Genomic DNA, 57,671 nt, shown 5'->3' on the forward strand with positions numbered 1-57,671 from the left:
AAACTTTTCCTCCGACGCAGATTAAGCAGTACAACGGCACATTCGCCAATGCACTGGGGCGCTGCTACAATCCGCCCCCCTTTTTGTTAACAATACGTCATTAAGCCAGGAGGCAACGGTGTTTGATCGTTTTAAACTCGGCCTGAATCATATTTTGCCCAAAAAAGGGCTCACCGAACTCGCCGGTTGGGGCGCCAGCCGTCGTGGTGGCTGGCTCACGAAAGCGGTCATCGACATCTTCGTCTGGTACTACAACGTGGATATGGCGGAAGCCAGCAAGCCACATACCAGCAGCTACCGCACCTTCAATGATTTCTTCGTGCGTCCGTTAAAAGAGGGCGCGCGTCCCATCGATCCTGACGCCACGTTACTGGCGCTGCCAGCCGATGGCGCGATCAGCCAGCTGGGCCGCATTGCCGGCGATCAGATCTTCCAGGCCAAAGGCCACACTTACAGCCTGCAAGCGCTGCTGGCCGGTAACGACGATCTGGCGGATCAGTTCCACGACGGCGAGTTTGTTACCACTTACCTTGCCCCGCGTGATTATCACCGCGTCCATATGCCGTGTAACGGCGTCCTGCGCGAAATGACCTATGTGCCCGGCGATCTCTACTCAGTAAACCCGCTGACCGCGCGTAACATCCCCAATTTGTTTGCGCGTAACGAACGCGTGATCTGCGTATTTGACACCGATCATGGCCCGATGGTGCAGATCCTTGTCGGCGCGACCATTGTTGGCAGCATCGAAACCGTGTGGGCGGGCACCGTAACGCCACCGCGCGAAGGGGTGATCAAACGCTGGCGCTATCCGTCTGCCGATCATGATGGCGCGGTAGTGCTGCTGAAAGGCCAGGAAATGGGTCGCTTTAAGTTGGGTTCTACAGTCATCAACCTATTTGCACCTAAACGTGTGAAGTTGGCTGAAAGCCTTGAAGCCGAAAGTAAAACCCGCCTCGGTCAGCCGCTGGCCATCGCCCTGCCTCAGCCTGGCGACAGCGTCTCACTTAGCAAATAATACGGAATCTTTCCCGTGCGTGTTTTCCTCTTCCTCCTGCTGAGCCTTGTGCTCAGCAGTTCTGTCTTTGCCGCTAGCGTTCCGCAATCCAGTCAGCTCAAGCAAGAACTGGATGTGGCTAAATCCGCGAAAAGCTCCCCCGCGCAAACCGAACAGGTTCAGGCGCTGGAAGCAGCGATAAATTTCCTAAACGAGCGCGATGAGTCGCTGGAGCGCGCAAAGCAGTATCAACAGGTGATCGATGATTTCCCGCGGCTCGCGCGCGAACTTCGTCAGCAGATCGCCACGCTTACCGACAACAGTAAATCGGTACGCAGCAATATGAGCAGCGCCGAGCTGGATCAAGAGTTGTTGCAGGTGAGCAGCCAGCTGCTGGAGGAAGGCCGCCAGGCACAGCAAGAGCAGGATCGCGCCCGCGAGATCAGCGATTCACTGTCGCAGCTGCCGCAGCAGCAAACGGATGCACGTCGCGCGATGACCGAAAGCGATCGCCGCGCGCAGAGTTCCTCGACGGCGACCACGCCGTTGGCGCAGGCGCAGATTTACGCGCGTCAGGCAGAAAATGCCGCCAATAAAGCGCGCGTGGACGAGTTAGAGCTGGCACAGCTCTCGGCGAATAATCGTCAGGAACTGGCGCGCATGCGCGCTGAAGTGCATCAGCGTAAAGCCACCCAGCTGGATAACTATCTGCAGGCGCTGCGCAATCAGCTGAATAATCAGCGCCAGCGTGAAGCGGAGCTGGCGCTGGAGCGTACCGAGCAACTGGCAGAAAACAGCGGCGACCTGCCGAGTTCGATCAGCGATCAGTTTCGCGTTAACCGCGAACTCTCCGCCGACCTCAATCAGCAAGCGCAGCGCATGGATTTAGTCGCTTCGCAGCAGCGTTTGGCCACCAATCAGACCCTGCAGGTGCGTCAGGCATTGAGCACGCTGCGCGAGCAGTCGCAATGGCTGGGGGCGTCAAATCTGTTAGGTGAAGCTTTGCGCGCTCAGGTGGCGCGTCTGCCAGAGATGCCGAAGTCTCAGCAGATTGACAGCGAAATGGGCCAGCTGCGCGTGCAACGCCTGCATTATGAAGATCTGTTAGAGCGCCAGCAGGATCTGCGCAAAGCCAGGCAAGATGACGGCACGCCATTCAGCAGCGATCAGGTGCGCATCCTTGAAGCGCAACTCAAAACCCAACGCGAGCTGTTGAATTCCCTGATTTCCGGTTGCGATACGCTGATTCTGGAAATCACCAAGCTTAAAGTTTCCAATACGCAGCTGCAGGATGCCCTCGCCGAAGTAAAAGATGCGACCCATCGCTATCTCTTCTGGACCGCCGACGTCAACACCATCAGCCTGAATTTCCCGGTTGAGATGGCGCAGGATCTTAAGCGTCTGCTGTCGCTGGATACCGCCGGCCAGCTCGGCAAAGCGCTGGCGATGATGTTCACCAATCGCGAAACCGTGTTGCCCATTATTGGCGCGGTTTTGCTGGTTGGCTTCAGCATCAGCTCACGCCGCCACTACAACGCTTTTATGGAGCGCTCTGCCAGCCGCGTCGGTAAAGTGACACAGGACCGCTTTAGCCTGACGCTGCGCACGGTATTTTGGTCGATCCTGGTGGCGGTGCCGCTGCCGGTGCTGTGGGCCGCGCTTGGCTACGGTTTGCAACATGCCTGGCCTTATCCGTTTGCCGTGGCGATTGGCGATGGCATTACCGCTACGCTGCCGCTGCTGTGGGCCTTTATGATCAGCGCCGCGTTTGCCCGTCCCGATGGCTTGTTTGTGGTGCACTTCCGCTGGCCGCAAGCGCGTGTAGCGCGTGCGATGCGCTATTACTCGCTGTCCGTTGGGCTGATTGTGCCGCTAATCATGTTGCTGATCGCCTTTGCGAATCTCGACGATCCGCAATTCTCAGGCACGCTGGGACGCGTGTGCTTCATCCTGATTTGTGGCGCACTGAGTATCGTTACCGTCAGCCTGAAACGCGCCGGAATTCCGCTGTATCTGGATAAAGAGGGCAACGGCGATAACTTCGTAAACCGCATTTTGTGGAACCTGATGATTGCCCTGCCGCTGGTGGCTGCCCTCGCCTCTTGCATCGGTTATCTCGCCACCGCGCAAGCGCTGCTGGCGCGCCTGGAAACGTCAGTGGGGATTTGGTTCTTCCTGTTGGTGGTGTATCACATCATCCGCCGCTGGATGCTGATTCAGCGCCGCCGCATCGCCTTTGACCGTGCGCGTCAGCGACGTGCCGATATGCTGGCCAACCGCGCGCGCAGTGAAGAAGAGAAAGAGCAATCAACACCCGTGAATGCCGACACCATTGAGATTGAAGAACCCAGTATTGATCTCGATGAGATCAGCGCGCAGTCGCTGCGGCTGGTGCGTTCAATCCTGACGCTGATTGCGCTGGTTTCAGTGATTGTGCTGTGGTCAGAAATTCACTCCGCGTTTAGCTTCCTCGATAACATTCCGCTGTGGAATGCCAGCACCACCATTCAGGGCGTTGATAGCGTGCAGGCGATTACGCTGGGTGCGGTGCTGATTGCGATTCTGGTGCTGATTATCACCACCCAGCTGGTGCGTAATATGCCTGCTCTGCTGGAGCTGGCGCTGTTACAGCATCTCAGCCTGGCGCCGGGCACCGGCTACGCCATTACCACCTTGACCAAATATGCGTTGATGCTGATTGGCGGCTTGATTGGCTTCTCAATGATGGGCATTGAGTGGTCGAAGCTGCAATGGCTGGTTGCCGCGTTAGGTCTGGGTTTGGGCTTCGGTATGCAGGAGATTTTCGCCAACTTTATCTCCGGCCTGATCATCCTGTTCGAGAAACCGATCCGTATCGGCGATACCGTGACCATTCGCGATCTGACAGGTAGCATCACCCGCATCAACACGCGCGCCACCACTATTACCGATTGGGACCGCAAAGAGATCATCGTGCCGAACAAAGCTTTCATTACGGAGCAGTTCGTGAACTGGTCGCTGTCGGATTCGGTCACACGCGTGGTGCTGACAATTCCGGCGCCGGCCAGAGTCAACAGCGATGAAGTGACTAACATTCTTAAGCAGGCGGCCGACCGCTGCACCTACGTGCTCGATATGCCAGCGCCGGATGTGTTCCTGGTCGATTTGCAGCAAGGTATTCAGCTGTTTGAACTGCGGGTGCATGCGGCAGAGATGGGACATCGTATGCCGCTGCGCCATGAGCTGCATCAGCTGATTCTGCGCGGCTTTGAGGAGCACGGCATTGAGATGCCGTTCCCACCGTTCCAGGTACGCATGGAGACGCTAGGAAAGCAAAACCCTGCGAGCAACGGTGCGCCCGCCAATAAGACCTTCAAATCTGGCGGATTATAAAAACAAAACGCCCGGCATCAGCCGGGCGTTTTTGATTACCGCTCAGTGTTTATCACTTCACAAACTCTTCGCCCTGCGCGATATCTTTCTTCAGCGTTTCCAACATACCGTTCAGCGCCTGCTGTTCGAAGGCACTGAGCGTCCCCAGCGGACGGCGTTCGACGATGCCGTTTTTACCCAGCAGCAGCGGCTGCGAGAAGAAGCGGGCATATTCGCCATCGCCTTCCACATATGCGCACTCCACCACATTGGCTTCACCTTGCAGGGCGCGAATCAATGACAGGCCAAAACGCGCCGCCGCTTGTCCCATCGACAGCGTCGCCGATCCGCCGCCGGCTTTGGCTTCGACTACTTCGGTGCCCGCGTTCTGAATACGTTTGGTGAGATCCGCCACTTCCTGCTCGCTGAAGCTCACGCCTTTCACCTGCGACAGCAGCGGGAGGATAGTAACGCCTGAATGCCCGCCTACTACCGGCACTTCAATCTCGTTAGGCTGCTTGCCTTTCAGCGCCGCGACAAAGGTATTGGCGCGGATGATATCAAGGGTAGAAACGCCAAACAGGCGATTCTTATCATATACGCCGGCTTTCTTCAGCACTTCAGCCGCAATGGCCACCGTGGTGTTCACCGGATTGGTGATGACGCCAATCAGGGCTTTCGGCGCGGTGCTCGCCACCTGTTCGATCAGGTTACGCACGATGCCGGCGTTGACGTTAAACAGATCGGCGCGATCCATGCCCGGTTTACGCGCCACGCCAGCAGAAATCAGTACTACATCGGCACCCTGCAGCGCAGGTGTGGCATCTTCACCGCTGAAGCCTTCCACGGTGACTGCCGTAGGAATGTGGCTGAGGTCAACCGCCACGCCGGGCGTGACCGGGGCGATATCATAAAGTGTGAGAGCTGAGCCTGCGGGTAATTGCGTTTTAAGCAGTAGTGCGAGCGCCTGGCCAATACCACCAGCGGCACCGAGAACGGCAACTTTCATCCTGAACTCCTTATTAAGGTGGGGCAGAGATATGCCGAAAATCCATCAGGTTACGAGTTTAATCAACTTCTCAGGCGATAGCGACTAAACCTGTCGCGCACTTAACACTACGCCGCAATCGGCTCCCGAGACATCTCCACTTCAGAAGTCGCCTGAATGATTCATTCGCAGCCAGAACACAATGGACGGCAATGATCATCGATATAGTTGTTACCACATCAATAATATAACAACTTCGCAACCTTCGCTTTGCGCGCCCACCCGCGATTTTGGTGCAACATAATATTCTGTTATTATGCCCGCCCCGCAGGTCATTACCGCGATTCTCTTATCAGACTTATTGCATAAAAATTCATCTAAATGCATAATAATTTATCTGCCGTGGGCCTGTTGCCCTCTGCAACCCTCTTTTTATTGGTAGCTTATGCGAAACCCATCGAAACAAGACGACTTGATTAAGGCGTTTAAAGCCTTATTGAAGGAAGAGAAATTCAGCTCCCAGGGCGAAATCGTGCAGGCGCTGCAGGAAGACGGCTTCGAGAATATCAATCAGTCCAAAGTTTCTCGTATGCTGACCAAGTTCGGCGCAGTACGTACCCGCAACGCCAAGATGGAGATGGTTTATTGCCTGCCTGCTGAACTCGGCGTACCCACCACCACCAGCCCGCTGAAGAATCTGGTGCTGGATATCGATTACAACGATGCGTTAGTGGTGATTCATACCAGTCCGGGTGCAGCACAGCTGATTGCTCGCCTGCTGGATTCTCTCGGCAAAGCAGAAGGGATTCTCGGCACCATCGCCGGTGATGACACCATCTTTATTACGCCCGCGCGCACCTTCTCGGTGAAACAGCTACACGATGCTGTACTGGTTTTATTCGAACAAGAGCTATAAAAATCTGCTGATTACCGGCGGATCTGCTGTCGGTAATCCCAATCCTCCCGCATGCTTCGTAACCAATCTGTTACAAATCCCTTTGTAAATAATAAGTTATCCATATGCCCAGCGGTTCTTTTCACTTCTGTAGATTGGTACGACCTTTGCCCCTGCTTAACTCAACGCGCTATTTTACACTGCTTTACTTATAGTGATTAGTGTCATTAGCTCCCCATAGCGTACTCGCTAGCGAGATCAACCATGATCTTTCGCACTAAAAGATAATTTGATGTAGATCATTGTTTTTGCTTTGAAATACACCCAGCTGATTAATGTTTGGGCGTTTTTTATAACTCTTGGTTCTAAAAAAGTGCCATAAGGATAAAGAATTACAACCAAACATTATTAGCTAGATATTAATTTCGTGAGTGATTAGATCTATACTTAGTTTCGTGATGCAAATCACACGAAAGAAAAAGATAAAAATAGACGACGAGGAAAAATATCATGACCGTTAAAACTACTATCGCAACACTAAGCATTCTCTCTGCCCTGTCATTTGGTGCTTTTGCAGCAGATTCTATTAATGCCGAGCAGGCAGCGAATCTGCAACCCGCAGGCACTATCAGCGTCAGCGGCGTGGGCGGTTCACCTATGGATATTCGTCAGCAGCTAAACGATAAAGCCGATCAGCAAGGTGCTAAAGCGTACCGCGTGATCGAGGCGAATACCGGTGACAACTATCACGTTACCGCTGAACTGTACAAATAAGTTACTGATTCAGGACGCAATGTGAACGGTGACCCGTTTGAGACGCACTTGCCTCTCAGGTTACCGAACCCAATTTCAGGAGAGTGAATCATGAAAACCAAATTTACTGTCGCAGTGCTGGGCCTGGCTTCTGTACTTTCTTTCGGCGCAGGCGCCGCAAGTCTGGTTTCTAACCAACAGGCCGAACAGCTGCAATCCTTGAACCAAACCATCAGCGTGAGCGGTGTTGACGGCGACCAAACCAACGTTCGTCAGGCACTGTCACAGAAAGCTGACGCTCAGGGTGCCAGCCATTACCGCATCATTGAGAGCAACCGTGGCGATACTTTCCACGTCACTGCTGAACTGTACAAATAATCACTAATCGAACGTCCGGCGCCTTAAGAGTGCCAGGCAATAGATCGACGACCCGCCCACCCATTTCTGCCGCAGGTTGTTGATTAAATGAGGAGAAAATTATGAAAATCAAAACAACCATCGCAACTGCTAGCCTGCTTTCCCTGTTCGCCTTTGGTGCTTCTGCAGCACAACTGGTGACTGAAGAACAGGCGCAGAATCTGCAACCTACCGGCAGCACTGTATCAATTAGCGGAACCGGCGGTTCACCAATGGATTATCGCGCTGAGCTTTCTCAAAAAGCCGATGCGCAAGGCGCCAGCGCTTATAAAGTGATTGAAGCCAAAACCGGCGACAGTTATCACCTGACCGCTGAGCTATATAAGTAATTCCTCGTCAATTAAGACGAACCCTTTGGCCCCGCTCGCCGGGGCCCTTTTTTACTTAACGTTGAAGCGGAGCTGGCCTTCCAGCTCCTCTTCTGCTTCATCAAATAACAGGATCAATGCGCCATACCGGCGTTTCTGCCCTTTCCCGAGATTTACAAATTCAATGTCCAGCGGCAACGGCAGTTGCTCACCCACCAGCGCGTCCCAAAGATCGTCCAGATCGTTGATAGCGAGATCGGTTAGCGCAAAACGATCGCTAAACTGTCGATAAAAATGGGCTTGATCGACAATCTCGTCGAAATCGAAACGCTCGGTTCTCATCATGACGCCCTCTTAGTTGTCGCGGCTAGCTTAGTCCGCCGAGGTGCAGCGCTTTCACTTCCAGATACTCTTCCATCCCCAACACCGAACCTTCGCGTCCCAATCCTGACTCTTTTATGCCACCAAACGGTGCCAGTTCAGTCGATACTGCACATTCATTAATGCCGATCATGCCCGCTTCCAGCGCCGCCGATACGCGGAACACACGCTGAAGATTCTGGGTGTAGAAATATGCTGCCAGGCCAAACTCGGTATTATTGGCGCGTTCAATCACATCGGCTTCATCGTCGAAGCGGAAGCACGCCGCAACCGGACCAAACGTCTCTTCCTGTGCCAGCTTCATCTCCTCATGCGCTTCTGTAATCACCGTTGGTTGCCAGAAGTTGCCGCCAAGGGGGTGACGTTCGCCGCCGATCAGCAGTTTGCCACCCTTGCTCACTGCATCTTTGACGTGCTCTTCCACTTTTTCCAGCGCGGACGGCTCAATCAGCGGGCCAACAATCACGCCCTCTTCCACGCCGTTACCGACTTTAAGTTGGCCCACTGCATCTGCCAGCTGATTGACGAAGCGATCATACACCGCGTTGTGCACATAGAAGCGGTTAACGCTTACGCACACCTGTCCAGCATTACGGAATTTGTTGGCAATAGCGCCCTGCACCGCCGCATCAATATCTGCGTCATCAAACACGATATAGGGCGCGTTGCCGCCTAACTCCATCGACACCTTTTTCATGGTTTCCGCGGCATTACGCATCAGCGTTTTGCCCACGGCGGTTGAACCGGTAAAGGAGATTTTGCGCACCACCTTACTGGCCATAATCGCATCGCTGATGGCATGCGTATCGCCCGCCACCGCATTGAGTACGCCAGCGGGTACACCGGCTTTCTGCGCCAGCGCCAGCAGCGCGAAAGCGCTAAGCGGGGTGTTATTGGCGGGTTTAATGATGCCGGTACAGCCGGCGGCCAGCGCCGGACCGAGTTTGCGCGTCAGCATCGCCATCGGGAAATTCCACGGCGTGATCGCGGCAACCACACCAATCGGTTCACGCGTTGCCAAAATGCGCGAGCCAGATTTAGCCGGCGGAATGATTTCACCATTGGCGCGTTTCGCCTGCTCGGCAAACCACTGAATAAAGCTGGCGGCGTATTCCACTTCGCCTTCAGCTTCTTTAAGCGGTTTACCCTGCTCGGCCGTCATCAGTTGGCCCAGCCAGCTTTTGTTTTCGATGATTAGCTGATACCAGCGATTGAGGATTTCGGCACGCGCCTTAGCGGTTTTATCGCGCCAGGCAGGAAAGGCTCGCTGCGCGGCGGCAATCGCCTGTTCGGTTTCTTGCTGACCGGCTTTTGCCACCTTCGCTAAGACTTCGCCGGTCGCCGGATTGGTCACATCAAAAGTAGCGCTAGCGTTATGCCATTGACCATCCACGAAATAGCCGGTCTTGAATAATTCGTGATGTTGCAGGGAAGTGGACATCGGGGTTCTCCTGTCAGTTTGCGTCCTGTCAGGAAAGTATAGATGCCAATATCAGAGGTTTTTGTGTCAGCGTGGGATCTAAAAGGCCGCTGCACAATGCAGCGGCCAGTTTCAGATTTGTATTAAGGTGTTCTGGTACTTATCCAGCATCTGCGTCAGCCTTTTCACCGGTTCGGTGACATTATCCGGGGCAGAATAGTGCTGCAGCTTCTCCTGATAAATCTCCAGCTCCTTTAACAACCGCTCGAAGTAATAGCGGCGCTTTTCGTCGCTGGTCGCCGAGATGATGCTATCAGCGGTTGAGCGCAGCTGGCGGTGATAGGCGGACAGCTCCGCGTTTACCGGTACTTCGGCATTACGCAGGCGTTGATGTCCGATAATCAGCGTCAGGGCAATGCGATATTTGTCGATATCGCCAGGGAATAAGTTGAGCAGCAAGAACAGTTGCTGATACAGCGCCGGCAAATGGTTTTCACGACGACGGGCCTGGTTAGTGGTAAGTGCGGCAACCGCAGCATACATAAAGCGATTCAGCAGCTTACGTCCGGTACGCTCTTTCGATTTATCACGAATCAGCAGGATCACCATCATCGCCACAAAGCAGCCGATCACCTGGCCTAATACGTTGTCGAGGAAGACGTTGAACTCGAACTTCATCGGGTTATCCAGCACCAGCACGTTGAGGGTACCAATCAGCGCGCCCAGCGTGCCCAACTGGCGGCGCTGTACGAAGATGCCGCCGATAAAACCCAGCGCGCCGATGGCGATACACAGCAGCAATGCGCTTTGCTGGGTCGCGGGCAGAATAAAGATGAAGTAGAGCGCACCGAGCGGCACCGCAACCGTCATGCCGTAAAGGAAATCTTTCGCCACCATCAGCGGATTCGGCATACGCATCGCCAGCGCGGTAATCACCGCCAGCATCACCATGCAGCCGCTGCCCGATGTCCAGCCGGTGTACAGCCAGAACAGCGAACCCAGCGCGGTTGCGGCAAAGGTGCGCACACCATTGATCATCGCGTGATGGGTTTCTGCGGAACGCGCCTGAATCACCACTTCGCGCTGCAGAATGCTCTCTTCCAGCGTGGTGATGCGGCTATTGCTTTTGATTCCGTTAATCAACAGCAGATATTCGGTTGCCGCACCAACCCAACTCGCCAGCGTCACCGGCACGGTTTTGCTGCTGACGGCAATCAAGCGACGCATAACTTTCATGCGCTTATGCACATCGTTAACGTTGTTGACCTCTTTTTCGATCAGCAGACGATAGTGCGGTGGAATGTATTCCGGGCGCGAGTTTTGAATCAGGAAGGTTTCGGCGGCCTGTGTGATCAGCGTCAGCGACAAGGTGTTGAGCATTTGCAGCCGGCGGCTGGAGTTTTTCCAGCGTGACGATTCCATCATCAGTTGGCCGCGCATGCCGTTGAGTGCCGTGGTGCGACGCACTAACGCGCTCCAGGCTTTATCTACTTCGTCTTTGTCTTCGTGCGCGACGCACAGCTGCAGCAGTTTGTAGTGCGCCACCAGCAGTGCATCCACTTCCTGCTCAATCACTTTTTTGATCGAACGCGGCGAGAACAGCATGTCGGCGAGAATCGCACATAGAATACCGATGACGATTTCACTGCAGCGCTCAACCGCGTATTGCGGCGCCAGCGTTAAGCCGCCGCTGGCATCTGCCGTGACCACGATAATCAACGCCGTGTAACCGGCGAGGCCAAGTGCGTAGGAGTTCTCCACTTTGATCAGCGAAGAGAGCCAGACACACAGACCTGCCCACATACAGCACAACAACAACATGACCACCGGCGCACGCACCGTGGCGATCATAATGGTGAGCGCGGCGATACAGCCAATAAAAGTACCAATGATGCGCAGGATGCCACGATAGCGCAGTGCGCCAGAATAGGGATCCCCCCCCGCAGCAAAAGCGGTGCCACCGGCCACAATACCGGCGGTCATTACCGCCCAACGCGGCGTTTCCAGATTGAAGTGAAAGCCAATCATCAACGCCGCAACCAGCGCGAAGGTTAGCTTCACCGGGAAACGCAAAAACTCAATCATATCGCCCTCGCTTAACCAAACTCACGCAGGCGATTAAACAGCTGTGCCAACGGCGAGACTTTAGTTTCGCGATCCTGCGCACCGGTGATCACCACCGTTGCTGTGGTACCTGCCGGGAAGCGGTTACCCGGTTGATCGTCGAGACGAATACGCACCGGCACACGCTGTGCCAGACGCACCCACTCAAGATTTGAGTCGATAGTCGCCATGCCTTTGCTGTCGCTGCTGCTGCTACTGTTCGTCACGCCCGCCGCGATACTGTCGACGGTGCCGCGCAGTACCGCGTTGCTACCCAACGGCGTGATTTGTGCGCGGAAGCCCGGACGCACGCCATCCAGTTTGGTCTCCTCCATATACGCCAGCACGTAGAAGGAGTGCTGTTGTACCAGCGCAACCGCCACCGAACCGCGCGTGATGAATTCGCCCTGATAGACATTCAGGTTGGTCACCCAACCGTCTGAAGGTGCTTTGATGGTGGTGCGATCGAGGTCGATCACCGCCAGATCGCGCGTGGCCACCGACTTCGCCAGCTGATGTTCGCTGGTTTGCAGATCGTTATTGGATTGCTCAATCGCCTCACGCGACATGGCGCTGGTACCCAACTGATTGCGGCGACTGGCTTCACGGCGTTTTTCACTTACCAACGCCTGGTAATATTCGACGTCTGCCTGAGCTTCATCCAGCGCTTTTTGGTAGCGCGGACGGTCAACCACAAACAGCGTGTCGCCTTTTTTCACCAGCTGATTGTCGTGTACTGGCACGTCAGTGATGATGCCGGTGACATCGGGCGAGATCGCCACGACATCGGCAGAGAATTTGGCGTCACGCGTCCACGGTGATTCGGTGTAGAACACCCAGGCGCGGAAGATGATCACGATTGCGATGACAACCAGCAGGAGTGTAATCGCGTATCGCGCGATTTTTCTTATTAGCGCTTTCACTTAAAAAACCTCAGACGAATAAACGGGATACAAGGTAAAACACACAGCAATACAGCGCAGTGTTAAACAGTGCTGGATGCCAAACCAGATCGTAGATCCCGCTGGGCGTTAGCACGCGTTTCACCAGCCAGAACAGCGCCAGTGAAACCAGTAGTTCAATGAAGATGGGCGGAAAAGACAGCCCGAATACGACAAATACCGGAAGCACACTCATTTCGGATCCTTAGTTCGACCTTGCCGGATTGCACCGATACCTGCCCACATGCCTTGTAGCACGTTGGGTTTACGATCAGGGGATGACGGATAAACTGATGGCAACATTCAGGCCGCGTTGAGCTAATCATAGCGTATCATCGGGTTAACACAGCCGTGTTCAGGTGCAGTGAAGAGACCCAGCGCGCTTATAGTAACGCGCTTGACTATACGTTTTCTACATATTGTGAGCTAAATCACTTTTTAGTCAGAGTAAACAATGGATCGACTTAAAAGCATGTCCATTTTCGCCAAAGTGGTTGAATTGGGTTCATTTACCGCCGCGGCGCGCCAGCTACAGCTAAGCGTTTCGTCTATCAGCCAGATAGTCGCCAAACTGGAAGATGAGTTACAAGTTAAATTACTCAATCGCAGCACGCGCAGTATTGGCCTGACCGAAGCCGGAAAGATCTACTTTCAGGGCTGTCGCCGTATGTTAGCTGAGGCTTCCCAGGTTCACGAGCAGCTGTATGCCTTTAACAACACACCGATCGGTATTCTACGTATCGGCTGCTCATCAACGATGGCGCAAAATGTGTTATCGGCGATGACCAGCGAAATGTTACGCGAATATCCGGGTTTGAGCGTCAATCTGGTGACGGGCATTCCAGCACCGGATTTGATTGCCAATGGGCTGGATTTGGTGGTGCGCGTGGGTGCATTGCAGGATTCAAATCTGTTCTCGCGCCGTCTGGGCGCGATGCCGATGGTGGTATGCGCGGCGAAGAGTTATCTGGCGCAGCACGGCACGCCGGAAAAACCCGGCGAGATCGATAATTTTTCCTGGCTGGAATATAGCGTGCGCCCAGATAACACCTTTGAACTGGTTGCGCCGGAAGGATTGGTGACACGTCTTACGCCGCAAGGCCGCTTCGTGACCAACGATTCACAGACGCTAATTCGCTGGCTTAAAGCGGGATGCGGTATCGCTTATGTGCCATTGATGTGGGTGATTGATGAGATCAGCGCGGGTGAGATCGATATTTTGTTCCCGCAATATCACTCGGAGCCGCGCCCGGTGTACGCGCTCTATACCGAGAAAGATAAGCTGCCGCTGAAAGTGCAGGTGTGTATTGATTATCTGACCGAGTATTTCAAGCAGGTCGCGCAGCAGTATCAGCAGCATCGGAAGGGGTGATAATGCTCAGGTCGCCATGAATGGCGACCTGACAACGTCTGATGGGGTTACGCGGTACCACCCACGGTGATTTTATCCAGCTTCAGTGTCGGCTGACCAACACCTACCGGCACGCTTTGTCCCTCTTTGCCGCACACGCCCACACCTTTATCCAGCGCCAAATCGTTGCCGACCATTGAGATCTGCTGCATCGCTTCAATGCCCGAACCGATCAGCGTTGCGCCTTTCACCGGTTTGGTCACTTTGCCGTTCTCGATCAGATACGCTTCTGAAGTAGAGAACACGAACTTGCCAGAGGTGATATCGACCTGACCGCCGCCAAAGTTCGGGGCATAGATGCCGTATTCCACGCTTTCAATAATATCCTGCGGCGTCGATTTACCCGCCAGCATGTAGGTATTGGTCATACGCGGCATTGGCAGGTGCGCGTAAGATTCACGGCGACCATTACCGGTTGGATTGACGCCCATCAGGCGCGCATTCAACTTGTCCTGCATGTAGCCTTTCAGCACGCCGTTTTCAATCAGCATGTTGTACTGACCCGGCACGCCTTCATCATCAACGGCCAGCGAACCACGCAGGCCTTCAATGGTACCATCGTCAACCACGGTACAAAGTTCTGAAGCCACCAGCTGGCCCATTTTGCCGCTAAATACCGATGTTGCACGACGGTTGAAGTCACCTTCCAGACCATGTCCTACCGCTTCATGCAACAGCACGCCTGGCCAGCCCGCACCCAGCACTACCGGCAGCATACCCGCGGGTGCCGCCACGGCAGAAAGATTGACTAGCGCCATGCGCACGGCTTCACGCGCCCAGGCATCAGCACGCACATCACCACTTTCATCGGCGAGGAAGAATTCATAACCGGTACGCGCGCCGCCGCCGCTCGAGCCACGTTCGCGCTTACCTTGATCTTCCACCTGCACGCTGATGGAAAGACGCACCAGCGGACGAATATCCGCCGCTAGCGTGCCATCAGTGGCGGCCACCAGCACTTGTTCATAGACGCCGCTCAAGCTGGCATTCACTTCCTGCACGCGCGGATCGGCCGCGCGCGCCACTTTATCGACGCGGTGCAGCAGGGCAATTTTGTCTTCACGCGTCAGGCTGTCCAGCGGATTGACTGGCGCATACAGCGAACGATTCAGCACCGCCGACAAGGTGTGCGCTTTACCGTTGCCTTGTTCGCGCACGATGCTGCGCGCCGCTTCAGACGACTGACGCAGCGCATTCAGGGAAATCTGGTCGGCGTAGGCGAAACCGGTTTTCTCACCGCTCACGGCGCGGACGCCAACGCCCTGATCGATGTGGTAAGAACCATCTTTGATAATTTTGTCTTCCAGCACCCAGGATTCGTGGAAACTGGACTGGAAATAGAGATCGGCATAATCCAGACGACGTTCTGAAAGCTGCCCTAACAGGGAATAAAGGTCCTGCTGATTAATGCTGTTCGCAGTTAGCAACTGCTCACTTACCAGATTCAGAGTCATCGTTTCTCACTCATTATGTGCTCGGATAGTCATAGCCTGCGGCAATTACCCGACGGCGTCAAATTCACTTCTTGTTGTCTTCACGCGGTTTGCGCAGGACTTCATTGATTTCCGGCTTATCCAGCGGCCCGCTAATGTGGTAGCGCAGCAGTGAAATCTTGTTCCACAGTGGCCCCAATACTTTACTGGCGGCAAATACCGCAGCGCCGACCACCGGATTGATCACGAAGGCGGTGGCTACGCCGACCGAAGCGGAAATTTCCGGTGCGACCACCGCTTCCATGTCGATCTGCCGCTTCACCAAATCGATATTGCCCTTCATGGCGATATCCGCTTCCAGACCATCCACCAGCAGGTTATCGGTACGCATCACGCCATTTTCAATCCATGCGGTGCCGTTGATCGAATCGAAATAGAAGCCATCACTAAAGGTGTCGCTGAAATCAAAGCGCATCTTGCGTAACAACGCATCAAAGCTAAACAGACGCAGCAACTGCCCCGCGCGACCGGTATTGACATCGGCGATCTGGCCTTTGCCAAAGTGGGTTTTCAGCGTACCGCTCAGCGTCTCTTCCGATGGCTGCCACGGCGCAGAGCGCCAGTGCAGATCGTAATCGAGCTTAAACGGCGCATCGCGCAGCGGCGTATTCATGCCAAACCAGTTGGCAGCGTCATTAATATTGTCGCCGCTCAGGCTGCCTTTCAGCGAAGTGCGCTGATCGCCGGGTTTATTGACCCATTCACCTGCCACATTGAGTTTCGAGCTGCCGGAATCAATCGAACCGTTAGTAAGTGCTAACGTATCGCCTTGCGGCTGTAGCTTCGCCTGCATGTGACCAAATTTCTGTCCGCGCAACCAACACTCATCACAGTTGAGCTGCAACGCAGGCCAGCTGCGGAAATTGATGTTGCTGCTGTTACTGCCAAACGGCGATGATTTTCCGTCGGTTTTCTCCGCCCATTCAGGATTGTAGTAAAGATAGTTCAGGTTGATCTGCCACGGTGACTGCTGCGCCGTCTGCAAACTGCCGCGTGCCTCACGGCTCTCCAGCTGCAAACGTGTATTGCCGTCAGGGCGCTGCGTAATGGTGGCGTTAACGTCATGCCATTGCTGACCACCCAGCGTCAGCGCTGGCGTGCGAATAATGAAATCGCCCGGCAACAGGGCGCCGCCCACTTCAGGCTCGCCCTGCGCGTTACGCGAACTGCCTGTGCCAGCCATCATGCCCATCCAGGCTTCACCATCCAGCGGCGGGAGATTCAGCTCCATGCCGCGCTTTTCTGGCAGCTTAGGCGTGCTTTTCGCATCGTTAAGCCAGATACCGCGATCGACCCGCAGCTGTGGCTCCAGAATCCAGCGGCTGTTGAAACGATGCTGGTCGCGCACGCTACCGCTCAACGTAAAGCCTTTCAGATCACCGCTGGCGTTGATGGTAATCGGCATCGCTTCACCGGCCGGCTTATCCAGCGGTGCAGGTAAGTGACTACTTACTGCTTTACCATCACCTTGCAGTTCAACTTTGTAGGTTGCGCCACCTTTATGCGGCAGCGTGATATCCACATTACCTTGCCACGGTAAAGAACCGCTCAACTGACGCGTGATAGCGTCCGGTAGCGCCTTGAGTTTGCCCGGCTGCCAATCGCCCAGCAGCTTGACGTTCACGCCAAAGTCATTGGGATTCTCTTTGGTGCTAAAACTCACGCCGGTTGGCTGTCCGAACCAGTTCGCCTGTAACGCTTCACTTTCCAGATTGCCGTTGTTGTAACGGAAGCGTCCGGTAAGATTGTTCAGCGTGGTATTTAACGGCTTGATGTGCAGACTGTTATTGTTCAACACCACATTGCCGCTGGCGCGTACCTGCTCGCCATCCAGCGGAATATCGAGATTCAGCGTGCCGCGCACATTGCCGCCAATCTGCAGCTCCTGCAACGCCGCGCCAAGTGTCGGTTTCAGCGGCGTTTGCTCAAAATAGTCAGCAATCTTTTTGCCTTCGCCACTGATATCACCATCGATAATCAACTTCTCTTTCAGGTAATCCGGAATTACCGCGCTGACGTTACGCGCATCAACCTCACCGAGCTTGGTTTTATCCGCTTTCATCCACAAACCGTTGTTGAGGAAGTCGAGATTGATGTCGAGATTTTCCAGTGCAGGCCAGCCGGGCTGGAACTGGAAGGTGGAATTGCGCAGCGGCACCCAAACTTCAAACATGCCGTCATTGTGTTTGAACGGGAACAACGTCGGATCACCCGCAAACAGCAGCGTGGCGTTATCTACCTGCCCGCCTTTAATCGCATCACTGAGATAATGCGTGAGATCGTGCCCCATCAGCTGCTGCGGGAAATAGCGCCAGGCATCGCCAGCATCGGTGACGCGAATCCCGGCGAGAATATCGAGGCGCGGTGCGGTACCGAGATTCTGCTGGTAGCGGAAATCGCCGCGTGCCCATAGCGAACGCGCCTGCACATCCAGCTGATGTCCATCCAGCGTTAAGCCGTTGGCATCGCGCAGCCAGTTGAGCTGGCCGGTGATCTGTTTAATTTGCAGCGGCGCCTGGAACATGTCGCCGTACGGCACTTCAGCCTGGCCCATCGCCACGTCCAGTGAGCCATTATTCAAACTGCCGCTGGCGCTTCCGCTGAGATTGCTGATACCGGGCAACAACTCCCACTGTTGCCAGGCAAGATCGCGCCATTTTGCTTGCAAACGCGTCTGGTCCGGCTGTTGTAGCGGAATATCCAGCGCCAGCGCATCAATGTGGCCGCGCGGTTGCAGCGAACGCCAGTTATCCAGCAACGTTGGTGAAAGTGGCTTAAACAGGGGAACAATGGGGGCCAGGCGTTCCAGGTCGAGTTGCGTGGCGCGGACGCGCACTTCCGCCGCGCTGTTGGCACCGAGCATCTGCTTGTCTTCCGGCTTCCACAGCAGTGAAAAATGCCCGGGCGCCCACGCGATGCCGTCGGTGCTCAAACGGGTTTGCGGTACCGAAAGGCTCCAGCCATTCTGAAAGCGCGACAAGTGCGCAGTTAAGCCATCAACCTGCAACTGATGATCGCCCTGCTCGCCGCGCCAGCGTGCGCCGCCTTTACTCAGCAGCAGATCGCCGGCATAAACCTCGCCATCACGCAAATTCACCCACGCGGCGAGACTGAAACGCGCACTCTCAAGGCTGGTGTTGTCACGCAGCCATGGACCAATCCACGGCCGCACATCAACATCATCGGCTTGCATCCAGATGCGGCCATCGCTGAGTAAACCGTTGCTGTCGTTAAGATCGAGCCGCACCTGCACCACACCGTGCTGGCCGGTAAAGCTGGAAAGGCTGACTTCGCCTTCGGCGCGGTGACGCGTGTTTTCGTTTAGCCAGGTAAGGCGCGGAATGGCCAGTTCGGCATGTTGGCCGGACGGCGTGAGAAAACGGATGCTGCTGTCGCGCAGATCAAAGTGATCGAACTGACGCAAAAACAGATCGTTGATTTGCGCCGGTTTAAAACTGTTTTTTTGTTCGTCGCTGGTGAACAACGGATGATTGCTTTCGAGATGCAACTGCCAGAAGGTTAGATCGCGGAACTGCCAGCGCCAGTGCAGCAGCGACTGCCAGACGTTGAGTGCCAGATTAACGCGGCCGATGGTGAGCTGCTCATCTGCCTGCATCGAGACCTTGAGATTGCGCACCTGCAGCGTGGGACCGAAATTCTCCCATTTCCCCTGCAGTTCGCTAGCATCCACCGTAACGCCGCTGACGCGTGAGATCGTCTGCAGAATATCACTGCGATAGCTGTTGAGGTGCGGCATCGCGAGGCGCAGCCCGCTGACCAGCAGCGCCACAATAACGATGATTGCGGCGACCAGCAGTAACAAAATCCTCGGCAACCGCCTCACACACCTCTCCTTGCTGTCCGTTGGCTTACGGAACTCACGATCACATCATGACGACATCGAACTGCTCTTGGGTATAGAGCGGTTCAACATGAACGTTGACCTGTTTACCGACGAAGATCTCTACTTCCGCCAGCGCATGCGACTCTTCGCCCTTCAGCGCGTCGCCCACTGCCGGTGAAACATACACCAGGAACCGGTCGGAATCGTAGGCATGGTGCACGCGCACAATTTCACGCATGATCTCATAGCAGACGGTTTCCACCGTTTTCAGCGTACCGCGCCCTTTGCATACCGGGCAGTCGGCGCAGAGTACATGTTCAATACTTTCACGCGTACGTTTACGCGTCATTTCAACTAAACCCAGCGCCGAGAAGCCGTTGATGCCAGTTTTCACCCGATCTTTGCTCAGTGCGCTTTCCAGCGAATGCAGCACGCGGCGCCGATGTTCGTCATTACTCATGTCGATGAAATCGATAATGATAATGCCGCCGAGATTACGCAGTCGTAATTGACGCGCGATCGCCTGGGTTGCTTCGATGTTGGTGTTGAAGATGGTCTCGTCGAGATTGCGATGTCCAACAAACGCGCCGGTGTTGATATCCACCGTGGTCATGGCTTCGGTTTGATCGATGATCAGATAGCCGCCGGACTTCAGCTCAACCTTACGCTCCAGCGAGCGCTGGATTTCATTCTCAACGTCGAACAGATCAAAAATCGGCTGTTTACCGCTGTAGAGCTCCAGCTTGCTGGCCATTTCCGGAATGTATTCACTGGTGAATTCCACCAGTAAATCGCAGGTCAAACGCGAGTCGACGCGAATGCGATCCAACGCGGCGCCAGCGAAATCACGCAGTACGCGCTGCGCTAAGGCCAGTTCGCCGTACAGCAGGCAGCGTGTCTGATTGCGCTTTTTGCGTTCGCTGACTTTGGTCCATAACCGTTTCAGGAAGGCGGCATCCTGCGCCAACTCTTCTGAACCAATGCCTTCCGCGGCAGTACGAATAATAAAGCCACCCAGGTCGTCACAATAAGCCGCAACTACCGCTTTCAGGCGCTCGCGCTCGGCTTCCGTTTCAATACGCTGCGACACACCAACGTGGGACGCGCCGGGCATAAACACCAGATAACGCGAAGGCAAGGTAATGTCGGTGGTAAGGCGTGCGCCCTTAGTGCCGAGCGGATCTTTCACCACCTGCACCATCAAATCCTGGCCGGGACGCACCAATTCGCCGATGTCACGCACGACAAAATTTTTCTTCTCGTCACCCGCCACGCATTCGGTGTGCGGCATGATGTCAGAGGCGTGCAGAAAGGCGGCTTTTTCCATGCCGATGTCGACAAAGGCCGCCTGCATACCAGGCAAGACACGACTCACGCGTCCTTTATAGATGTTACCCACGATGCCGCGTCGTGCTTCACGCTCAATGTGGATTTCCTGCAGAATGCCGCCATCAATATAGGCAACACGGGTTTCCGAGGGTGTCACATTTACCAGCAGTTCAGCCGTCATCTTGTCCCCTTAACGCCCGCAGTGACTGAAAATGGTTCAGCAGCTCGCTGGTTTCGACCAGCGGCAATCCCACTACGGCGTAATAGCTTCCATTAATCTTGCGGACAAAATTGCCGCCAAGGCCCTGAATTCCGTACGCGCCGGCTTTATCCATCGGCTCGCCACTGGCGATATAGTGCGAAATTTCCTGCGCCGTCATCTTGCGGAAGGTCACATCTGTGGTCACCAGGCAATCCAGCTCACGCTGCGAATCGGCCAACGCCACGGCAGTCATCACCTGATGAGTTTGTCCCGATAGCTTACTCAGCATCTCGGCTGCATGCGCAGCATCTTGCGGTTTTTCCAATACTTCACCGTTCAGCACCACAATGGTATCGGCACCCAATACCGGCAGATCCTGCTGCGCCACCGCTACACCCGCGCGCGCCTTATCTGTCGCCAGACGACGCACGTAAGCTTCAGCCGCTTCATCTGGCTGACGCTGCTCTTCTACGTGGGTAATCAGGCGCTCAAATTGCAGACCAAGCTGCGTTAACAGCTCACGTCGACGCGGTGAACCGGATGCGAGGTAGAGGCTAATCATAGTATTCCTTACTGAACAGCGAATTGACGGCGAATCTTTCTCATCAATAAGAATAGCCAAGGCCAAAGGACGCCGTCGACCACACTACTCCAGAAGATTTCCGGGCGGAAAGAGACATTGATTACCAGGAATTCTGCCCAGAAAACAATCACATCCACCGCAAGGGACAGCACCATAACCATTAATGCCTGCTGCCACAACGCTAAGTTTCGGAATAACTGAAATTTAAAGGCCACCAGATACGCGATGATGCTGAACGCCAGCGCACGCACGCCCAGCGTTGAACCCGCCACCAGATCCATGATCGCACCGAGAAAAAAACCGGTACCGACATTGACCCGATGCGGTAGCGCCAGCACCCAGTAAATCAGGATCAGCAAGAGCCATGAAGGCCGGAACATAAAGATCTGTTCCGGCCACGGCATGATTTGCAGGATAAGGGCAATCAGAAAGGACAGCCAGATAACCCATCGGCCCTGGCTGCGATATCGACTCAAGGCTGGCCTCCGCGTGTGTTCGCAGAATTCCCTTGCGAACGACTGCTGTTAGCAGGTTGCGGTGGCCCCATTTGCTGAGACGACTGCATCGTATCGGGTGCCGGAGGTCCCATTTCGCCTGCTGGCGGCAGAACCTGCGGCATCATCTGCATCAAGCGTTCGTTGGCAACGCGATGCACTTCGTCCGGTGCCATGGGTGCCACGCCGTTGCGATCCGCGCCCCACAGCAGCAGCAGATAGCGCAAACGCTGTAAGCCAGCCGCTGGACGCGCCTGAATCACCGTGTAAGCACGCTGTGTATCGACTTTTACCGAGGAGACCACGCCAACCGGATAACCTTCCGGGAAGCGGCCACCCAAGCCAGACGTGACCAGGACATCGCCCACACGAATATCCGTGTTGCCCGGCAGATGTTCCAGCTGCAGATCTTCGCTACAGCCATTACCGGCGGCAATCACACGAATATCATTACGCAGCACCTGAATCGGTAACGCATGCGATGCATCGCAAATCAGCAAGACGCGGCTGGTAACCTGGCCCACAGCGACCACCTGACCGACAACACCTTTATCGCTGATCACCGGCTGGCCTTCGTAAACACCGTTTACGCTGCCTTTGTCGATGACCACCTGATCGGTATAAGGATCAGTACCGGTGGAGATAACCTGCGTCACCATCTTGTGCTCATCCTGGCGCAGCGGCGAGCCAAGCAGTTCTCGCAGACGCGCATTTTCCTGCTTATATTGCCCCAGCATCAGCAAGTCACTGTTTTTCAGGAAGAGCTCACGGCGCAGTGCTTTATTTTCCAGCTCCAATTGCTGACGTGACGCCAGCGTTTCGGATACGCCATCAAGAAGTTGTCTTGGCCCGTTGGCCAAAAAATAAAATGGACTGACCGACGTGTCCAGGTAGTTGCGGATCTGGGAAAAGGAGCTCACACGACTATCGGCGATGATAATCGCGATAGCCACAATGACTGCCAGAAAGAGGCGCAACTGCAGGGAAGGTCCCCTGCTAAAAATCGGCTTCATAAATTCTGCGTGTTCCTCGACATCAGGGAAGAAGCGTTAGCCGTATAGCCAACGCCTCCAAGGCTGGACGCATCTCGCCGTCGTGCGTTGAAGCAGCAGCGTCAGCATAGGCGCTATTCCCTGCGCAATTTGACCAGGGCCTCAGCCGTTGAGGAATTACTCCTCGCTGAACAAATCGCCGCCATGCATGTCGATCATTTCCAACGCTTTACCACCGCCGCGTGCTACGCAGGTCAGCGGATCTTCTGCGACGACCACCGGAATACCGGTCTCTTCCATCAGCAGGCGATCCAGGTTACGCAGCAGCGCACCACCACCGGTCAGCACCATGCCGCGCTCGGAGATGTCAGAAGCCAGTTCTGGCGGGCACTGTTCCAGTGCAACCATCACCGCGCTCACGATACCGGTCAGCGGTTCCTGCAGCGCTTCAAGAATTTCGTTCGAGTTAAGCGTAAAGCCACGTGGCACACCTTCTGCCAGGTTACGGCCGCGCACTTCAATCTCGTGCACTTCATCGCCCGGATAAGCAGAACCGATGCCGTGCTTGATGCGTTCCGCAGTCGCTTCACCGATCAGTGAACCGTAGTTGCGGCGAACATAATTAATGATAGCTTCATCGAAGCGGTCACCACCAATACGCACAGAAGAGGAGTAAACCACGCCGTTCAGCGAGATCACCGCCACTTCAGTGGTACCACCACCGATATCAACCACCATGGAACCGGTTGCTTCAGAAACCGGCAATCCTGCACCAATCGCCGCAGCCATTGGCTCTTCAATCAGGAAGACTTCGCGCGCGCCTGCCCCCTGTGCAGATTCACGGATAGCGCGACGCTCAACCTGGGTCGCACCCACCGGTACGCAGACCAGCACACGTGGGCTTGGACGCATAAAGCTGTTGCTATGCACTTGCTTAATGAAGTGCTGCAGCATTTTTTCGGTGACGAAGAAGTCGGCGATAACGCCATCTTTCATAGGACGGATAGCAGCGATGTTGCCCGGCGTACGGCCAAGCATCTGCTTAGCGTCATGACCGACAGCCGCTACGCTCTTTGGGGAGCCGGCACGATCCTGACGAATGGCAACCACGGAAGGCTCGTTCAACACGATGCCTTGTCCTTTCACGTAAATCAGGGTATTCGCGGTACCCAGGTCAATGGACAAGTCATTGGAAAACATGCCACGAAATTTTTTAAACATACTAAGGGATAATCCTGCAAGCTGGGGGCGGAAAATAAAATCCGCCTACTTTACCAACCACGCGAAGCCGCTACAAGGCGCAAAAACGTTCTGCTTCGGTGAAAAAATACGCTGAATAATTTTTTGGCCTGATTGTTTCGTCTTTCGCCGTTGTTAAATGGCGTTAACTCGCCGTTTTAACCCAAATTCACCCGGCGTGAGCGGGTGAATTTCGACATAAAATCTAACATTTCCAGCCGCCAGGATCGCGCGCTCCGGCACAAATAAGCGAGATAAACAGCCATCAGCCCGCACTTCGCGCGCTGAAGGTTTAAATTCGATAACGTTGCGAGTGTTTCTTTACATTACTGTTGACCGGCAGCGATGGCGCAAAGAAATCGCCCTGCCCGCCTGAAACACCCAATCCCGACAGCGTTTGCCACTCCGCGCGTGTCCGCACGCCTGCGGCAAAAACCTGTGTCGGGGAAGACTTACAAACTTCCAGCAAACTTTGTACAAACAGCTGGTTCTCTGTTCGACGTTCAATATTGCGCACCAAGCCGGGCGCCAGCTTGATCACTTCAATCGGAAATTGCTTGATATAAGCGCTGCTGACTACCGTCAAACCGGCCTGATCCACCGCGATGCGGCAACCAAATGCGCTTAACATATGGAAAACCGGCACTAAACGGTTGAGGTGTTGACAAACGTCGGCCTCAGCAAGTTCAAATAAAAAACGTTTTCTTTGCGATTTGCTGCACTGCAGCAGCAATTTTTGCAGCCAGCGCTGGAAAGGTCGCTGCAACAGCGAATCAATATTCACTGGCAGTGCCAGCGTTTCATCGGGCCAAACTTCAGAAAGCGCCGCGATGCGCATGACTAATTGGCGATCCCAACTGTCGGTCATGCCAAGCTGCAATACCAGCGGCATGAATTCAGCCGATACCACTTCTTTATCTCCATCGAATACGCGCGCCAGTACTTCGCGATGGTGGACTTTTCCATCCAATAACACTGCGGGTTTCTGATACAGACGTGGGCCGCCACGATTGAGGGTGTTCTCCAGCAAGGTGCGCCAGCGCACGCTGCCGCGCCCCATGTCTAGCGTATTGCCTTCACCGATCGACCAACTATTGCCGCCCTGCAATGCCGCACGGCGCGTTGCCATTTCAACATTCTCCATCACCTGCGACACGCTTTGCCCGCTGCGCCACGCGCTGATGCCGATGTGGATCAAATCGTCGCGATCGACCATGCGCATCGGCGGCAATGAATCAACGGCGTTGATCAGTTGGTCGGCAATGCTGTTGGCTTCTTTTAAAGTACGATGCGGCAACAATACGGCGAAATCACTACGGAAATAACGTGCCAGCAGTGCGCCCGGATAGCGCAGCACAAAGGTCGACAGCATATTAATCAGGTCAAACAGATACTCTTCCACCAGCGTTGGGCCAAGAGTTTCGTGCAGCGTATCGAGATCCGGTAGGCGCACCATCATCACCACGCCGTGCGTGCCCACATCTTCCTGATCTTCCAGTAAGGTTGCGAGCTGGTTATCGAAGAACAAGCGATTGTTGAGGCCAGTACGCGAATCCTGAGCGGCAAAGGTGCGAATTAAGGTATCGATGCGTAAACGCTGCTCGCCCGCTTCCTGCAAATCGCCCAGCAGCGTGTCAATCGCGCGACTGGCTTTCGGTGGCCATTCGGCTGCATCGTTATTACGTGATGTGCGTTCGCCAGCCAGAATACGATCGGCGCGCGCTTCCAATTGTTCCATATTCTGCCAGCGCCGGTTCAACCAGCGGTTGGTCATCACCAGTAGCACGCACATAATTGCGACGACGGTAAAAAGGACCACCAACGTATATGTGCCGGTAAAGGAGCGAAATAGCGTTTTGGCCGGATCAAGCACCACCACGCGCAGTTCAAGGCCCGGGGAATGCGTCAGGGGCAAATCAAACTGAACGAAGCGATTGGGCTCATCTTCTAACATTGGATTTTCGTGGCGGGCTAAACTGAATATTACGGTATCGCCATTGAGCAACTGCATCTGCTCAACGTTGACTACAGGCATCATGCGCGTCAGCCATTGCGTAATGTCCTGCGGCGATTGTGTCGCCAGCGCTTTATCCACTTCCGTCGCGAGGGTTTGCATACGCGTTTCCACGCGCTGCTGCGAAAGCCAGATAAAACTAAAAGCGCAGCCCACCAGCATTAACAACATCGCCAGTAAGCTTAATAAAGTAATAAACGCAGAAAATTTAGTTGTTAATCGCATCCCTGTGCCTGCATCACTGCGGTTATGAACGGTGTGAATCCGTCGACGCCACTCTTACCATTGGCGTAAACCTGAGCAAAATAGCACAAATCATTGCGCGATTCAGCGCCAGACAGGCATCAAAATCGCACATTACACCGCTTGATAAGCGCTACGGCGCGAGTATAGCGTTAAACATGGATGGCCTGACGTTGATATGGGCTTTTTCGTCCTATTCTCAAAGGGGCCGCTTTGCCAGGAAATTTCACATTTTTCCCGGCAAATTCGCGCCCGACGCTGAAGTTGAGCATGCTGGTTTTAACTTACTATTCACAGGAGAACGTCATGAACCTGAAGCACTTGCTCACAGAGGCCGACGTCACGCCAGAAAGCGTCTTTAATATGCGCCGCCGCCAGGTACTGAAAGCGTTAGGATTAGGCGCAGCAGCGGCCAGTTTGCCCGGCACGGCGCAAGCCGATGTGCTGAGCTGGTTTAAAGGTAATGACCGCCCGCCCGCACCCGCCGGCAGAGATTTAGATTTTACCAAACCGGCCGAGTGGCAGGCCGATTTGCCGCTCACGCCCTTTGATAAGGTGTCGGGTTACAATAACTTTTACGAATTTGGTCTGGATAAAGCCGATCCTGCCGCCAATGCTGGAACGCTAAAAACCGATCCGTGGAAACTGCGCATTGAAGGCGAAGTGGCCAAACCGATAACGCTGGATATGGATGACATCTTCAAGCGTTTCGCGATGGAACAGCGCATCTACCGTATGCGCTGCGTTGAAGCGTGGTCGATGGTGATCCCGTGGGTCGGCTTCGAGCTCAACAAGCTGCTTAAGCTGGCCGAACCCACCAGCAACGCACGCTTCGTCGCCTTTGAAACCCTGTACGCACCGGACCAAATGCCAGGCCAAAAAGATCGCTTTATCGGCGGCGGGCTGGATTATCCCTATGTTGAAGGTTTGCGCCTTGATGAAGCGATGCATCCGCTGACGCTGTTGAGCACCGGCGTATATGGCAAAGCGTTGCCACCGCAGAATGGCGCGCCGATTCGGCTGACGGTACCGTGGAAATATGGCTTCAAAGGGATTAAATCGATTGTAAAAATCACACTGACTCGCGATCGTCCGCCAACCACCTGGAGCCAGATCGCCGCCAATGAGTACGGTTTCTACGCCAATGTAAACCCGCATGTGAATCATCCGCGCTGGTCTCAGGCTACTGAACGCTTTATTGGTGCGGGCGGCATTTTAAAGGTTGATCGCCAACCTACCCTGCTGTTCAACGGCTACGCGAAAGACGTCGCTTCACTGTATCGCGGCCTGGATTTACGGGAGAACTATTGAGTGCGCCTCTCTTTACGCCACATCACCGCCCTGAAAGTCGCGCTGCATCTGGCGGCTTTTCTGCCGTTTGTTTATCTGTTTATGGCGGCAACGCAGGGCTGGCTGAGCGCTGATCCGGCAAAAGATATCCAGCATTTTACGGGCAGAATGGCGCTAAAGTTGCTGCTTGCCACGCTGCTGGTTAGCCCGCTGACGCGCTACCTGAAACAACCGCTGCTGATTCGTACGCGCCGTTTACTCGGCGTGTGGTGTTTCGCCTGGGCGAGCCTGCACCTCACCAGCTATTACCTGCTGGAACTTGGCTACGATCATCTGCTTTTACTTGGCAGCGAGCTGGTTTCCCGTCCTTATTTGTTACTGGGGATGATCAGCTGGACCATTCTCTTCGCCCTTGCGATCACATCCTTTCAGCGCATGCAGCGCAAACTCGGTCGTCGCTGGCAAACGCTGCATAACGGCATCTATCTGGTCGCGATCCTCGCGCCTATCCACTATCTTTGGTCTGTGAAAGTCCTCTCACCGCAGCCGGTGATCTACGCCGTACTGGCTATTGCGCTGTTAGCGTGGCGTTACAATAAGTTGCGTAAACTCCTCCACAGATAATCCCCGTATGGTTGTGTTCTTCCCGCGATTTCTGTTAAAAAGTGTGGCCTTCGGGCCGCATTCGATCAACTTCGCAGATAAGACCAGTATTTTGCTGCGAATGTCGACGAAACGGATATAATGCCCGGCTTTATTGCAAGCGAAGTCTTCTTTTTCATCCGCAAGGGTGACAAACGCGAGATGCCGCGGTATTTTACGCGATGCCTTACTGATTGCAGGAGATAGCAGCAAGATGGCGCACAAATTTCACATACTGCTTTTAAACGGTCCCAATTTGAATTTACTGGGAACGCGCGAGCCTGATAAGTATGGTCATACTACGCTGGCGCACATCGTCGGCGATTTGACGCAGCAGGCCGATCAGCACCATGTGAAATTGAGTCATTTGCAATCGAACGCAGAGTATCAGTTGATTGACCGAATCCACGAAGCCCGCGGCAACGTGGATTACATCATCATCAATCCTGCTGCGTTCACGCATACCAGCGTTGCACTGCGTGATGCCCTGTTGGCGGTTAGCATTCCTTTTATCGAGGTGCATCTCTCAAATGTGCATGCACGCGAGCCGTTCCGACATCACTCCTATCTTTCCGATGTATCTGCCGGCGTCATCTGTGGACTTGGCGCTGATGGATACTCTTGGGCTTTACAAACGGCAGTAAAACGCCTGTCACATTCCAATTAAACAGAGTACGGAACCACACTCATGGATATTCGTAAAATTAAGAAACTGATCGAACTGGTTGAAGAGTCTGGCATTTCCGAGCTGGAAATCTCAGAAGGCGAAGAGTCCGTTCGTATCAGCCGTTCACCTGCAAATGCCGGCTACCCGATGATGCAGCAAGCTTACGCTGCGCCAATGATGCAGCAGCCTGCACTGGCAACCGCTGTAGCCCCGGCCGCGCCGGTGGCAGCAGAAGCAGCTAAACCAGAGATCAGTGGCCACATCGTGCGTTCACCGATGGTCGGTACCTTCTATCGCACCCCAAGCCCAGACGCGAAAGCCTTCATTGAAGTTGGCCAGAAAGTAAATGCCGGCGACACCCTGTGCATCGTTGAAGCGATGAAAATGATGAACCAGATCGAAGCCGATAAATCCGGCGTTGTGAAGGCGATTCTGGTCGAAAGCGGCCAACCGGTTGAATTTGACGAGCCGCTGGTCATCATCGAATAACGAGGCGAAGCATGCTGGATAAAATTGTCATTGCTAACCGTGGTGAGATCGCGCTGCGCATTCTGCGTGCCTGCAAAGAGCTGGGCATTAAGACTGTTGCCGTACACTCCACCGCGGACCGTGACCTGAAGCACGTGCTGCTGGCGGACGAAACCGTCTGCATCGGCCCGCCACCTTCAGTCAAAAGCTACCTGAACATCCCGGCACTGATCTCCGCCGCTGAAATTACCGGCGCGGTCGCTATCCATCCGGGTTATGGCTTCCTTTCTGAGAACGCCGATTTCGCCGAGCAGGTTGAGCGCTCAGGCTTTATCTTCATCGGCCCGAAAGCCGACACCATCCGCCTGATGGGCGATAAAGTGTCTGCGATCACCGCGATGAAGAAAGCCGGCGTGCCAACCGTGCCAGGCTCTGATGGTTCGCTGACCGACGACATGGAAAAAAACCGTGCCTTCGCTAAGCGCATCGGTTATCCGGTGATCATCAAAGCGTCTGGCGGCGGCGGCGGTCGCGGTATGCGCGTAGTGCGCAGCGACAAAGATCTTGAGCAATCCATCAACATGACGAAAGCGGAAGCCAAAGCGGCTTTCAACAACGACATGGTGTACATGGAGAAGTATCTCGAGAATCCACGCCACATTGAGATTCAGGTACTGGCCGACGGCCAGGGCAACGCTATCTATCTGGCCGAACGTGATTGCTCAATGCAGCGTCGTCACCAGAAAGTGGTTGAAGAAGCACCCGCGCCAGGCATCACGCCGGAACTGCGTCGCTACATCGGCGAACGCTGCTCTAAAGCCTGTATCGACATCGGTTATCGCGGTGCGGGTACGTTCGAGTTCCTGTACGAAAATGGTGAGTTCTACTTCATCGAGATGAACACCCGTATTCAGGTGGAACATCCGGTGACCGAGATGATCACCGGCGTCGATCTGATCAAAGAGCAGCTGCGTATCGCTGCGGGTCAACCGCTGTCGATCAAACAGGAAGACGTGGTGATTCGCGGTCATGCGGTGGAATGCCGTATCAACGCCGAAGATCCTAACACCTTCCTGCCAAGCCCAGGCAAGATTACGCGCTTCCACGCGCCGGGCGGCTTTGGTGTGCGTTGGGAATCGCATATCTATGCCGGCTACAGCGTGCCACCGTACTACGATTCCATGATTGGTAAGCTAATTACCTATGGCGAAAACCGTGACGTGGCAATCTCGCGCATGAAGAATGCGCTGGCGGAACTGATCATCGACGGCATCAAGACCAACATTGAGCTGCAGATGAAAATCATGTCCGATGAAAACTTCCAGCAGGGTGGCACCAATATCCACTATCTGGAGAAGAAACTCGGCCTGCAAGAGAAGTAATTGCAGCGCAGAGCAAAGCAGAGGCCGGTTAACTCCGGCCTTTTTCATTTTTGTTGCCTTTGAGGTTACATAATGGATTGGCGTTTTTTACAAGCGAACAAAGAGGCGCGCTGGTCATTTTATCTGACGTTGGCCTACCTTGCCGTTTGGGGACTTTCTGCCTGGTTAGGTGGCAATGAGATCGGCTTCTTTGGCTTACCAAGGTGGTTTGAGCTTTCGTGTCTATTCGCCCCGCTACTGTTTATTGTGTTGTGCTGGCTGATGGTGCGCGTGCTATTCCGCGACATGTCGCTGGAGGATAACGATGGACTCTGAAATCATTCTTCCGCTGTTGGCCTACCTGGTGCTGATCGCCGCACTGTCGGTGTTTGCTATGCGCAAGCAACGTCAGGGCAACTTCCTGAGCGAATACTTCCTCGGCAGCCGTTCGATGGGCGGCTTTGTATTGGCAATGACCATCACCACCACGTATATCAGCGCCAGTTCGTTTATTGGTGGACCTGGCGCGGCCTATAAATATGGCCTCGGATGGGTGCTGCTGGCGATGATTCAGGTACCGGCCGTCTGGCTCTCGCTTGGCGTGTTAGGGAAGAAATTCGCGATTCTGGCGCGCCGCTATAATGCCGTCACGCTCAACGATATGTTATATGGCCGCTACGGCAGCACACTGCTGATCTGGCTATCCAGCATTAGTCTCTTAGTCGCCTTTATTGGCGCAATGACCGTGCAATTTATTGGCGGCGCGCGCCTGCTTGAGACGGCGGCGGGCATTCCTTACGATACCGGCCTGCTGATTTTCGGCGGCACCATCGCGCTCTACACCGCTTTCGGCGGCTTCCGCGTCAGCGTGTTAAACGATGCCATGCAAGGCCTGGTGATGCTGATCGGCACTTTCCTGTTGCTGTTCGCGGTGATTCATCATGCCGGCGGATTAGCCTCTGCGGTGACCAAACTGCACAACATCGATCCGCAGCTGACGTCACCGGAAGGTGTTGGCAATGTCATCAACCCAACCTTCCTCAGCTCCTTTGCCGTGCTGGTGTGTTTTGGGGTGATTGGTCTGCCTCATACCGCCGTACGCTGTATTTCTTATAAAGACAGCAAAGCCATGCATCGCGGTATCGTGCTCGGCACCATCGTCGTGGTGATCCTGATGTTCGGCATGCATCTGGCCGGCGCACTGGGACGCGTAATCCTGCCGGATCTCACCATTCCCGATCGCGTGATTCCTGCGCTAATGATCACCGTTTTGCCGCCGATGGCTGCAGGTGTCTTTCTGGCTGCGCCAATGGCGGCCATTATGTCGACCATTAACGCGCAGTTGCTGCAATCCTCCGCTACGCTGATCAAAGATCTCTACCTGCGTATTGCACCGCAACACATTGAAAATGAGGCGCGCCTGCGCCTGTTGTCGGGCACTATCACTTTCGTGCTTGGCGTGCTGCTGCTGCTGGCGGCGTGGAATCCACCCGATATGATTATCTGGCTGAATCTGCTGGCATTTGGTGGTCTTGAAGCGGTATTCCTGTGGCCGCTGGTACTGGGCTTGTATTGGGAGCGCGCCAACTCCACGGGCGCGATCAGCGGCATGCTGGTCGGTGCCGGTTGCTACACGCTGCTTGCCAGCCTGAATATTGAATGGTGGGGTTTCCACCCAATCGTTCCTTCATTGATCTTAAGCCTGCTGGCCTTCCTGGTGGGTAATCTGTTTGGCCGCACGCCTGCAACACATGCTGCGGCACTGGAATAAAAGAGAAACACTATGCCTTGGATTCAAATCAAAATTAATAGCACTGGCGAAAACGCCGAAACCCTGAGCGATGCGCTAATGGATGTTGGTGCTGTGTCAGTCACTTTCCAGGATACTCACGACAATCCGGTTTACGAGCCGCTGCCGGGTGAAACGCTGCTGTGGGGCGATACCGATGTCATCGGCCTGTTCGATGCCGAAACCGAGATGAGCGATGTGGTGGCCGAGTTAAGTCAGCACCCGCTGCTGGGATCCGCGTTTCGTCATAAGATCGAACAGATCGAAGATAAAGACTGGGAGCGCGAATGGATGGATAACTTCCACCCGATGCGTTTCGGTGAGCGTTTGTGGATCTGCCCGAGCTGGCGTGATGTGCCGGATCCTTCCGCGGTTAATGTGATGCTCGATCCGGGCCTTGCGTTTGGCACCGGCACACATCCCACCACTTCACTGTGTTTAACCTGGCTCGACGGGCTGGATCTGCAGGGTAAAACGGTGATCGATTTTGGCTGTGGATCGGGCATTCTCGCCATTGCTGCGCTGAAGTTGGGTGCCGCGCAAGCCATTGGTATTGATATCGATCCGCAGGCGATACAGGCTAGCCGCGATAACGCCGAACGTAATGGCGTCTCCGAGCGTTTGGCGCTGTATCTGCCCCATCAGCAGCCAGAAAACCTGCAGGCGGATGTGGTGGTCGCCAACATCCTCGCGGGTCCGCTGCGCGAGCTGGCACCGTTGATCAGCGTGCTGCCGAAAACCGGTGGCCACCTTGGATTGTCCGGCGTGCTGGCGAGCCAGGCCGAAGGCGTGTGTGAAGCTTATGTTGAACGCTTCGATTTGGATCCGGTTGCCGAAAAAGAGGAGTGGTGCCGCATCACCGGCGTGCGTCGCTAAGTCACGTTCTCATTCCCGCATGTCGGCCCGAAGCCGGGCAGGCATGCGTCTCGCCACAAAAAGGGCAAAAAAACCAAGCCTTGTCTGGTTCTTCCCTGCAAACGGCATTACAGAGTAGTCATTTCCACCTCGCCACGTATTATCTGCTGCACGCCGCTTGCCGGTCCCCTTTTTAGTCGAGATTTAGCATGAAAACCGCCCTCTTGCTTAGCGCCATGTTGTCCTTCAGCATCGGTGCAAACGCCGCATCGGCCCCCACCGCACCGCACTGGAGTTATGAAGGCAGCGCCGGCCCAGAACACTGGGGCGAACTCTCCGCCGATTTCCAAACCTGCCATAACGGCAAGTTTCAATCGCCCATTGATATCCGTAATACCATTGAAGGCCGCCTGCCGCCCCTTAGGCTAGAGTTCCACACTGCGGCTGAAAAGCTGGTGAATAACGGTCATACCGTGCAGGTGGATGTGGATGATGAAGATAACTTTATGCTGGATGGCGAGATCTTCCGCCTCAAGCAATATCACTTCCACACGCCAAGTGAGAACCAAATCAACGGCCACGCTTATCCCCTCGAAGCGCATTTCGTCCATGCGAACGCCGATGGCGAAATTGCAGTGATTGCCGTGATGTTCGAAGTAGGTAAAGAAAACAGCGCCCTTAACCCGCTTATTGCTGCCATGCCTAAGCAGGAAAATCAGGCTGTGGAGGTGAAGCAGCGGATGGATTTAACTCCGCTCTTCCCAACCGATCGTCACTATTATCGTTTCAGCGGTTCGCTTACCACGCCTCCTTGCACCGAAGGCTTGCGCTGGTTGGTGATGAAGCAGCCCGTCACGCTTTCTCAATCACAGCTGCAAGCATTCCAGCAGGCGTTAAAAAACGCCAACAACCGTCCGCTGCAACCGTTGCATGGTCGCCTGATTGTTGAATAACCTTCGGATAACCTCTGAACGGACAAATTAGTACAATTAATAATCGAAATGCCGTCATTTCTCTGGCTAATTACCGGATGTGGCGGTTTTTATTTTGTGATTATGCTCATGTTTTAAGAAAAATTTTTGTACACAATTTCATCGTATTTTCATAACCACTTGAATTATAAAGATTAATATCATTTACCCGCGCCTTCAGGCAGATTCCCTGGAACCTTGACGGCGAATTGTTCAAAGTTTGGCCTTTCATCTTTTTTAAAAAATGCGTAATATACGCCGCCTTGCGAACAGTTAGGGTCACTTCTTTTTCATGCGCATTGGACAATATCAGCTACGTAATCGACTCATTGCTGCGCCTATGGCCGGAGTATCCGATAAGCCATTTCGCACCCTGTGTTATGAGAACGGCGCCGGTATGACCGTCTCCGAGATGCTGTCATCTAACCCGGAAGTTTGGGCCAGTGACAAATCACGTTTGCGTATGGTGCATAGTGACGAGCCTGGGATTCGTGCCGTGCAAATTGCCGGTTGCGATCCTGATGAGATGGCTGCCGCCGCGCGCATTAATGTGGTGTCTGGCGCGCAGGTTATCGATATCAACATGGGCTGCCCGGCCAAAAAAGTGAATCGTAAGATGGCAGGTTCAGCACTGCTGCAACATCCGCAACTGGTGGAGTCGATTCTCACCGCGGTCGTAAATGCAGTTGATGTACCGGTTACGCTGAAGATTCGCACCGGCTGGGACAAAGAAAATCGTAATTGTGTAGAGATTGCCCAATTGGCTGAACGCTGTGGCATTCAGGCTCTCACCATTCATGGCCGCACGCGCGCCTGTTTGTTTGAGGGATTTGCTGAATATGACAGCATTCGGACAGTTAAGCAGAGCGTTTCCATTCCGATCATTGCGAATGGCGACATTACTGACCCGCATAAAGCCAGAGCGGTGCTCGACTATACCGGAGCCGATGCTCTTATGGTTGGCCGTGCCGCTCAGGGAAGACCGTGGATCTTCCGGGAAATCCAGCATTATCTGGACACAGGGGAGCTGCTGGCACCGAAGCCGCTGGCTGAAGTGAAGCAAATGCTGATTGGACATATACGGGAGCTGCACGACTTTTACGGTCAGCGCAAAGGATACCGTATTGCCCGAAAACACGTTTCCTGGTACTTGCAGGAAAGTGCTCCTGATGACCAGTTTCGGCGCACATTCAACGCCATAGAGGATGCCAGCGAACAGCTGGAGGCGTTGGAGGCATACTTCGAAAATCTTGCGTAAACGAAATAAAGAGCTGAAAGAACTATGTTCGAACAACGCGTAAATTCTGACGTACTCACCGTTTCTACCGTTAACTCTCAGGATCAGGTGACCCAAAAGCCACTGCGTGATTCGGTTAAACAGTCACTGAAGAACTATTTTGCTCAACTGAACGGTCAGGATGTGAGTGACCTGTATGAGCTGGTATTGGCAGAAGTCGAGCAGCCTCTGTTGGACATGGTGATGCAGTACACCCGTGGCAACCAGACCCGTGCAGCTCTGATGATGGGTATCAACCGCGGTACCCTGCGTAAGAAGCTGAAAAAATACGGCATGAACTAATCAGTTCGTTGCTGCGATAACGCCAGCCTTATGGCTGGCGTTTTTGTTTCTGCTGCGCGGAAAGTCTCCTGACGTTAGCAACGCATGAAACAATTGGCGCGATAATGGTAACGATAGTTGCAATTGCATCAGTAATTTTTTCCCCTCTCAGCAGCGTTTTTTGCCTCCACTTATTACTCGCGTCTCTCTCCTTTCATTACACCTAAGCTGCTCAACGTGTGATCATTACCCGCTTCACCCGTAAGCGTACAAACTCATACATCCTCTCCTGAGCGTTAGCTCACACTGCTTCCATATAGTGAAACTTTTTGCACTATTTGTGATCGTGTCGTCTCGTCATGCTGCCTTTTGGTGCGCCATATTAGTCAGAATCTTCTGAGTGCTTCAGGTTATTAAAAGATCTTTCCAAAGAATTCAGGATTCTGCAAACCTGGCATCAGGTTTGCAGAGTTGTGGATGGCTAACCACCACAGACAGAAAAAGCGCACAGTAAAGTGCGTGCAAACATAACAACACACGATATCGCCACACAGGATGCTTTATGAAAAAGATGATGCTTTCCACTCTGGTTGCTGCAGCCTCGCTGTTCGCTGTTGCTCAACAAGCGCACGCTGGCACCACGCTGGATGCCATTAAGAAGAAAGGTTTTGTACAGTGCGGCATCAGTGACGGCCTGCCAGGCTTCTCTTATGCTGATTCTAACGGCAAATTCACCGGTATCGATGTGGATGTATGCCGTGCAGCCGCTGCTGCGGTATTTGGCGATGCAACCAAAGTGAAATATACCCCGCTGACCGCGAAAGAGCGCTTCACCGCGCTGCAATCGGGCGAAGTGGACATCTTGTCTCGTAACACCACCTGGACCTCATCGCGCGATGGCGGCATGGGCTTCCTGTTTGCAGGGGTGAACTATTACGACGGTATCGGCTTCCTGACTCACCAGAAAGCAGGTCTTAAAAGTGCTAAAGAGCTGGATGGTGCCACCGTGTGTATTCAGGCCGGTACTGATACCGAGTTGAACGTGGCTGACTACTTTAAAACCCATAAAATGCAGTACACACCGGTCACCTTCGACCGCTCTGACGAATCGGCTAAGGCGCTCGACAGCGGCCGTTGCGACACCCTTGCTTCTGACCAATCTCAGCTGTATGCGCTGCGTATTAAACTTGGCAAGCCAGACGAGTTCATCGTACTGCCAGAAGTGATCTCCAAAGAGCCGCTGGGTCCAGTTGTGCGTCGCGGTGATGACGATTGGTTCACCATCGTTAAATGGTCGCTGTATGCCATGCTGAACGCGGAAGAGATGGGTATCAGCTCTAAAAATGTCGATGACATGGTGGCGAAGCCAACTACACCGGATATGGCACATTTGCTGGGCGCGGAAGGTGATTTCGGTAAAGACCTGAAGCTGGATAACAAGTGGGCTTACAACATCATCAAACAAGTCGGTAACTATCAGGAAGTGTTCGATCGTAACGTTGGCAAAGATAGCGCACTGAAAATTAAGCGCGGTCAGAATGCGCTCTGGAATCAGGGCGGCATCCAGTACGCTCCGCCAGTGCGTTAATTTCGTCCTGCCAGTCGGGCACCGCATCCTGCGGTGCCCACGCGTAATCTTCACTGAGGTTTTAACATGTCGCAACGCCCAACCGTAAAAAGGGATTTTTCGTTCGGTAATCCTACGGTTCGCGCCTGGCTTTACCAGATCGTCGCGATTGTTGCCGTGCTTGCTGTGGTGGGATATTTGATCCACAACACCGTAATCAACCTGGCCAATCGTGGCATCACTTCCGGATTCGGGTTTCTTGATCGCAGTGCCGGCTTCGGCATTGTCCAGCACCTGATCGATTACACCGAAGGCGATACTTACGCGCGCGTGTTTATGGTGGGGTTAACCAACACCCTGCTGGTTTCTGCGCTGTGTATTGTGTTTGCCTCAATTCTTGGCTTTGCTATCGGTCTGGCGCGTTTGTCAGAAAACTGGCTGCTGCGTAAGCTCTCAACCATTTATATTGAGACCTTCCGTAATATCCCGCCGCTGCTGCAAATCTTCTTTTGGTACTTTGCGGTTCTGCGTAACCTGCCCGGCCCTCGTCAGGCGCTAAACGCTTTTGATATGGCATTCGTCAGCAATCGCGGTTTGTATATCCCATGGCCAGAATATGCGCCCGGTACCTGGCCATTCCTGATCGCATTGGCATTAGCGGTGCTTGGTTGCGTGGCGCTGTTCCGTTATAACCGCAAATATCAGTTAAAAACCGGTCAACTGCGTCGCACCTGGCCAGCTGCGGTTGGACTTGTGGTGTTACTGCCGCTGATTGCGCATACCTTGTTTGGCGCTGCTATGCATTGGGATGTGCCGGAACTGCGTGGGTTTAACTTCCGCGGCGGTTTCGTGATGATACCTGAGCTCGCCGCGTTGACCCTCGCGCTGTCGGTTTATACCTCATCATTTATCGCTGAAGTGATTCGCTCGGGGATTCAGTCGGTACCTCATGGTCAAAGTGAAGCCGCACGTTCGCTCGGTTTGCCCAATCCAGTGACCATGCGCCAGGTGATCATCCCGCAGGCAATGCGCGTGATCATCCCACCACTGACCAGCCAGTATCTCAATATCGTGAAAAACTCATCGCTGGCGGCCGCTATCGGCTATCCAGACATGGTTTCGCTGTTTGCCGGTACCGTGCTGAACCAAACCGGTCAGGCGATTGAAACCATCGCGATTACCATGGCGGTATACCTGATTATCAGCCTGATCATTTCACTGCTGATGAACCTCTATAATCGCAAAATTGCGCTGGTTGAGCGTTAAGAGAACGGGATCATTATGTCTGTTACTACACATGAAACACCGCCGATTCCGACCCATCCACTCAGCAAGGCTTGGCTTTGGGCGCGCAAAAATCTGTTCTCCAGCTGGCTGAATACGCTCCTCACCCTATTCAGCATCTGGCTGATCTGGAACGTGATTCCTCCGGCTCTGAACTGGCTGGTATTTCAGGCTAACTGGATTGGCGAGACGCGCGCAGACTGCACAAAAGAAGGTGCTTGCTGGGTGTTTATCCATGCACGCTTTGGCCAGTTTATGTATGGGCTTTATCCACATGAGTTGCGCTGGCGCATCAATCTGTCGCTGGTCATCGGCTTACTCTCGATCGTTCCGATGTTCATCAAATCGATGCCACGTCGCGGTCGCTATATCGCCTGCTGGGCGTTGGTATATCCGATTGTGGTTTGGTTCTTGATGTACGGGGGCTATTTCGGTTTAGAGCGCGTAGAGACTCGCCAATGGGGCGGTCTGACATTGACGCTGATTATCGCTTCAGTGGGGATTGCCGGCGCGCTGCCTTTAGGCATTTTATTGGCGCTGGGACGCCGATCTGAAATGCCGGTGGTGCGTACACTGTCGATCATCTTCATTGAGTTCTGGCGTGGTGTACCGCTGATTACCGTGCTGTTTATGTCGTCGGTAATGTTGCCGCTGTTCATGGCGGAAGGCACTACGATCGATAAACTGGTGCGTGCACTGGTTGGCGTGATCTTGTTCCAGTCCGCTTATGTCGCGGAAGTGGTGCGCGGCGGTTTGCAGGCGCTGCCGAAAGGCCAATATGAAGCCGCTGAATCACTGTCACTGGGCTACTGGAAAACCCAAATGCTGGTGATTTTACCGCAGGCGCTCAAGATGACCATTCCCGGCCTCGTGAATACCATCATTGCACTGTTTAAAGATACCAGCCTGGTGATCATCATCGGTCTATTCGATCTCTTCAGTAGCGTGCAGCAAGCCACCGTTGACCCAACCTGGTTGGGTATGTCGACGGAAGGCTATGTCTTTGCTGCCATGGTTTACTGGATTTTCTGTTTTAGCATGTCGCGCTATAGCCAGTATTTGGAAAAGCGTTTTCACACCGGGCGTGCATCGCACTGAGGTTTAACATGACACAAACTATGACTAATGCGGCTGATGCCATGATGATTACACTCGAAAACGTCAATAAATGGTACGGCCAGTTCCATGTACTGAAAGACATCAACTTAAAAGTGAAACCACGCGAACGTATCGTACTGTGCGGGCCTTCAGGTTCGGGTAAATCGACGACTATTCGTTGCATTAATCACCTGGAAGAACATCAGCAAGGCCGTATCGTAGTTGATGGGATCCATTTGAATCATGATATCCGCAATATCGAACGCGTTCGCACCGAAGTAGGCATGGTTTTCCAGCATTTTAATCTTTTTCCGCATCTTACCGTTCTGCAAAACTGCACGCTGGCACCGATTTGGGTGCGTAAAATGCCGAAGAAAGAGGCGGAAGAGCTGGCTATGCATTACCTGCAGCGTGTACGTATCGCCGAGCATGCGCACAAGTTCCCCGGTCAACTCTCAGGGGGACAGCAGCAACGTGTGGCAATCGCCCGGTCACTCTGCATGAAGCCGAAAATTATGCTGTTTGATGAGCCAACATCCGCGCTCGATCCAGAAATGGTCAAAGAAGTGCTCGATACGATGATTGGCCTGGCAGAAGATGGCATGACGATGCTGTGCGTTACGCATGAAATGGGCTTTGCGCGCACCGTGGCGGATCGCGTGATCTTTATGGATCGCGGTGAAATTGTGGAAGAGGCGCCGCCACAGGAGTTCTTTGCTAACCCGAAATCAGAACGTACGCGTGCATTCCTGTCGCAAGTTATTCATTGATGTTCAGTCAGTTAAGTTAACAATCGCCTCTGCTGTAAAGCAGGGGCTTTTTTATATCTGTGGTTTTAAGGGTTGCGAAGCGTTGATTTCGTAGCGGTAGCATGACTTTTTGAAACATACAAAAAAACCCTGAACTTTCGTTCAGGGCTTCTGTGTTTGATGCCTGGCAGTTCCCTACTCTCGCATGGGGAGACCCCACACTACCATCGGCGCTACGGCGTTTCACTTCTGAGTTCGGCATGGGGTCAGGTGGGACCACCGCGCTAAAGCCGCCAGGCAAATTCTTTTAAACCGAACTCATGCCTATAACTGGTGCTGATACCCAGAGTCGAACTGGGGACCTCACCCTTACCAAGGGTGCGCTCTACCAACTGAGCCATATCAGCACGCTAAATTTGATGCCTGGCAGTTCCCTACTCTCGCATGGGGAGACCCCACACTACCATCGGCGCTACGGCGTTTCACTTCTGAGTTCGGCATGGGGTCAGGTGGGACCACCGCGCTAAAGCCGCCAGGCAAATTCTTTTGCTCACGCCGCCCTCGCGGGCCGCGCAAATCTATCCGGTAAACAAGCTGAAAATTTCAGGTCTCTCAGACCAAAACGCCTCTGGCGTTGTAAGGTTAAGCCTCACGGGTCATTAGTACCGGTTAGCTCAACGCATCGCTGCGCTTACACATCCGGCCTATCAACGTCGTAGTCTTCAACGTCCCTTCAGGACCCTCAAGGAGTCAGGGAGAACTCATCTCGGGGCAAGTTTCGTGCTTAGATGCTTTCAGCACTTATCTTTTCCGCACTTAGCTACCGGGCAATGCCATTGGCATGACAACCCGAACACCAGTGGTGCGTTCACTCCGGTCCTCTCGTACTAGGAGCAACCCCCCTCAATTCTCCAGCGCCCACGGCAGATAGGGACCGAACTGTCTCACGACGTTCTAAACCCAGCTCGCGTACCACTTTAAACGGCGAACAGCCGTACCCTTGGGACCTACTTCAGCCCCAGGATGTGATGAGCCGACATCGAGGTGCCAAACACCGCCGTCGATATGAACTCTTGGGCGGTATCAGCCTGTTATCCCCGGAGTACCTTTTATCCGTTGAGCGATGGCCCTTCCATTCAGAACCACCGGATCACTATGACCTGCTTTCGCACCTGCTCGAGCCGTCACTCTCGCAGTCAAGCTGGCTTATGCCATTGCACTAACCTCCTGATGTCCGACCAGGATTAGCCAACCTTCGTGCTCCTCCGTTACTCTTTGGGAGGAGACCGCCCCAGTCAAACTACCCACCAGACACTGTCCGCAGCCCGGGTAACGGGCCTACGTTAGAACATCAAACATTAAAGGGTGGTATTTCAAGGTTGGCTCCACGCAGACTGGCGTCCACGCTTCAAAGCCTCCCACCTATCCTACACATCAAGGCTCAATGTTCAGTGTCAAGCTATAGTAAAGGTTCACGGGGTCTTTCCGTCTTGCCGCGGGTACACTGCATCTTCACAGCGATTTCAATTTCACTGAGTCTCGGGTGGAGACAGCCTGGCCATCATTACGCCATTCGTGCAGGTCGGAACTTACCCGACAAGGAATTTCGCTACCTTAGGACCGTTATAGTTACGGCCGCCGTTTACCGGGGCTTCGATCAAGAGCTTCTCCTTGCGGATAACCCCATCAATTAACCTTCCGGCACCGGGCAGGCGTCACACCGTATACGTCCACTTTCGTGTTTGCACAGTGCTGTGTTTTTAATAAACAGTTGCAGCCAGCTGGTATCTTCGACTGGCTTCGGCTCGGGGAGCAAGTCCCTCTACCTACGCGCCAGCGTGCCTTCTCCCGAAGTTACGGCACCATTTTGCCTAGTTCCTTCACCCGAGTTCTCTCAAGCGCCTTGGTATTCTCTACCTGACCACCTGTGTCGGTTTGGGGTACGATTTCGTGTTACCTGGAGCTTAGAGGCTTTTCCTGGAAGCAGGGCATCAGTTACTTCACCACCGTGGTGGCTCGTCGTCACGCCTCAGCCTTAAGACACCCCGGATTTACCAAAGATGTCAGCCTACACGCTTAAACCGGGACAACCGTCGCCCGGATAACCTAGCCTTCTCCGTCCCCCCTTCGCAGTAACACCAAGTGCAGGAATATTAACCTGCTTCCCATCGACTACGCTTTTCAGCCTCGCCTTAGGGGTCGACTCACCCTGCTCCGATTAACGTTGAACAGGAACCCTTGGTCTTCCGGCGAGCGGGCTTTTCACCCGCTTTATCGTTACTTATGTCAGCATTCGCACTTCTGATACCTCCAGCAGCCCTCACAGGCCACCTTCAACGGCTTACAGAACGCTCCCCTACCCAACAACACATAGTGTCGCTGCCGCAGCTTCGGTGCATGGTTTAGCCCCGTTACATCTTCCGCGCAGGCCGACTCGACCAGTGAGCTATTACGCTTTCTTTAAATGATGGCTGCTTCTAAGCCAACATCCTGGCTGTCTGTGCCTTCCCACATCGTTTCCCACTTAACCATGACTTTGGGACCTTAGCTGGCGGTCTGGGTTGTTTCCCTCTTCACGACGGACGTTAGCACCCGCCGTGTGTCTCCCGTGATAACATTCTTCGGTATTCGCAGTTTGCATCGGGTTGGTAAGCCGGGATGGCCCCCTAGCCGAAACAGTGCTCTACCCCCGAAGATGAGTTCACGAGGCGCTACCTAAATAGCTTTCGGGGAGAACCAGCTATCTCCCGGTTTGATTGGCCTTTCACCCCCAGCCACAAGTCATCCGCTAATTTTTCAACATTAGTCGGTTCGGTCCTCCAGTTAGTGTTACCCAACCTTCAACCTGCCCATGGCTAGATCACCGGGTTTCGGGTCTATACCCTGCAACTTAACGCCCAGTTAAGACTCGGTTTCCCTGCGGCTCCCCTATACGGTTAACCTTGCTACAGAATATAAGTCGCTGACCCATTATACAAAAGGTACGCAGTCACCCCCATAAATGAAGGCTCCCACTGCTTGTACGTACACGGTTTCAGGTTCTGTTTCACTCCCCTCGCCGGGGTTCTTTTCGCCTTTCCCTCACGGTACTGGTTCACTATCGGTCAGTCAGGAGTATTTAGCCTTGGAGGATGGTCCCCCCATATTCAGACAGGATACCACGTGTCCCGCCCTACTCTTCGAACTCACAGAATGTGCACTTTCGTGTACGGGGCTGTCACCCGGTATCGCGCGACTTTCCAGACGCTTCCACTAACGCACAAACTGATTCAGGTTCTGGGCTGTTCCCCGTTCGCTCGCCGCTACTGGGGGAATCTCGGTTGATTTCTTTTCCTCTGGGTACTTAGATGTTTCAGTTCCCCAGGTTCGCCTCGCAACACTATGTATTCATGTTGCGATGATGCACTGAGTGCACCGGGTTTCCCCATTCGGACATCGTCGGCTGTAGCGGTTCATATCACCTTACCGACGCTTTACGCAGATTAGCACGTCCTTCATCGCCTCTGACTGCCAGGGCATCCACCGTGTACGCTTAGTCGCTTAACCTCACAACCCACAGGCGTTTTGCAACGCTTGGGACTGCAAGCATTTGAGAGACTCGAACATGTCGTTATTCATTTCCTATTACGGAGAAATGAACCAACATGTCGTTTCAATTTTCAGCTTGTTCCGGATTGTTAAAGAGCATAATACTTCGCAGCACGCCGTTGCCGGCACGCTCTGAAGTATTGTTTTGAGTCACTGTAATGGTGGAGCTAAGCGGGATCGAACCGCTGACCTCCTGCGTGCAAGGCAGGCGCTCTCCCAGCTGAGCTATAGCCCCATACAGTTACTGCAGAGACCACTACTACCACTCACCAGGAGTCCCGTTTTTACAAACGGTCATTTCTTTTCAGGCAAGGCAAAGTGTCGCGACGTATAGTTCACTATACGAGCGGCGCTTTAACGCAGCATGAGAAGAAATTTGGTAGGCCTGAGTGGACTTGAACCACCGACCTCACCCTTATCAGGGGTGCGCTCTAACCACCTGAGCTACAAGCCTGTAGAGGTTTTTTCTGCTCGTTACTTTCTATCAGACAATCTGTGTGAGCACTACGCGGGAAGGTATCTTCAGGTAAGGAGGTGATCCAACCGCAGGTTCCCCTACGGTTACCTTGTTACGACTTCACCCCAGTCATGAATCACAAAGTGGTAAGCGCCCTCCCGAAGGTTAAGCTACCTACTTCTTTTGCAACCCACTCCCATGGTGTGACGGGCGGTGTGTACAAGGCCCGGGAACGTATTCACCGTAGCATTCTGATCTACGATTACTAGCGATTCCGACTTCACGGAGTCGAGTTGCAGACTCCGATCCGGACTACGACGCACTTTATGAGGTCCGCTTGCTCTCGCGAGGTCGCTTCTCTTTGTATGCGCCATTGTAGCACGTGTGTAGCCCTACTCGTAAGGGCCATGATGACTTGACGTCATCCCCACCTTCCTCCAGTTTATCACTGGCAGTCTCCTTTGAGTTCCCGGCATAACCCGCTGGCAACAAAGGATAAGGGTTGCGCTCGTTGCGGGACTTAACCCAACATTTCACAACACGAGCTGACGACAGCCATGCAGCACCTGTCTCAGAGTTCCCGAAGGCACCAAAGCATCTCTGCTAAGTTCTCTGGATGTCAAGAGTAGGTAAGGTTCTTCGCGTTGCATCGAATTAAACCACATGCTCCACCGCTTGTGCGGGCCCCCGTCAATTCATTTGAGTTTTAACCTTGCGGCCGTACTCCCCAGGCGGTCGACTTAACGCGTTAGCTCCGGAAGCCACTCCTCAAGGGAACAACCTCCAAGTCGACATCGTTTACGGCGTGGACTACCAGGGTATCTAATCCTGTTTGCTCCCCACGCTTTCGCACCTGAGCGTCAGTCTTTGTCCAGGGGGCCGCCTTCGCCACCGGTATTCCTCCAGATCTCTACGCATTTCACCGCTACACCTGGAATTCTACCCCCCTCTACAAGACTCTAGCCTGCCAGTTTCGAATGCAGTTCCCAGGTTAAGCCCGGGGATTTCACATCCGACTTGACAGACCGCCTGCGTGCGCTTTACGCCCAGTAATTCCGATTAACGCTTGCACCCTCCGTATTACCGCGGCTGCTGGCACGGAGTTAGCCGGTGCTTCTTCTGCGGGTAACGTCAATCGGTAAGGTTATTAACCTCACCGCCTTCCTCCCCGCTGAAAGTACTTTACAACCCGAAGGCCTTCTTCATACACGCGGCATGGCTGCATCAGGCTTGCGCCCATTGTGCAATATTCCCCACTGCTGCCTCCCGTAGGAGTCTGGACCGTGTCTCAGTTCCAGTGTGGCTGGTCATCCTCTCAGACCAGCTAGGGATCGTCGCCTAGGTGAGCCATTACCCCACCTACTAGCTAATCCCATCTGGGCACATCCGATGGTGTGAGGCCCGAAGGTCCCCCACTTTGGTCTTGCGACGTTATGCGGTATTAGCTACCGTTTCCAGTAGTTATCCCCCTCCATCGGGCAGTTTCCCAGACATTACTCACCCGTCCGCCACTCGTCACCCAAGGAGCAAGCTCCTCTGTGCTACCGTTCGACTTGCATGTGTTAGGCCTGCCGCCAGCGTTCAATCTGAGCCATGATCAAACTCTTCAATTTAAGTTTGATTTGCTTAAACAAGTTAAGCGATGCTCATCTGTAAAACGTCATAATGAATTTCATTATGTGTTCACTCGTGAGACTTGATATTTTTTTGCGTCCGGAGACGCTGATATCAATCCTGCGAGTGCCCACACAGATTGTCTGATAAATTGTTAAAGAGCGTTGCGAGCAGCGGGTTAACCGTCTGTCGCGAGGTGGCGTATACTACGCTTTCCTCCTTCAGAGTCAAACACTTTTTTCAGCGTTTTCATCCGGCGGGGTGAATTTCTTCACTCCCTGCTGAGCCGTCTGCGTTGCCGCTTTGCCGTCTCAGTGGTGGCGCATTATAGGGATCCGAGTTTTTTGCACAACCCCTTTTTTCGATCTTTTTAATCGACTGGCGAGTTTTCATTCTTTTCGCTGCGATCGCGAGCGATCTGCTCAAAAATCATCTTGTTTATCCGCCTTTTAAACCGCAGGCTTGGGTAAAAACGTAAAAGGAGAAGATCATGTCTACAGCCCTACGACCTTATAAGAGCCATTTTCCACAACTAGGCGATCGCGTGATGATCGATAACAGCAGTGTGGTGGTGGGCGAAGTACAACTTGCCGATGACGTAAGCATCTGGCCGCTGGTTGCGATTCGCGGTGACGTAAATAAAGTCGTGATTGGCAAAAGAAGCAATATTCAGGACGGCAGCGTACTGCACGTGACTCACAAGTCCAGCAGCAACCCGCAAGGTTATCCGCTGATTGTTGGTGAGGATGTCACGGTGGGGCATAAAGCAATGCTGCACGGCTGTACTATCGGCAATCGCGTACTGGTTGGTATGGGATCGATTCTACTGGATGGTGTAATTGTCGAAGACGATGTGATGATTGGTGCGGGCAGCTTAGTGCCACCAGGTAAACGCCTGGAAAGTGGCTACCTCTATCTGGGCAGTCCAGTTAAGCAGGTACGCCCGCTCAATGAAGCTGAAATCGCCGGACTACTTTATTCATCTAACAACTATGTGGCCTGGAAGAATGAATATCTCGATCAGGAAAGCCAAACTCATCCCTGATCGTCAAGCTTATTACTGATGCATTGCCTGCTTCAGTTTGGTTATCACTGGCGTGATCTCTGGCATCACGCCATGCCATAAATGGAAAGCGTGAGCCGCTTGACCAACTAGCATGCCAACACCATCAGCAAGCTGCTGCGCACCCTGTTGCTGGCACCACAGTAAAAATGGCGTCAAACCTTGTTGATAAAACATGTCGTAGCAACGCGTCTGCGGGCGAACAAGTGATGCGGCTAATGCCGGAACTTCGCCATCGACACCGCTTGAGGTCGCATTAATGATCAGATCAAATTCCTGACCCGCTAGTTGCTCGAAACTGGACGCTTTAATTTCACCGCTAAGTTGGAAAATCTCTGCCAGCTGCTCGGCGCGCACCACGGTGCGATTCACCACCACCAGCGAACATCCAAATGAAAGCAGCGGTAGGATTACGCCACGCGCAGCACCACCGGCACCCACCAGCAGAATTCGATCGCCTGGATGGATCATCTCCAGACGTTCTAGATCGCTGAGCAAACCGATGCCATCCGTGTTATCACCGAAGATCTTGCCCTGTGCATCTTTCTTTAATGTGTTAACCGCTCCAGATAATGCGGCGCGCTCGCTAAGCTCATCCGCAAACTCCCACGCCTGCTGTTTGAAAGGTAGCGTGACGTTGGCACCTTTTCCGCCGTTAGCAAAGAAGTCAGCGATCGACTGAGAAAAACCATCAAGTGGCGCGCACTCCATTCCATATTGATGATCAATACCGGTTTGCTCAGCAAACCGGCTATGAATGAAAGGAGATTTGCTATGCGCAATGGGATGTCCAAAAACGGCAAAACTTTTCATAAATTAGCCCTGACGAATAAGTTCACCGCTAATGACATCGCGGATTTCAGAAGGATTCAGGCGCCCACCCGTTTCAGCATGCAAAACCGGGAAATCTGAACCAAATTGCTGCGCAACCTCTTCGGCATTACGACAAGGTGGCTCACCAGAGAGGTTGGCACTGGTCGAAACCAAAGGTTTACCAAAACTACGGCATAAAGCCTGAACATCAGGATGATCGCTAACGCGAATTGCCAGTGAGTCAAAACGACCTGTTAACCAGCGCGGCGTGTGTGGCGAAGCGGGCACCACATAGGTTACCGGGCCTGGCCAGCTCGCAAACATACGCTCGCGCTGCAATACCGAGAGTTCACGATCAGCAATATAAGGTTCAAGTTGCGCGTAATCACCCGCAATCAAAATAAGTCCCTTCTCGACTGGACGCTGCTTAAGTGCCAGAAGCGCCATTACGGCACTTTCACTATCGGGATCGCAGCCTAATCCAAACACGGCTTCGGTTGGATAGGCGATAACTGCCTGTTGTTGTAGCTGCTCGATGCAAAAATCGAGACTGCCTGCTGAATACTGACTTGGCTTCATGATGATGATTCGTCCTGGACGATGGGCTTACCGCAACGTTTGCTGGCACAAAAGCGCTTTATGCCCTGTGCGGTTTTTTTCTCAATTAATAATGGGAACTGACAATGCGGGCAAACGCCTTCAACCGGTGCTGAGTTAAGTGCAAACTGGCAATCTGGATAGCGATCGCAGGAATAGAAGGTTTTGCCATAGCGCGAGCGCCGTTGAACCAGTTTACCGCTCTGACACTGCGGACAGGCAATAGCCGTTTCATCCGGCTTGTCGATGGTTTCGGTGTAATTACATTCCGGATAATGACTGCAACCCACGAACATGCCAAATCGTCCCTGGCGAAGAACTTTGTCTGCGCCACACTGCGGGCACGCGTGGCCTTCCAGTACTTTAACGACATGACCGTCTCCCTGACTTTTCAGCGGGCGGATGTAGTCGCAGGTAGGATAATTAACGCACCCCAGAAAGGGGCCGTGTTTACCGGAGCGTATAACTAATTCTGCCCCGCAAGCGGGGCAGGGATCGTGTTTAGGCACGGAGAATAGTGCTGATTTACTCATATTACCGGTTGCATCAATCGCAGATTATTAATGCAGCATACCTTCATTGACGTCGAATAACAGTTCTTCCATTTGTTGATAGGCGTTTTCACATCCTGGAATGTTAAACAGCACCATCAACACCACCCATTTGAGATCTTCAAGATCGAATTCGAGGGTATCAAGGGCCATTACACGTTCGATGACCATCTCGCGCGTTTCCATATTCAGCACCTGGACCTGTTCCAGGAACAAAATAAAACCGCGACATTCTGCATCTAAGCGCTGGTTTTCCTCTTCGGTATAGATGCGCATTGAGAGCGGATCATTTGCCATGAGTACAGGCGCAACTAAGCCTTCCTGATAATCCGCTAACCGCTCAAGCCAATTCAACGCATTGTAGATATCTTCACGATGAAAACCGGCATCGGTTAAATCATCGGTCAATTTATCCTGATCAACGCGCATTTCAGCTTCGTTGTGGATATACGTCTCAAACAAGTACATAAGTACGTCGAACATGGCATGCCCTCCTCAATCGGACATAGCCGCCGGGTACAGCTGCGATCCATCCTGCTAACTCCAGCTCCAGCAGGTGAGCTGCGATAACTGGCACAGGTTGGCCGGCACGTTCAGCGACGACGTCAACAGGTGTAACCTCATCACCTACGTTAGCCAACACAGTTGCAAATGGCAATGGAACATCGTCACTGTCTTGTGAATATATTGTTTCTGAAGTGCTATCAGGCAACCATTGCAGCGTCGAATGTAAATCCTCAAGAATATTGTTGGGATGCGCCACCAGCAGCGCACCTTGCTGGATGAGCCAGTGCGTCCCTTCACTGCCTGGATTGCCTAGCGCACCGGGTAACGCATAAACGTTACGATTTTGTTCCAAAGCATAGCGTGCTGTAACTAGCGAACCGCTTTTCAACGAGGCTTCAATCACCAACACACCCAAGCTTAAACCACTGATAATGCGATTACGTCGTGGAAAGTTAACCGCATGCGGTGCCATATCAAGGGGAAATTCCGAGATCAGCGCGCCACCACCAATAACAATCTCGCGCGCCAGTGCTTGATGACTTTTAGGGTAGATATGCTGCAGGCCGCTGCCTAACACTGCCACGGTCTTGCCCTGCACTTCTAACGCGGCTCGATGCGCCACGCCGTCAATTCCACGAGCCAGACCGCTGGTGATAGTCAATCCACTCAGCGCCAATTGCTGCGTAAACCAACTTCCCCATTGCTGACCATAATGCGTGCAAAGGCGACTCCCCACCACACCGAGCTGTGGTGTCTGCAAGACGTCCAAACTGCCGGCAACATACAGCAGTGATGGACGTCGACTGATTTCCGCTAACGCCGAAGGATAATATTCATCGATGCAGGCCACTAAATGATGCTGTTCATGCTCCAGCCACACATACGTTCGTTCTAACTGGCGCGGGCATAGCACATTGAACTGTTGTCGCTGTGTTTCGTTTAATCCCTGATCCAACAAAAGCTCATTATCAACATGCGCATTATCTTGCAGCGTCACAGCCAAATTTTTGGCATGCCGGCGGCTTAAGCCCTTCACATTTGCCAGCCTGAGCATCCATTCAATTCTTTCCATGCCACACTCCCTGTCAGCCGCGCTATGATGCGGCGCAATGCTGTCAATCAGGCATCAAAAAGTCTACAATATGAGGCAGTAATCTTTTCTTTAACGCATACAGATCTGGATATTTATGTCAGTTTTGCAGGTATTACATTTCCCTGATGATCGCCTTCGCAAAATCGCTGCGCCGGTGGCAACCGTAAACGCAGACGTTCAGCGTATTGTCGACGACATGTTCGAAACCATGTACGCCGAAGAAGGTATTGGCTTAGCGGCGACTCAGGTCGACATTCATCAGCGCATCATTGTTATTGATGTTTCTGAAAATCGTGACGAGCGTTTGGTATTGATCAATCCGGAACTGCTGGAGAAAAGCGGTGAAACCGGAATTGAAGAAGGATGTCTTTCCATTCCTGAGCAACGTGCTTTTGTGCCGCGCGCTGAATGGGTCAAAGTGCGTGCGCAGGATCGCGACGGCAAAAGCTTTGAGCTGGAAACCGATGGTTTGCTGGCGATTTGTATCCAGCACGAAATCGATCATCTTGATGGCAAACTTTTCATAGATTATCTGTCGCCTCTGAAACGTCAGCGCATCAAACAGAAACTGGAAAAATTGGCCCGCCTAAACGCACGCGAAGATTAAGTGCTAATAGAAGGTTAAACTGTGTCTGCACCGCTCAAAATTATCTTTGCCGGTACACCTGACTTTGCAGCGCGTCATTTAGACGCGTTGCTTGCTTCTGAGCATCAGGTTGTTGGTGTCTTTACCCAGCCCGATCGTCCTGCCGGACGCGGTAATAAACTTACGCCAAGCCCGGTAAAAATCCTGGCGCAGGCGCACGATATTCCCGTGTTTCAACCAAAATCTCTGAAGCCTGAAGAGAACCAGCATCTGGTTGCCGATTTGCAGGCCGATATTATGGTGGTAGTCGCTTATGGCTTGATCCTGCCGAAAGCCGTGCTGGTTATGCCGCGCTTGGGTTGTATTAATGTGCATGGCTCGCTGCTGCCACGCTGGCGCGGAGCTGCGCCTATTCAACGCTCTCTCTGGGCCGGGGATACCGAAACTGGCGTCACCATCATGCAGATGGATGTTGGCCTTGATACCGGTGACATGCTGCATAAGCTGTCTTGCCCAATTACAGCAGAAGACACCAGTGCTTCGCTGTATGAAAAGTTGGCGCAACTCGGTCCGCAAGGCATGTTGTTAACGCTGGATCTGTTAGCAAGTGGTAACGCTAAACCAGAAGTTCAGGATGAAGCGCTGGTCTCTTATGCCGAGAAACTGAGCAAAGAAGAAGCACGCCTTGATTGGTCACTTCCAGCAGCACAATTGGAACGTTGTATTCGCGCCTTCAATCCATGGCCAATGAGCTATTTCATGATAGAAGAGCAACCGGTAAAAGTCTGGCAGGCAACGATTTTGCCTCATCAGAATAAACAACCCGGTGAAATACTACATGCTGATAAACAAGGTATTCAGATTGCGACCGCTGATGGTGTGCTTAATCTGTTAACGCTGCAACCTGCCGGTAAAAAAGCCATGTCCGCTCAGGATCTGCTCAATTCACGTCGCGAATGGTTCGTTGCTGGAACCGTTCTGGCCTGATCCTCCAAGCCCGGTTTGACCGGGCTTTTTGTTTGATGAAATAAAATGAAAAAAGCTACCAACCTGCGCAGCCTGGCCGCGCAACTCATTGAACGCGTTGTGGACAAGGGCGAATCGTTAAGTGCCATTTTGCCGGGCGCGCAAAAGACCTTATCCGACAAAGATGGCGCGCTGCTGCAAGAGCTCTGTTTTGGCGTGATGCGCACGCTGCCGCAGCTGGAAGCCTTAATCGGCAAATTGATGGAGCGCACGTTAACCGGTAAGCAGCGAGTGTTGCATTATCTGTTGATGGTTGGCCTTTATCAGCTGCTTTATACGCGCGTGCCTGCGCATGCAGCATTGGCAGAAACCGTTGCGGGAGCTGAAGTACTTAAACGGGCGAATTTAAAAGGTCTATTAAACGGTGTGTTGCGCCAATTTCTGCGTCAGCAAGAAGTGCTATTAGCCGAAGTTGACCAAGGCACGCAACGCTACTGGCATCCTGGCTGGTTGCTCAAACGTCTGCAGGCAGCGTGGCCAGATCAGTGGAAGCAAATTGTTGAAGCCAATAATCAGCGCCCGCCGATGTGGCTGCGCGTCAATCGTCAGCATCATAGTCGTGATGCCTGGCTGACGTTATTGCAGGCAGAAGACAAAATTGCCTTCCCTGCCGACGCGCCCGATGCATTGCGTTTGGACTCCCCCGCTCCAGTCAGCCATTTGCCAGGTTTCGATCAAGGTTGGGTGACAGTGCAGGATCTCTCAGCGCAACGTTGCGCACTGCTACTTGAACCGAAGAATGGTGAATCTATTCTCGATCTCTGCGCTGCTCCGGGTGGTAAAACCACACATATCCTCGAAATAGCCCCGCAGTCCAAAGTATTAGCCGTCGATATTGATCAGCAACGTCTGCTCCGCGTGCATGAAAACCTCCAGCGGCTGGGTATGCAGGCTGAAGTGCGTCAGGGGGATGGTCGGACACCGGCAGAATGGTGTGGTGACATGCAATTTGATCGCATTTTGCTTGATGCACCCTGCTCTGCCACTGGCGTTATTCGTCGCCATCCCGACATCAAATGGCTGCGGCGCGATCGTGATATTCCAGAGCTGGCGAATTTACAGCATGAAATTCTGGAAGCAGTTTGGCCGCGTCTCAAATCTGGCGGCACCATGATTTATGCCACCTGCTCCATTTTGCCGGAAGAGAACCATAATCAAATCAGCAGTTTTTTGGCCGCACACAGCGATGCTGTAGCTGAAGCGTTGCCGCAAGGCCAAAGCAATGGCTGGCAGGTTTTCCCTACCATCGATGGCGGCGATGGTTTCTTCTACGCTAAGCTGATGAAAAAATAGTGCTGCGCACTCTGACAAGAGCATCTAAGCCATGAAAATCATTATCCTCGGCGCCGGTCAGGTCGGCGGAACCCTGGCAGAAAATCTGGTTGGGGAAAACAACGATATTACGGTCGTCGACAGCGATGCAACGCGTTTGCGCGTATTACAGGACAAGTTTGATCTGCGCGTAGTGCATGGTCACGGTTCGCATCCGCGGATTTTGCGAGAAGCCGGAGCTGAAGATGCCGATATGTTGGTGGCGGTGACAAACTCAGATGAAACCAACATGGTGGCTTGTCAGATTGCGTATTCACTTTTCAATACGCCAAATCGCATCGCACGTATTCGCGCCGCTGAATACTTACGCGATGCTGATAAGCTATTTGTGCCTGAGGCCGTGCCGATTGATCATCTGATCTCTCCTGAGCAGTTGGTGATCGACAATATCTATCGTCTGATTCAATATCCTGGTGCACTTCAGGTGGTGAATTTTGCCGAGGGTAAAGTGAGCCTGGCAGTGGTCAAAGCCTATTATGGCGGCCCTTTGGTCGGTAATCCTCTGTCGATCATGCGCGAACATATGCCACACATTGATACTCGTGTAGCCGCAATTTTTCGTCAGGATCGACCCATTCGGCCACAGGGTTCTACGATTGTGGAAGCCGGCGACGAAGTATTCTTTATTGCCGCTAGTCAGCATATTCGTGCGGTAATGAGCGAAATGCAGCGTCTGGAAAAACCTTATAAGCGCATCATGTTGGTTGGCGGCGGAAATATCGGCTTTGGCTTGGCGCAGCGTCTGGAAAAACAATACAGCGTGAAGTTGATTGAACGTAATCAACAGCGTGCGGCGGAATTAGCTGAGCGTTTGCACGACACTATTGTATTTTACGGTGATGCTTCGGATCAGGAATTGCTGGCCGAAGAGCATGTTGATCAGGTGGATCTCTTCATTGCAGTGACTAACGATGATGAGGCCAATATCATGTCGGCAATGTTGGCTAAGAAGATGGGCGCCAAAAAAGTGATGGTGCTGATCCAGCGCCGCGCCTACGTTGATCTTGTACAAGGCAGCGTGATCGACATTGCGATCTCGCCACAACAAGCCACGATCTCGGCCCTGCTTAGCCACGTTCGTAAAGCAGATATTGTTGGTGTTTCCTCGCTGCGTCGTGGCATTGCAGAAGCTATTGAAGCCATCGCGCACGGCGATGAAACGACCTCACGCGTGGTCGGACGTTTAATTGAAGATATTAAGTTGCCGCCGGGAACCATTATCGGTGCTGTTGTGCGCGGTGATGAGGTGATCATCGCTAATGATAGCGTGCGGGTGGAACAAGGCGACCATGTGATTATGTTCTTGACGGATAAGAAGTTTGTGCCCGATGTAGAGCGTCTATTCCAACCAAGTCCATTCTTCCTGTAAAAGCTGCGGGCACTAGTTCGCGTGATAATTTTGCTTAATCCATTGTTCTAATGGCAATTGCACAAAGGTTTGTTAGACTTTAGCCATTGGCCAAGGCAAGGAGATAACAATGAGTTTATTCAAAGAGTTTCGTGATTTTGCAATGCGTGGGAACGTAGTTGATCTGGCAGTCGGTGTCATCATCGGTGCCGCTTTTGGTAAGATTGTTTCTTCACTGGTCGCAAATATCATCATGCCACCACTCGGCTTGTTGATCGGCGGTGTCGATTTTAAACAGTTCAAATGGATATTAAAGCCGGCAGAAGGTGATATTCCTGCTGTAGTGATGGAGTACGGTAACTTTATTCAGACCGTTTTCGATTTCGTTATTGTTGCCTTTGCGATCTTCCTGGCAATTAAAGTAATGAATAAGTTATATCAGAAAAAAGAAGTTGAAAAAGCAGCACCAAAACCAACAAATGAAGAGTTACTGCTCACTGAAATCCGTGACCTGTTAAAACAACAAAAACACGATAAATTATGATGAAAAGCCGCCCATTAAGGCGGCTTTTTTGTCTTTAAAGAAGAAGGCCAGTGATAAACTTCTCTGCTTATCACTGGCCTCCCAGTTACGTCCTTTTGCATGTTTGTCTTTACGCTGATAGCTGCCTTTCCCTTTCTGATTCTTCTCAACGCGCTGTCGAAAAAGTGGATCGTGTAATAGTGCTTCGAGCGCATTGTCGTTGATTTTACCTTTTTGGTGCTGATAACGAGTCATCTGATCCTCCGGTTAGTAACGGCGCAACTATATTCCTTCTAGCGCAAAATTCAATCTCTGCTGCAACAAAGTTCGGCATGAGGTTCTTCACCTTTTTCCAGCGCTTCAAGAATTGAACAGCTAGCGCTGCTATGTACGTCTCCGCAGCAGGTTTCGGCTAAACGGTGCAATGAACGCTGAATGGTCTGCAGTTCGGCGATCATACCGTTCACTTCATCCAACCGCTTCGCCACGATAGCTTTTGATTCCTGACAAGTATGATGTTCCGGATCGACGCGTATTGACAATAAACCACGAATCGACGCTAAGCTGAAGCCGAGGTGGCGACCATAGCGAATAAAACGAAGCCGTTGTAAATCATCTTCGCTGTAAAGGCGAAAGCCGCCCTCGGTGCGTACTTCATGATTCATCATCTGCTGTTTTTCATAAAAGCGGATGGTGTCTGGCGTGACATCTGCCATTTTTGCTAGTTGGCCAATTCGGTACATGCTATTTATCCCGCTGCAGATGATGATGGATCACCTTACTATAATCACCGTGTAAGAAGTCGGTACTTATTCCTGCCTGTTGAAGTTTTATTTCTAATAGCGCTAAACGTTTTGTTAACTCACGTGACTTTACATCGTCAGGATCCAGTTTATGAAGCAGATCATTTAGCGCTAATGCTTCCCGACGCATTTCAAGTTCGGGCGGTAAGTATCCGGAGTTTTTTAACAACCGATATGCAGTACGTAACTCTGCTGGCACTCCGGTGTCATTATCTAATTGTAACGGTGCACCTTCGCCGGGCAGATTACTTAGTTCGCCTTTTTCCTGAGCTTCGCGAATATGCTGCTCAACAAGTTGATCGATTAGCCACATAAGAGAGTTCCTGACGCGTGTCTTAGCCATCAGCATAGCGAAAGGGGAGAAAATGGGAAGGAATTGCGGGCAATAAAAAACCCGCCGAAGCGGGTTTTTTACGATACTGCAAATTACTCTGCAGTAGCTTCTGCTTGAGCTTCTGGACGATCAACCAGCTCGATGTAAGCCATCGGAGCGTTGTCACCAGCACGGAAGCCACACTTCAAAATGCGAGTGTAACCACCTGCACGGCTCGCGAAACGCGGGCCCAGCTCGTTAAACAGTTTTGCCACGATCTCGTTATCACGAGTGCGGGCGAATGCCAGACGACGATTAGCTACGCTGTCGGTCTTGGCAAGAGTAATCAGCGGCTCAACTACGCGGCGCAGCTCTTTGGCTTTCGGCAGAGTCGTCTTAATGATCTCATGACGAACCAGAGAACCAGCCATGTTGCGGAACATAGCCTGACGATGGCTGCTGTTGCGGTTCAGTTGACGACCACTCTTACGATGGCGCATGACCTTATCCTTCTCAGTGAAACCTTAACCTGTGATCCGGTTATTCATCAGCAATGCTTGCTGGTGGCCAGTTTTCCAGGCGCATGCCCAGAGACAAACCACGTGAAGCAAGCACATCTTTAATCTCGGTAAGAGATTTTTTACCCAGGTTAGGCGTTTTAAGCAGCTCAACCTCGGTACGCTGTACCAGATCACCGATGTAGTGGATAGCTTCTGCCTTAAGGCAGTTAGCAGAGCGGACAGTCAATTCCAGATCGTCAACA

Annotated in this window: 53 protein-coding genes, 3 tRNA genes and 4 rRNA genes (2 of these 60 running past the window's edge); 29 read left to right on the plus strand and 31 right to left on the minus strand. The window is 53.1% G+C overall.

Translation table 11 applies throughout. The features are described from left to right. From rsgA to mscM, 3 genes are all read left to right on the plus strand, one after another. Window positions 1–25, plus strand: the 3' end of a protein-coding gene (gene rsgA / locus ACRQ84_RS13140; RefSeq protein ID WP_483816313.1) for a small ribosomal subunit biogenesis GTPase RsgA. It extends 1,019 nt beyond the left edge of the window; only the last 25 of its 1,044 coding nucleotides appear in the window; its start codon lies off the left edge, out of view; its stop codon occupies window positions 23–25. 93 nt (window positions 26–118) lie between these two features. Next, a complete protein-coding gene (gene asd, locus ACRQ84_RS13145) occupies window positions 119–1,015 on the plus strand; it encodes an archaetidylserine decarboxylase (RefSeq protein WP_064738368.1) in 897 nt (298 codons plus the stop codon). A 15-nt stretch (window positions 1,016–1,030) separates the two neighbouring features. After that, a complete protein-coding gene (gene mscM / locus ACRQ84_RS13150) occupies window positions 1,031–4,366 on the plus strand; it encodes a miniconductance mechanosensitive channel MscM (protein ID WP_483816314.1) in 3,336 nt (1,111 codons plus the stop codon). A 52-nt stretch (window positions 4,367–4,418) separates the two neighbouring features. Here the strand turns inward: mscM and mdh are convergent, their stop codons facing one another. Beyond that, window positions 4,419–5,354, minus strand: a complete 936-nt coding sequence (gene mdh, locus ACRQ84_RS13155) for a malate dehydrogenase (protein ID WP_064738366.1) — start codon at window positions 5,352–5,354, stop codon at window positions 4,419–4,421. A gap of 424 nt (window positions 5,355–5,778) precedes the next feature. On the opposite strand from mdh, the gene argR reads away from it, so the two are divergent. From argR to yhcN (ACRQ84_RS13175), 4 genes are all read left to right on the plus strand, one after another. Beyond that, window positions 5,779–6,249 (plus strand): transcriptional regulator ArgR, encoded by a 471-nt coding sequence (gene argR / locus ACRQ84_RS13160; RefSeq protein WP_007891992.1) that lies wholly within the window; start codon window positions 5,779–5,781, stop codon window positions 6,247–6,249. Window positions 6,250–6,738: 489 nt separating this feature from the next. Then, the gene (gene yhcN, locus ACRQ84_RS13165) at window positions 6,739–7,002 is read left to right on the plus strand and encodes a peroxide/acid stress response protein YhcN (protein WP_483816315.1); all 264 of its coding nucleotides are present in this window, start codon (window positions 6,739–6,741) and stop codon (window positions 7,000–7,002) included. Window positions 7,003–7,092: 90 nt separating this feature from the next. Continuing rightward, a complete protein-coding gene (locus ACRQ84_RS13170; RefSeq protein ID WP_483816316.1) occupies window positions 7,093–7,359 on the plus strand; it encodes a YdgH/BhsA/McbA-like domain containing protein in 267 nt (88 codons plus the stop codon). A gap of 101 nt (window positions 7,360–7,460) precedes the next feature. Further along, window positions 7,461–7,727, plus strand: coding sequence for a peroxide/acid stress response protein YhcN (yhcN, locus tag ACRQ84_RS13175; RefSeq protein ID WP_064738363.1), 267 nt, complete (start codon window positions 7,461–7,463; stop codon window positions 7,725–7,727). Window positions 7,728–7,778: 51 nt separating this feature from the next. Here the strand turns inward: yhcN (ACRQ84_RS13175) and ACRQ84_RS13180 are convergent, their stop codons facing one another. From ACRQ84_RS13180 to aaeX, 5 genes are all read right to left on the minus strand, one after another. Continuing rightward, window positions 7,779–8,048, minus strand: a complete 270-nt coding sequence (locus ACRQ84_RS13180; RefSeq protein WP_064738631.1) for a barstar family protein — start codon at window positions 8,046–8,048, stop codon at window positions 7,779–7,781. A 25-nt stretch (window positions 8,049–8,073) separates the two neighbouring features. Continuing rightward, on the minus strand, window positions 8,074–9,528 hold the full coding sequence (locus ACRQ84_RS13185; RefSeq protein WP_483816317.1) for an NAD-dependent succinate-semialdehyde dehydrogenase: 1,455 nt from the start codon (window positions 9,526–9,528) through the stop codon (window positions 8,074–8,076). Window positions 9,529–9,639: 111 nt separating this feature from the next. Then, the gene (aaeB, locus tag ACRQ84_RS13190) at window positions 9,640–11,592 is read right to left on the minus strand and encodes a p-hydroxybenzoic acid efflux pump subunit AaeB (RefSeq protein WP_064738361.1); all 1,953 of its coding nucleotides are present in this window, start codon (window positions 11,590–11,592) and stop codon (window positions 9,640–9,642) included. An 11-nt stretch (window positions 11,593–11,603) separates the two neighbouring features. Continuing rightward, window positions 11,604–12,533 (minus strand): p-hydroxybenzoic acid efflux pump subunit AaeA, encoded by a 930-nt coding sequence (aaeA, locus tag ACRQ84_RS13195; RefSeq protein ID WP_064738360.1) that lies wholly within the window; start codon window positions 12,531–12,533, stop codon window positions 11,604–11,606. A 10-nt stretch (window positions 12,534–12,543) separates the two neighbouring features. Further along, complete coding sequence (gene aaeX, locus ACRQ84_RS13200; RefSeq protein WP_021508145.1) at window positions 12,544–12,747, minus strand: p-hydroxybenzoic acid efflux pump operon protein AaeX; 204 nt, start codon at window positions 12,745–12,747, stop codon at window positions 12,544–12,546. Window positions 12,748–13,005: 258 nt separating this feature from the next. On the opposite strand from aaeX, the gene aaeR reads away from it, so the two are divergent. Then, window positions 13,006–13,923: an HTH-type transcriptional activator AaeR gene (gene aaeR, locus ACRQ84_RS13205; RefSeq protein ID WP_008101977.1), complete on the plus strand. Its 918-nt coding sequence runs from the start codon at window positions 13,006–13,008 to the stop codon at window positions 13,921–13,923. A gap of 47 nt (window positions 13,924–13,970) precedes the next feature. Here aaeR and tldD read toward each other — a convergent pair whose 3' ends face one another. The 8 genes from tldD to csrD all read right to left on the minus strand — a co-directional run bounded on the left by tldD (window position 13,971) and on the right by csrD (window position 26,377). Next, window positions 13,971–15,416, minus strand: coding sequence for a metalloprotease TldD (tldD, locus tag ACRQ84_RS13210; RefSeq protein ID WP_064738359.1), 1,446 nt, complete (start codon window positions 15,414–15,416; stop codon window positions 13,971–13,973). A gap of 64 nt (window positions 15,417–15,480) precedes the next feature. Next, complete coding sequence (gene yhdP, locus ACRQ84_RS13215; RefSeq protein ID WP_483816318.1) at window positions 15,481–19,299, minus strand: AsmA2 domain-containing protein YhdP; 3,819 nt, start codon at window positions 19,297–19,299, stop codon at window positions 15,481–15,483. 40 nt (window positions 19,300–19,339) lie between these two features. Beyond that, window positions 19,340–20,809 (minus strand): ribonuclease G, encoded by a 1,470-nt coding sequence (gene rng, locus ACRQ84_RS13220; protein WP_064738357.1) that lies wholly within the window; start codon window positions 20,807–20,809, stop codon window positions 19,340–19,342. After that, complete coding sequence (locus tag ACRQ84_RS13225; RefSeq protein WP_483816319.1) at window positions 20,799–21,392, minus strand: Maf family protein; 594 nt, start codon at window positions 21,390–21,392, stop codon at window positions 20,799–20,801. The genes rng and ACRQ84_RS13225 overlap by 11 nt, the downstream gene beginning before the upstream one ends. Before the next feature lie 8 nt (window positions 21,393–21,400). Next, window positions 21,401–21,889, minus strand: a complete 489-nt coding sequence (gene mreD / locus ACRQ84_RS13230; RefSeq protein ID WP_064738355.1) for a rod shape-determining protein MreD — start codon at window positions 21,887–21,889, stop codon at window positions 21,401–21,403. Then, entirely contained in the window at window positions 21,886–22,920 is a 1,035-nt protein-coding gene (mreC, locus tag ACRQ84_RS13235) for a rod shape-determining protein MreC (RefSeq protein ID WP_483816320.1), read from the minus strand. The genes mreD and mreC overlap by 4 nt, the downstream gene beginning before the upstream one ends. A 156-nt stretch (window positions 22,921–23,076) precedes the next feature. Then, the gene (gene mreB, locus ACRQ84_RS13240; protein WP_007891976.1) at window positions 23,077–24,120 is read right to left on the minus strand and encodes a rod shape-determining protein MreB; all 1,044 of its coding nucleotides are present in this window, start codon (window positions 24,118–24,120) and stop codon (window positions 23,077–23,079) included. A gap of 310 nt (window positions 24,121–24,430) precedes the next feature. After that, window positions 24,431–26,377 (minus strand): RNase E specificity factor CsrD, encoded by a 1,947-nt coding sequence (gene csrD, locus ACRQ84_RS13245; protein WP_483816321.1) that lies wholly within the window; start codon window positions 26,375–26,377, stop codon window positions 24,431–24,433. 324 nt (window positions 26,378–26,701) lie between these two features. On the opposite strand from csrD, the gene msrP reads away from it, so the two are divergent. The 15 genes from msrP to ACRQ84_RS13320 all read left to right on the plus strand — a co-directional run bounded on the left by msrP (window position 26,702) and on the right by ACRQ84_RS13320 (window position 40,715). Continuing rightward, window positions 26,702–27,706 carry a protein-methionine-sulfoxide reductase catalytic subunit MsrP gene (gene msrP / locus ACRQ84_RS13250; protein ID WP_064738352.1) on the plus strand — a complete coding sequence of 335 codons (1,005 nt, stop codon included), beginning with the start codon at window positions 26,702–26,704 and terminating at the stop codon, window positions 27,704–27,706. Continuing rightward, on the plus strand, window positions 27,707–28,309 hold the full coding sequence (msrQ, locus tag ACRQ84_RS13255; protein ID WP_483816322.1) for a protein-methionine-sulfoxide reductase heme-binding subunit MsrQ: 603 nt from the start codon (window positions 27,707–27,709) through the stop codon (window positions 28,307–28,309). It begins immediately after the preceding gene. Between the two features lie 232 nt (window positions 28,310–28,541). Next, entirely contained in the window at window positions 28,542–28,994 is a 453-nt protein-coding gene (aroQ, locus tag ACRQ84_RS13260; protein WP_064738350.1) for a type II 3-dehydroquinate dehydratase, read from the plus strand. 21 nt (window positions 28,995–29,015) lie between these two features. Then, the gene (gene accB, locus ACRQ84_RS13265; RefSeq protein ID WP_007891968.1) at window positions 29,016–29,483 is read left to right on the plus strand and encodes an acetyl-CoA carboxylase biotin carboxyl carrier protein; all 468 of its coding nucleotides are present in this window, start codon (window positions 29,016–29,018) and stop codon (window positions 29,481–29,483) included. An 11-nt stretch (window positions 29,484–29,494) separates the two neighbouring features. Further along, entirely contained in the window at window positions 29,495–30,844 is a 1,350-nt protein-coding gene (accC, locus tag ACRQ84_RS13270) for an acetyl-CoA carboxylase biotin carboxylase subunit (RefSeq protein ID WP_008101999.1), read from the plus strand. A 72-nt stretch (window positions 30,845–30,916) separates the two neighbouring features. Beyond that, window positions 30,917–31,159, plus strand: a complete 243-nt coding sequence (locus ACRQ84_RS13275; protein WP_008102001.1) for a YhdT family protein — start codon at window positions 30,917–30,919, stop codon at window positions 31,157–31,159. Further along, window positions 31,149–32,594 (plus strand): sodium/pantothenate symporter, encoded by a 1,446-nt coding sequence (gene panF, locus ACRQ84_RS13280; RefSeq protein ID WP_483816323.1) that lies wholly within the window; start codon window positions 31,149–31,151, stop codon window positions 32,592–32,594. The genes ACRQ84_RS13275 and panF overlap by 11 nt, the downstream gene beginning before the upstream one ends. A gap of 12 nt (window positions 32,595–32,606) precedes the next feature. Beyond that, window positions 32,607–33,488, plus strand: coding sequence for a 50S ribosomal protein L11 methyltransferase (gene prmA, locus ACRQ84_RS13285; protein WP_064738347.1), 882 nt, complete (start codon window positions 32,607–32,609; stop codon window positions 33,486–33,488). Between the two features lie 188 nt (window positions 33,489–33,676). Continuing rightward, on the plus strand, window positions 33,677–34,420 hold the full coding sequence (locus ACRQ84_RS13290; RefSeq protein ID WP_064738346.1) for a carbonic anhydrase: 744 nt from the start codon (window positions 33,677–33,679) through the stop codon (window positions 34,418–34,420). 310 nt (window positions 34,421–34,730) lie between these two features. After that, entirely contained in the window at window positions 34,731–35,696 is a 966-nt protein-coding gene (gene dusB, locus ACRQ84_RS13295; protein WP_064738345.1) for a tRNA dihydrouridine synthase DusB, read from the plus strand. A 24-nt stretch (window positions 35,697–35,720) separates the two neighbouring features. After that, on the plus strand, window positions 35,721–36,017 hold the full coding sequence (gene fis, locus ACRQ84_RS13300; protein ID WP_007891954.1) for a DNA-binding transcriptional regulator Fis: 297 nt from the start codon (window positions 35,721–35,723) through the stop codon (window positions 36,015–36,017). A 541-nt stretch (window positions 36,018–36,558) separates the two neighbouring features. Continuing rightward, on the plus strand, window positions 36,559–37,584 hold the full coding sequence (locus ACRQ84_RS13305; RefSeq protein WP_064738344.1) for an amino acid ABC transporter substrate-binding protein: 1,026 nt from the start codon (window positions 36,559–36,561) through the stop codon (window positions 37,582–37,584). 66 nt (window positions 37,585–37,650) lie between these two features. Beyond that, the gene (locus ACRQ84_RS13310) at window positions 37,651–38,829 is read left to right on the plus strand and encodes an amino acid ABC transporter permease (protein ID WP_064738343.1); all 1,179 of its coding nucleotides are present in this window, start codon (window positions 37,651–37,653) and stop codon (window positions 38,827–38,829) included. 15 nt (window positions 38,830–38,844) lie between these two features. Continuing rightward, window positions 38,845–39,945 (plus strand): amino acid ABC transporter permease, encoded by a 1,101-nt coding sequence (locus ACRQ84_RS13315; protein ID WP_064738342.1) that lies wholly within the window; start codon window positions 38,845–38,847, stop codon window positions 39,943–39,945. A gap of 8 nt (window positions 39,946–39,953) precedes the next feature. Next, entirely contained in the window at window positions 39,954–40,715 is a 762-nt protein-coding gene (locus ACRQ84_RS13320) for an amino acid ABC transporter ATP-binding protein (RefSeq protein WP_064738341.1), read from the plus strand. 161 nt (window positions 40,716–40,876) lie between these two features. Here the strand turns inward: ACRQ84_RS13320 and rrf (ACRQ84_RS13325) are convergent. The 7 genes from rrf (ACRQ84_RS13325) to ACRQ84_RS13355 form a co-directional block, all read right to left on the minus strand. Continuing rightward, window positions 40,877–40,992 (minus strand): 5S ribosomal RNA (gene rrf, locus ACRQ84_RS13325). A gap of 33 nt (window positions 40,993–41,025) precedes the next feature. Beyond that, a tRNA-Thr gene (locus tag ACRQ84_RS13330) sits at window positions 41,026–41,101 on the minus strand. A gap of 14 nt (window positions 41,102–41,115) precedes the next feature. Then, window positions 41,116–41,231 (minus strand): 5S ribosomal RNA (gene rrf, locus ACRQ84_RS13335). A 101-nt stretch (window positions 41,232–41,332) separates the two neighbouring features. Further along, window positions 41,333–44,240 (minus strand): 23S ribosomal RNA (locus tag ACRQ84_RS13340). 201 nt (window positions 44,241–44,441) lie between these two features. After that, a tRNA-Ala gene (locus ACRQ84_RS13345) sits at window positions 44,442–44,517 on the minus strand. 142 nt (window positions 44,518–44,659) lie between these two features. Beyond that, a tRNA-Ile gene (locus ACRQ84_RS13350) sits at window positions 44,660–44,736 on the minus strand. 73 nt (window positions 44,737–44,809) lie between these two features. Next, window positions 44,810–46,352: ribosomal RNA gene (locus ACRQ84_RS13355) — 16S ribosomal RNA — on the minus strand. The 16S, 23S and 5S rRNA genes sit together here with 3 tRNA genes alongside, the layout of an rRNA operon. A 491-nt stretch (window positions 46,353–46,843) precedes the next feature. Between ACRQ84_RS13355 and ACRQ84_RS13360 the strand changes: the two genes are divergently transcribed. After that, entirely contained in the window at window positions 46,844–47,398 is a 555-nt protein-coding gene (locus ACRQ84_RS13360; protein WP_064741574.1) for a gamma carbonic anhydrase family protein, read from the plus strand. A 12-nt stretch (window positions 47,399–47,410) separates the two neighbouring features. Here the strand turns inward: ACRQ84_RS13360 and aroE are convergent, their stop codons facing one another. From aroE to dprA, 5 genes are read right to left on the minus strand one after another with little or no spacing between them, the layout of a single operon-like run. Next, window positions 47,411–48,229, minus strand: coding sequence for a shikimate dehydrogenase (aroE, locus tag ACRQ84_RS13365; protein ID WP_483816324.1), 819 nt, complete (start codon window positions 48,227–48,229; stop codon window positions 47,411–47,413). A gap of 3 nt (window positions 48,230–48,232) precedes the next feature. Further along, complete coding sequence (gene tsaC, locus ACRQ84_RS13370) at window positions 48,233–48,808, minus strand: L-threonylcarbamoyladenylate synthase type 1 TsaC (protein ID WP_483816325.1); 576 nt, start codon at window positions 48,806–48,808, stop codon at window positions 48,233–48,235. Further along, the gene (locus ACRQ84_RS13375; RefSeq protein ID WP_064741577.1) at window positions 48,805–49,359 is read right to left on the minus strand and encodes a DNA topoisomerase family protein; all 555 of its coding nucleotides are present in this window, start codon (window positions 49,357–49,359) and stop codon (window positions 48,805–48,807) included. The genes tsaC and ACRQ84_RS13375 overlap by 4 nt, the downstream gene beginning before the upstream one ends. Before the next feature lie 27 nt (window positions 49,360–49,386). After that, window positions 49,387–49,860 (minus strand): DUF494 family protein Smg, encoded by a 474-nt coding sequence (gene smg / locus ACRQ84_RS13380; RefSeq protein ID WP_007891699.1) that lies wholly within the window; start codon window positions 49,858–49,860, stop codon window positions 49,387–49,389. After that, entirely contained in the window at window positions 49,832–50,956 is a 1,125-nt protein-coding gene (gene dprA, locus ACRQ84_RS13385; RefSeq protein WP_483816326.1) for a DNA-protecting protein DprA, read from the minus strand. The genes smg and dprA overlap by 29 nt, the downstream gene beginning before the upstream one ends. 115 nt (window positions 50,957–51,071) lie before the next feature. On the opposite strand from dprA, the gene def reads away from it, so the two are divergent. The 5 genes from def (at window position 51,072) to mscL (ending at window position 55,813) form a co-directional block, all read left to right on the plus strand. Next, window positions 51,072–51,584 (plus strand): peptide deformylase, encoded by a 513-nt coding sequence (gene def, locus ACRQ84_RS13390; protein ID WP_008104717.1) that lies wholly within the window; start codon window positions 51,072–51,074, stop codon window positions 51,582–51,584. 21 nt (window positions 51,585–51,605) lie between these two features. Continuing rightward, entirely contained in the window at window positions 51,606–52,550 is a 945-nt protein-coding gene (gene fmt / locus ACRQ84_RS13395) for a methionyl-tRNA formyltransferase (RefSeq protein WP_483816327.1), read from the plus strand. Window positions 52,551–52,595: 45 nt separating this feature from the next. Next, entirely contained in the window at window positions 52,596–53,882 is a 1,287-nt protein-coding gene (gene rsmB, locus ACRQ84_RS13400; RefSeq protein WP_483816328.1) for a 16S rRNA (cytosine(967)-C(5))-methyltransferase RsmB, read from the plus strand. A gap of 31 nt (window positions 53,883–53,913) precedes the next feature. Beyond that, on the plus strand, window positions 53,914–55,290 hold the full coding sequence (gene trkA / locus ACRQ84_RS13405; protein WP_064741582.1) for a Trk system potassium transporter TrkA: 1,377 nt from the start codon (window positions 53,914–53,916) through the stop codon (window positions 55,288–55,290). Between the two features lie 109 nt (window positions 55,291–55,399). Continuing rightward, window positions 55,400–55,813 (plus strand): large-conductance mechanosensitive channel protein MscL, encoded by a 414-nt coding sequence (mscL, locus tag ACRQ84_RS13410; RefSeq protein WP_483816329.1) that lies wholly within the window; start codon window positions 55,400–55,402, stop codon window positions 55,811–55,813. Here the strand turns inward: mscL and ACRQ84_RS13415 are convergent. From ACRQ84_RS13415 to ACRQ84_RS13435, 5 genes are all read right to left on the minus strand, one after another. Continuing rightward, on the minus strand, window positions 55,808–56,047 hold the full coding sequence (locus ACRQ84_RS13415; RefSeq protein WP_483816330.1) for an alternative ribosome-rescue factor A: 240 nt from the start codon (window positions 56,045–56,047) through the stop codon (window positions 55,808–55,810). The genes mscL and ACRQ84_RS13415 overlap by 6 nt on opposite strands. 50 nt (window positions 56,048–56,097) lie before the next feature. Further along, on the minus strand, window positions 56,098–56,535 hold the full coding sequence (zntR, locus tag ACRQ84_RS13420; protein ID WP_483816331.1) for a Zn(2+)-responsive transcriptional regulator: 438 nt from the start codon (window positions 56,533–56,535) through the stop codon (window positions 56,098–56,100). A 1-nt stretch (window position 56,536) separates the two neighbouring features. Beyond that, window positions 56,537–56,908, minus strand: a complete 372-nt coding sequence (locus tag ACRQ84_RS13425; RefSeq protein ID WP_483816332.1) for a DnaJ family domain-containing protein — start codon at window positions 56,906–56,908, stop codon at window positions 56,537–56,539. 113 nt (window positions 56,909–57,021) lie between these two features. Continuing rightward, window positions 57,022–57,408: a 50S ribosomal protein L17 gene (rplQ, locus tag ACRQ84_RS13430; protein WP_008104728.1), complete on the minus strand. Its 387-nt coding sequence runs from the start codon at window positions 57,406–57,408 to the stop codon at window positions 57,022–57,024. Between the two features lie 40 nt (window positions 57,409–57,448). Then, window positions 57,449–57,671, minus strand: partial view of a DNA-directed RNA polymerase subunit alpha gene (locus ACRQ84_RS13435; protein WP_007891688.1) — the 3' end only. The gene runs 767 nt beyond the window's last position; only the last 223 of its 990 coding nucleotides appear in the window; its start codon lies beyond the right edge, outside the window — the gene reads right to left on this strand; it ends in the stop codon at window positions 57,449–57,451.

Origin of the sequence: Pantoea sp. E2023-21, from assembly GCF_051302795.1 — a bacterium.
GTDB classification, from domain to species: Bacteria; Pseudomonadota; Gammaproteobacteria; order Enterobacterales; family Enterobacteriaceae; genus Pantoea; species Pantoea ludwigii_A.

Coding starts and splice junctions, on each gene's coding strand:
- tldD (WP_064738359.1), bottom strand. CDS start 15,416: ATGACTCTGAATCTGGTAAGTGAGCAGTTGCTAACTGCGAACAGCATT.
- ACRQ84_RS13225 (WP_483816319.1), bottom strand. CDS start 21,392: ATGATTAGCCTCTACCTCGCATCCGGTTCACCGCGTCGACGTGAGCTG.
- ACRQ84_RS13415 (WP_483816330.1), bottom strand. CDS start 56,047: ATGACTCGTTATCAGCACCAAAAAGGTAAAATCAACGACAATGCGCTC.
- smg (WP_007891699.1), bottom strand. CDS start 49,860: ATGTTCGACGTACTTATGTACTTGTTTGAGACGTATATCCACAACGAA.
- aaeR (WP_008101977.1), top strand. CDS start 13,006: ATGGATCGACTTAAAAGCATGTCCATTTTCGCCAAAGTGGTTGAATTG.
- mdh (WP_064738366.1), bottom strand. CDS start 5,354: ATGAAAGTTGCCGTTCTCGGTGCCGCTGGTGGTATTGGCCAGGCGCTC.
- accB (WP_007891968.1), top strand. CDS start 29,016: ATGGATATTCGTAAAATTAAGAAACTGATCGAACTGGTTGAAGAGTCT.
- csrD (WP_483816321.1), bottom strand. CDS start 26,377: ATGCGATTAACAACTAAATTTTCTGCGTTTATTACTTTATTAAGCTTA.
- aaeB (WP_064738361.1), bottom strand. CDS start 11,592: ATGATTGAGTTTTTGCGTTTCCCGGTGAAGCTAACCTTCGCGCTGGTT.
- mreC (WP_483816320.1), bottom strand. CDS start 22,920: ATGAAGCCGATTTTTAGCAGGGGACCTTCCCTGCAGTTGCGCCTCTTT.
- ACRQ84_RS13170 (WP_483816316.1), top strand. CDS start 7,093: ATGAAAACCAAATTTACTGTCGCAGTGCTGGGCCTGGCTTCTGTACTT.
- mscL (WP_483816329.1), top strand. CDS start 55,400: ATGAGTTTATTCAAAGAGTTTCGTGATTTTGCAATGCGTGGGAACGTA.
- rng (WP_064738357.1), bottom strand. CDS start 20,809: ATGACGGCTGAACTGCTGGTAAATGTGACACCCTCGGAAACCCGTGTT.
- argR (WP_007891992.1), top strand. CDS start 5,779: ATGCGAAACCCATCGAAACAAGACGACTTGATTAAGGCGTTTAAAGCC.
- trkA (WP_064741582.1), top strand. CDS start 53,914: ATGAAAATCATTATCCTCGGCGCCGGTCAGGTCGGCGGAACCCTGGCA.
- ACRQ84_RS13360 (WP_064741574.1), top strand. CDS start 46,844: ATGTCTACAGCCCTACGACCTTATAAGAGCCATTTTCCACAACTAGGC.
- panF (WP_483816323.1), top strand. CDS start 31,149: ATGGACTCTGAAATCATTCTTCCGCTGTTGGCCTACCTGGTGCTGATC.
- mreB (WP_007891976.1), bottom strand. CDS start 24,120: ATGTTTAAAAAATTTCGTGGCATGTTTTCCAATGACTTGTCCATTGAC.
- fis (WP_007891954.1), top strand. CDS start 35,721: ATGTTCGAACAACGCGTAAATTCTGACGTACTCACCGTTTCTACCGTT.
- msrP (WP_064738352.1), top strand. CDS start 26,702: ATGAACCTGAAGCACTTGCTCACAGAGGCCGACGTCACGCCAGAAAGC.
- ACRQ84_RS13310 (WP_064738343.1), top strand. CDS start 37,651: ATGTCGCAACGCCCAACCGTAAAAAGGGATTTTTCGTTCGGTAATCCT.
- ACRQ84_RS13425 (WP_483816332.1), bottom strand. CDS start 56,908: ATGTGGCTAATCGATCAACTTGTTGAGCAGCATATTCGCGAAGCTCAG.
- ACRQ84_RS13290 (WP_064738346.1), top strand. CDS start 33,677: ATGAAAACCGCCCTCTTGCTTAGCGCCATGTTGTCCTTCAGCATCGGT.
- ACRQ84_RS13185 (WP_483816317.1), bottom strand. CDS start 9,528: ATGTCCACTTCCCTGCAACATCACGAATTATTCAAGACCGGCTATTTC.
- rsmB (WP_483816328.1), top strand. CDS start 52,596: ATGAAAAAAGCTACCAACCTGCGCAGCCTGGCCGCGCAACTCATTGAA.
- yhcN (WP_064738363.1), top strand. CDS start 7,461: ATGAAAATCAAAACAACCATCGCAACTGCTAGCCTGCTTTCCCTGTTC.
- ACRQ84_RS13305 (WP_064738344.1), top strand. CDS start 36,559: ATGAAAAAGATGATGCTTTCCACTCTGGTTGCTGCAGCCTCGCTGTTC.
- ACRQ84_RS13375 (WP_064741577.1), bottom strand. CDS start 49,359: ATGAGTAAATCAGCACTATTCTCCGTGCCTAAACACGATCCCTGCCCC.
- zntR (WP_483816331.1), bottom strand. CDS start 56,535: ATGTACCGAATTGGCCAACTAGCAAAAATGGCAGATGTCACGCCAGAC.
- aaeX (WP_021508145.1), bottom strand. CDS start 12,747: ATGAGTGTGCTTCCGGTATTTGTCGTATTCGGGCTGTCTTTTCCGCCC.
- ACRQ84_RS13315 (WP_064738342.1), top strand. CDS start 38,845: ATGTCTGTTACTACACATGAAACACCGCCGATTCCGACCCATCCACTC.
- dusB (WP_064738345.1), top strand. CDS start 34,731: ATGCGCATTGGACAATATCAGCTACGTAATCGACTCATTGCTGCGCCT.
- aroE (WP_483816324.1), bottom strand. CDS start 48,229: ATGAAAAGTTTTGCCGTTTTTGGACATCCCATTGCGCATAGCAAATCT.
- prmA (WP_064738347.1), top strand. CDS start 32,607: ATGCCTTGGATTCAAATCAAAATTAATAGCACTGGCGAAAACGCCGAA.
- def (WP_008104717.1), top strand. CDS start 51,072: ATGTCAGTTTTGCAGGTATTACATTTCCCTGATGATCGCCTTCGCAAA.
- accC (WP_008101999.1), top strand. CDS start 29,495: ATGCTGGATAAAATTGTCATTGCTAACCGTGGTGAGATCGCGCTGCGC.
- ACRQ84_RS13180 (WP_064738631.1), bottom strand. CDS start 8,048: ATGAGAACCGAGCGTTTCGATTTCGACGAGATTGTCGATCAAGCCCAT.
- rplQ (WP_008104728.1), bottom strand. CDS start 57,408: ATGCGCCATCGTAAGAGTGGTCGTCAACTGAACCGCAACAGCAGCCAT.
- ACRQ84_RS13320 (WP_064738341.1), top strand. CDS start 39,954: ATGACACAAACTATGACTAATGCGGCTGATGCCATGATGATTACACTC.
- ACRQ84_RS13275 (WP_008102001.1), top strand. CDS start 30,917: ATGGATTGGCGTTTTTTACAAGCGAACAAAGAGGCGCGCTGGTCATTT.
- yhcN (WP_483816315.1), top strand. CDS start 6,739: ATGACCGTTAAAACTACTATCGCAACACTAAGCATTCTCTCTGCCCTG.
- aroQ (WP_064738350.1), top strand. CDS start 28,542: ATGGCGCACAAATTTCACATACTGCTTTTAAACGGTCCCAATTTGAAT.
- tsaC (WP_483816325.1), bottom strand. CDS start 48,808: ATGAAGCCAAGTCAGTATTCAGCAGGCAGTCTCGATTTTTGCATCGAG.
- dprA (WP_483816326.1), bottom strand. CDS start 50,956: ATGGAAAGAATTGAATGGATGCTCAGGCTGGCAAATGTGAAGGGCTTA.